Source organism: Cellulosimicrobium sp. GQ32 (assembly GCF_059758455.1).
In genome coordinates this window covers 286,736-344,025 of the sequence record NZ_JCAXEP010000003.1, presented here as the reverse complement: position 1 = coordinate 344,025, position 57,290 = coordinate 286,736, and the positions used below count along the sequence as shown (strand labels likewise).

Sequence of the window (57,290 nt, the reverse complement as noted above, 5' to 3'; positions counted from 1 at the left end):
TCGCGGGCACCGAGGAGTCCCCGGGCGAGACGATCCTCGTGAACGGCAAGCAGTACAAGGCGTACCGGGGGATGGGCTCCATGGGCGCCATGTCCTCGCGCGGCAAGAAGTCCTACTCCAAGGACCGCTACTTCCAGGCCGAGGTCACGAGCGACGACATGATCGTCCCCGAGGGCATCGAGGGCCAGGTCGCGTACAAGGGCTCGCTCGGTACCGTCGCGCACCAGCTCGTCGGCGGCCTGCACCAGACGATGTTCTACGTCGGCGCACGGACCGTCCCGGAGCTCCAGGAGAAGGGCCGCTTCATCCGCATCACGTCGGCCTCGCTCAAGGAGAGCCACCCGCACGACGTCCAGATGACCGTCGAGGCACCGAACTACTCGGGCTTCTGAGTCGACCGGCACCACTCACGTCGGCCCGGCGCCCGGCACCCCTACGGGGCCGGGCGCCGGGCCGTGGTCGTCTTGCGGGCGCGCCGTCAGGCCGTCGGTGCGCCGTCGGGTCTCACGAGGCCATGACGCGCGTGTGCAGGGCCTGCACGGCGTACCGGGCCGCCCAGAAGGCGCCGTGCTGCCACGCCGAGATCTCCGACATCCAGTCGCCCGCGAAGTACACGTTCCCCGCGCCCTGCTGGAGCTGCTTGAAGCGCGACGACTGCGTGTTCGGGTAGGCCCACGCGCCCTCGATGTAGGGCACCTTGTGCCACGCGATGGAGAACGAGCTCTCGAGCTCGGTCCGGTACTTCTCGCCGTGGATCTTCACGCCCTGCTCGACGGCGCGCATCTCGCGCTGCCGCGGCGTCATGTCGGCGTAGGAGCGGGCGTTCGCGCCGGTGTTGTAGTACCCGACGACGAGGCCACGGCGCTCGCCGTACCCGTAGGAGGGGTACCAGACGTGGGCGAGGTCCATGTCGGTCTCCGTGATGCCGCCGAAGATCCGGTGGTCGTCCTCCCAGAACCGCGAGCGGTACTCGAGCCCGATCTTGCCCGCGGGCGACCCGACCGCGAACTCGCCCAGTGCGGCGTCGATGTCGGCGCCCCAGTTCGTGTCCCACCGCCGCATCAGCCCCGCGGGCGCGGCGACGATCGCGAAGTCCGCATCGATCTGGCGGGCCTTGCCGTTGTGGGCCGTGTAGGTGACGGTGACGCCGCTCGTGGTGTTCCGCACCCCGGTGACCGGCGAGCTGAACAGGACGTTCTGCTTGCCGATCGCCCGGACGAAGTAGTCGTAGGTCGTGTCCATGCCGCCCTTCGGCTGGAACATGAGCATCGACTGCTCCCAGTTGATCTCGAACGGGAAGTACTGCCCCACCTTCGACGCGAGCACCTCCGAGACCGTGCCGGGGCCGGGGAGCGGCGTGCCGTGCTCGTTCCAGGCGGACGGGTAGACGGAGTAGCCCCGGTTGTCCCCGCCGCGGTAGCTGCCGTCGGACTGCAGCGACCCCCAGGACCGGAGGAACGCGCGCAGGTTCTCCTTGTCCGCGGCCGTGAGCTTCTGGTCGAGCGCGCCCTGGTCGGTCGCGTAGCTCAGGAGCTCGGACGTGTAGCCGAAGACGTCCGCCTTGGCCGTGCGGTAGCGGACCGGGTTGCCGGGGGTGGCGCCCGAGCGCTCGTTGTAGAGGTAGGCGTCCGCGTTCGCGTTGGTGAACACCTCGTAGGGGACGCCCAGCTCGCGCAGGTAGTCCATGGTGACCATCCACTGCGCGATGCGGCCGGCGCCCGCGTTCATGTAGACGCCGTCGGAGAACCGTGCCTTCTGGGTGACGCCGTTGATGTCCGTCTCGGAGTCGCCCCCACGTATCGTCAGCGTCCGCCCGCCGGGCCGGTGCCGCGCCTCGAGCACCGTCACCCGGTACCCCGCCTTCTGGAGCTCGTACGCCGAGGCGAGGCCCGCGGGCCCGGCGCCCACGACGACGACCTTCTTGGCGGAGCGTCCCGTCAGGCTGAAGTCGCTGCCCCGCGGCGGTGTCCACGACTCGTTCCGGGGCTGGGCGGCGGCCGTGGGCGCGAGCCCGACCGCGCCCATCGTCGCGAACATGACGCCGGCGCTGGAGCCGACCCCGACGGCCTGGAGGAAGTTGCGGCGCGAGACGCCGGACGTCTTCTCGTCAGTGACCATGTGGCTGGAGCCCTCTCGTCCACGGCCCGACGGACGGACTGCCCGGCCCACGATGCCGGGTGCCGCCGTCAGCACCGCGGCCGACGCTAGGCACGCGTCGTCGCGAACGTGGGTCCGGGGCGTTTCGCGTCCGTCAACGCGCGACGGCTCGCGTAAACGTCTCGTGTCGTCCGCGTCGTGCCTGGTCGACGGGCCGTGCGGTGCGGGCAGCCGGCGCCCGACGGCGCGGCGACGAGCCGACACGCGCCCGTCACGGCCCCGAAACGGTCGGCGTCTAGCGTCGCCGGTCCGGCGGCCGTCGTGGCCCGCCGGAGCGGGCGTCAGGGTGGCGCCCGTCGTCCCCGCCTGGAGGCCTGCATGAAGAACCGCACCAAGGTCGTCGTCGCCGTCGCCGTCACCGCCGCCGTGGCCGTCCCCGGCACCGCCGTCGCCGCAGGGAAGCTCTTCGAGCCGAAGCCCACCGAGTCCTTCTCGTTCGTCACCGGCGACACCCCGTCGATCGCCGACGGCGTCGCGTTCGGCAAGAACGTCGCCTGGTACAAGTCCTCGGGCCTGGGGCCCTCCGCGATGAACACGACGCCCGGGGCGGGTGCCGAGGAGCGTTACATCCCCACCGACGTGTTCCCCGGCGGGGTGCTGCCGGCGGGCGTCACGATCACCGAGGCGCAGGGGATCAACGTCCTCATGCGGATCGGCGAGAACCTCGAGCGGGCCGGGCTGTCCTACGACGACGTCGTGTCCATGCGCGTGTTCCTCCAGAACCCCGCGGGGCAGGAGAAGATGGACTTCGCCGGCTGGAACCGCGCCTACCGGCAGTTCTTCGCCAACACGAACCTCGCCACCGGCAAGCCGATCGACGTCCAGCTCGGCTCGGCGACGACCGCCCCGATGGTCGTCAACGCCGCGCGCCCGTCGCGGTTCGCGCTCGAGATCGAGAACCTCCCCGTGAACGGCTGGCTCGTCGAGGTGGAGGTCGACGCGGTCTACCCGAAGTGACGCACGACGGGCCGGCGCCCGGAGGGTGCCGGCCCGTCGCGGGGGAGGCGACTCAGTCGCGGAAGGTCTCGATGTTCGCGCCGAGCTCGCGCAGGCGCTCCGTGAGGCCCTCGTAGCCGCGCGCGATGATGTCGACGCCGCGCAGCACGGACGTGCCCTTCGCCGCGAGCATCGCGAGCAGGATGACGACGGCGGGGCGCAGGGCCGGCGGGCAGCTCACCTCGGCGCCGGACCAGCGCGTCGGGCCGGTGACCTGGAGCCGGTGGGCGTCCAGGAGCCGCACGTCGGCACCGAGGCGCGTGAGGTCGGTGAGGTGGATGGCGCGGCCCTCGTAGACCCAGTCGTGGATGAGCGTCGTGCCGTGCGCGTTCGCCGCGATGACGGCGAAGAACGGCAGGTTGTCGATGTTGAGCCCGGGGAACGGCATGGGGTGGATCTTGTCGATCGGCGCGCGGAGCTCGCTCGGGTGCACGGTGACGTCCACGAGGCGGGTCCGGCCGTTGCGGGCCAGGTACTCGGGGCTCAGCGTGTAGCGCAGCCCCATCTCGGACAGGGTCGCGAGCTCGATCTCCATGAACTCGATCGGGACCCGCGCGACCGTGATCTCGGAGCCCGTGACGATGCCCGCGGTGAGCAGGCTCATCGCCTCGACCGGGTCCTCCGAGACGGCGTACTCCACGTCCACGTCGATGTCGGTGCGGCCGTGGACGCGCAGGGTCGTCGTGCCGATGCCCTCCACCCGGACGCCGAGCAGCTCGAGGTAGAAGCACAGGTCCTGCACCATGTAGTTGGGGCTCGCGTTGCGGATCGTCGTGACGCCGTCGCGCCGGGCGGCGGCCATGAGCGCGTTCTCCGTCACGGTGTCGCCACGCTCGGTGAGCACGACCGACAGGTCGGTGCCCGACGCCGGGGCCACCGTCGCGTGGTAGTTGCCGCCCGTCGCGGTGACCGCGAGGCCGAACGGCCGCAGGGCGATCATGTGAGGCTCCACGGTGCGCGTGCCGAGGTCGCAGCCGCCGGCGTACGGGAGCTCGAACGTGTCCCGGAGCCCGAGGAGCGGGCCGAGGAACATGATGATCGAGCGCGTGCGGCGCGCGGCGTCGACGTCGATCGCGGCGAGGTCGAGCTGGTCCGGCACGACGATCTCGAGGTCGCGCCCGCCGGTCGTCCAGGTCGCCCGGACGCCGATCGAGCGGAGCACGTCGACGATGCGGTCGACCTCGACGATGCGGGCCACGCCGCGCAGCGTGGTGCGGCCGCGGTTGAGCAGCGAGGCGCACAGCAGCGCGACCGCGCCGTTCTTCGAGGAGTTCACCTCGATGCGGCCGGAGAGGGTCTGGCCGCCCTGGACGCGCAGGTGCGCGTGCTTGGGGCCACCGAGGCTGATGATCTCGGAGTCGAGCGCGAGACTGATGCGGTTGAGCATCTCCAGGCTGAGGTTCTGGGCGCCCTGCTCGATGCGGTGCACAGCGCTCTGGCTCGTGCCGAGGCGCTCGGCGAGCTGGGTCTGCGTGAGGCCCCGGTTCTGGCGGGCGCCGCGGATGAGTGCGCCGACCTGCGTGAGAGGGGCGTCGTCGATCACTGTCATGCGAGCGACGATAACTCATGGATGAGATATTCACGCGAGGACTCGGCGCAAGCGTTGCGGTATCACGGGTTCGTCACACGATCTCCATTCGTGTCGTGAGATAGGTGACGAGTGGTCGGGCCCGGGTCTCGTCGCCGGGATCGTCGCTGGTTCCCTCCGCTACGAGGGCCAGCGGCCGTCCGCGCCGGCCCCGACGTAGGGCTGGTCGCGCTCGGGGTCCAGCGCGTCGACCCACCGTCGGTGCGCCGCGACCTGGAGGTCGTGGAGGGCGTCCGCGCCCAGGGCGCCCAGGTCCGGGAAGGCGCGCGCGAGGGCGTCGAGGAGATCGAGCGTGGCGAGCACGTCCGCGTCCGCGGTGTGCAGCGGGCCGACGTCGAGCACCTCGTAGCGCGCGCAGAGGTCGACCAGGCGCCGCTTTCCCTCGCGGGCCGGGTCCCACGCACGGTCCAGCACGAGCGGGTCCAGTACCGGGCGCACGGGCCGCCCGAGCCGGGCGGCGAGCGTCGGCAGACCGTGGCGGACGAGCTCCGCGTCGAGGAGCGACAGGTCGAACGCGGCGTTGTACGCGACGAGCGGGACGCCGTCACGCTGGGCGTCGACGACGAGCGTCGCGATCTCCTCCAGCGCCGTCGCGGGCGCGACCCCGTGGGCGACCGCGTGCGCCGTCGTGACGCCGTGGATCGCCGTCGCCTCGGCGGGAACCTCGACACCAGGGTCGAGGAGCCACGTCCGCACGTGCGTCGACCCGGGCTCGCGCAGGACGAGGGCCGCGGTGACGATCCGGTCGACGTCCACGTCGACGCCCGTGGTCTCGGTGTCGAGACCGAGGAGCGGGCCCGCCGTCCAGGGCGTCGTCGTCATGGTCCACCTCGGGGTCTCGCTCGGGTCCCGGCGCTCGTCGTGCCCGGTGCCGCCGGACGTCCCGGCGACGAGCGTCACCCTGCCAGCGTCCACCCACACGGCGGTCGTGCCGGTGGCGGGTTCGGCCCGCCGGTAGGCTGGCCCGGTGAGCAACGAGATCGAGATCGGACGTGGCAAGCGCGGGCGGCGCGCGTTCTCCTTCGACGACGTCGCGGTCGTGCCCTCCCGGCGCACGCGCGACCCGAAGGAGGTGTCGGTCGGCTGGCAGATCGACGCGTACCACTTCGAGCTGCCCATCCTCGCGGCGCCCATGGACTCGGTGATGAGCCCGGCCACGGCCGTCGCGCTCGGCAACCACGGCGGCCTCGGCGTGCTCGACCTCGAGGGTCTGTGGACGCGCTACGACGACCCCACCGCCCTGCTCGAGGAGATCGCGACGCTCGAGCCGCTCGAGGCGACGCGGCGCATGCAGGAGATCTACGCGGAGCCCATCAAGCCCGACCTCATCACGCAGCGACTCAAGGAGATCCGCGCCGCGGGCGTCACGGTCGCCGGAGCACTCTCGCCGCAGCGCACCCAGGAGCACTACCAGACCGTCGTCGACGCGGGCGTCGACCTCTTCGTCATCCGCGGGACGACCGTCTCGGCCGAGCACGTCTCGGGCGTCGCGGAGCCGCTGAACCTCAAGCGGTTCATCTACGAGCTCGACGTCCCGGTCGTCGTCGGTGGTGCCTCCACGTACACCGCGGCGCTGCACCTCATGCGCACGGGCGCCGCGGGCGTCCTCGTCGGCTTCGGCGGTGGGGCCGCGCACACCACGCGCGTCTCGCTCGGCATCCACGCGCCCATGGCGACGGCGGTCGCGGACGTCGCGGCCGCACGCCGCGACTACCTCGACGAGTCGGGCGGCCGCTACGTGCACGTCATCGCCGACGGCGGCGTCGGCCGCTCGGGCGACCTGGTCAAGGCCGTCGCGTGCGGCGCGGACGCCGTGATGATCGGCGCCGCGCTCGCGCGGGCCGAGGAGGCTCCGGGCCGGGGGTGGCACTGGGGTTCGGAGGCGCACCACGCGCAGCTCCCGCGCGGCGAGCGCGTGCGCGTCGGTACCGCCGGGACGCTGGAGGAGATCCTCTTCGGCCCGGGCCGTCAGGCCGACGGCACGCTGAACCTCGTCGGTGCGCTGCGGCGCGCGATGGCGACGACCGGCTACTCCGACCTCAAGGAGTTCCAGCGCGTCGAGGTCGTCGTCTCGCCGTACCAGCCTCGCTGAGCCGCGCCGTGACGGGACGGGTCGCGGACGGACCCCGGCTGACCCGCGCGGGCGACGGTGTGCCTCACCCGGTGCCGGACGAGGTGCCCGACGACGGCCGTGCCGGGACGGGCGCGGACGTCACGTTCGCGGAGGTCGCGGACGACGACGTCGAGGCCGTCGTCGCGCTGTGGCGCACGTGCGGGCTCACCCGGCCGTGGAACGACCCGTACCGCGACCTCGCGGACGCGCGGCTGGGGGAGACGTCCACGGTGCTCGTGGGTCGGGCGACGCGCGGCCTCCCGGGACCGGCGTCCGAGGACGGCGAGGCGGCCGGCGCGGTCCGCGCGGGCGAGGTCGTCGCGTCGGCGATGGCCGGCGTCGACGGGCACCGCGGCTGGCTCTACTACGTGGCCGTCCACCCGCGCCTCCAGGGCCACGGCACGGGGCGCGCCACCGTCGTCGCGGCGGAGGCGTGGCTCGCCGCGCAGGGCGCGCGGGCGGTGCGCCTCATGGTGCGCTCGACCAACGACGCCGTCCGCGGGTTCTACGAGCGGCTGGGCTACGTCGACCAGGAGTGCGTCGTGCTCGGCCGACCGCTCGGCGCGCCGGACGCGCGCGACGCCGGGCGATGACGCCCGGCACCGCCTGGGCGCCGGACGCCGACGACCTGGCCGCGCTCGAGTCCGAGCACCGCGCGCGGGTCGGCGCGCTGGACCCGCTCGTCGCGGTCCCCGACCTGGGCGCCGTGCCGGGCGACGAGCGCCTGCTCGCCGTCCGGCTCCCCGACGGGTCGAGGGCCGCGGGCCTCGTCACGGTCGGCGACGTGAGCGCCGACTCCTCGGCCGCGCTGTTCCGCCCGCTGCGCGAGCACCGGTTGCGTGCCCGGGCGGCGGGGCCGGACGTCCCGGGCGCGGTGGCGGCGCTCCTCTCGGCGTGGTCCGCGCGCGTCGCGCAGCACCCGGGCACCCCGCCCGACGGCGACGGCGTGCCCCAGGTGGGACCTGCTCCGCGCGACCACGGGAGGGTGCTGCTCTGGCCGAGCCGCGACGTCGGTGCGGTCGCGGCGCTCGCCGCGCACGGCATGCGCCCGACCGTGCACCTCGCCGCGCGCCGCGGGACGGCGCCGGGTGCGGCAGGGCACCGTCCGGCAGGCCTGGTCGTGCGTGACGCGACGCCCGGCGAGGTCCCGGCGCTCGTGGAGCACCAGCTCGCGGAGCTCGCGTACGACGAGCTCGTGGGCGCCGCCCGGGTGCGGCCCGGAGCCCGGGAGCACCTCGCGACCCAGGTCGCGGGTGCCGTGGCGAACCCGGCCACGACGTTCCTCGTCGCGACCAGGCCGCCGTCGGACGGCCGCGGGACGCGAGACCGGGCCGAGGAGGTGCTGGGCGTCGTCGCGGTCGAGCCGCCGGAGCGGTCGGGGGCGGTCGCCGGGACGGTCACGACGGGGCCGGTCTCCTACCTCGTGCTGCTGCACGTGACAGGCGCCGCACGCGGCGCCGGGGTCGGCGGCACGCTCGTCGACGCGGCGCTCGCGCGCGTCCGGGACCGCGTCGGGGAGGACGCGGTCGTGCTCCTGCACCACGGCGTCCTCAACCCGCTCTCGACACCCTTCTGGGCGCGCCAGGGCTTCCGCCCCGTGCTCACGACGTGGGAGCTCCCCGTCGCGGGCGCTGTGGGTCCGACGACGTAGCCTGTCCCCATGACGAGCTCATCCGGCACCCCCGGCACCGGTCCTGGCGAGGGCGCCGCGCTGGACGGCCCGATCGACCCCGAGAACCCGGCCGCGACCTACGTCCTCGAGCCCGAGGTCGTCGCCCCCCTCGCGCAGCGTGTCGTCACGGGCAACGAGGCGGGCATGCACCGCTCCGTCCTGCCGTTCACGGGTGCGCCGCTCGCCGCGTTCCCGGTGTCCTCCGTCGAGGACGTCGCGCGAGCGGTCGACCGGGCACGGGCGGCCCAGCCCGCCTGGGCGGCGCGCTCCGTCCGGGAGCGCGCGGCCGTGCTGCGCCGCTTCGGCGAGCTCGTGCTCGCGCGGCAGTCGGACGGGCTCGACCTCATCCAGATGGAGTCCGGCAAGTCGCGGCGCAGCGCGTTCGAGGAGGTCGCGGACGTCGCGATCCTCACGCGCCACTACGCCCGGCGCGGGCCCCGCTACCTCGCCGACCGCCGCGCGCCGGGCATGCTGCCCGTGCTGACGGGCACGCGCGTGCACCGTCGCCCGGTGGGCGTCGTCGGCGTGATCGCACCGTGGAACTACCCGCTGACGCTCGCGTTCGCCGAGGCCGTGCCCGCGCTCGTGGCGGGGAATGCCGTCGTGCTCAAGCCCGACCCCCAGACGACGCTCACCGCGCTGTGGGGCGCGGAGCTGCTCGAGGAGGCCGGGCTGCCCGCCGACCTGTTCCTCGTCGTCGCAGGCGGCGGCGACGTCGGCGCGGCGGTGACCGACCACGTCGACCACATCGCGTTCACCGGCTCGACGGCGACGGGCCGCAAGGTCGCCGCGCGCGCGGGCGAGCGGCTCATCGGGGCGACCCTGGAGCTCGGCGGCAAGAACCCCCTCTACGTCGCGGCCGACGCCGACGTGCGCGCCGCCGCGCGCGGCGCGGTCCGCGCGTGCTTCTCCAACTCGGGGCAGCTCTGCGTCTCGATCGAGCGGATCGTGCTGCACGAGGACGTCGCCGACGCCTTCCTCGACGAGTTCGTGCCGCTCGTCCGCGAGATGCGCCTCGGGGCCGGGCTCGACTACTCCGCCGACATGGGGTCGCTCACGTCGCAGGCGCAGCTCGACCGCGTCGTCGCGCACGTCGAGGACGCCATCGCGCGCGGGGCGCGCGTCCTCGCGGGCGGCGTGCACCGTGCGGACATCGGGCCGTGGTTCTACGCACCCACCGTCCTGGACGACGTGCCCGACGACGCCGCGTGCGCCCGGGAGGAGACGTTCGGCCCGGTCGTGTCCGTGCGCCGGGTCGCGAGCGACGACGAGGCCGTGCGGGTCATGAACGACTCCGAGTTCGGGCTCAACGCGAGCGTGTGGACGCGCGACGTCGCGCGGGGCCGCCGGATCGCAGCACGCGTGGAGGCGGGCACGGTCAACGTCAACGACGGGTACTCCGCCGCCTGGGGTTCGGTCGGCGCACCGATGGGCGGGTTCAAGGCGTCCGGCCTCGGGCGTCGGCACGGCCGTGAGGGGATCGAGGCGCTCACCGAGGCGCAGACGATCTCCGTGCAGCGCGGCGCCAACCAGGGCCTCACGCTCGACACGCTCTACGAGGTCGGCGGCGAGCTCCCCAGCAAGGTGCTCACGACCGCGCTCGACGCGATGCGGAGGCTGCGCCTGCCCTGACCGCGTGCCCGGCGCGGCGCGTCCTCAGCGGCGCACGGCGTCGAGCACGGCCTTCGTCGCCGCGGGCACCTCGCGAACGCGGTAGAGCACGGCCTTCCACGGTTCCACGCTCGCCGCGCTGACGCCGATCCCGACGGCGTCGAGGCCCGCGACGCGGCACGAGAAGAGCGTGCGCGGCAGGTGGTAGCCCTGGGTGACGACCACCGCCGTGCCGACGCCGAACTCCGACACCGCGCGCGTGCACGTCGCGTGCGTGTCGAAGCCCTCGCGGTCGAGCAGGATCGCGTCGTCCGGCACGCCCCGGTCGAGCAGCCACGCGCGCATCGACCCCGGCTCGTCGTAGTCGTCGTGCGCGTCGCCGCTGACGAGGACGACGGGCGCCACGCCCCGGCCGTAGAGCTCCGCGGCCGCGTCGAGCCGACGGCGCAGGTACGTCGACGGCGACCCGTCGGGTCGTAGCCCCGCACCCGGCACGACGATCGCGTCGCTCGGTGGCACGTCGGCCGGGTCGGCGACGTGCGCACGCCCGACGCCCTGCACCACGACGAACGGCGCCAGCACGAGCACCACCAGACCGGCCGCGCCCCAGACCGTCGTGCGCCGACGCCGTGACCGACGGGCGCGGTCCCGCGGAGACCGGCGGGAGAACCCCGAGCCCGAGCCCGAGCCCGACGATGACGATGACGAGGGCTGTGCGGCAGGGCCGGATGCGGCCGGGTCGTCGCTCACGGGCCCGACCCTAGCGCCGCCGGAGCCTCGAGGAGGCGATCGTGGCCGACCGATCGCCTGTTCGGCGGGTTGCGGGAGCCGGGTGAGGGGGTTCAGGCGGAGGGGGTGAGGATGGTGAGCTCGTCGAGGAGGTTCGCGCGGGCCTGGGCCTCCCACAGCGCGGCTGCCTGCGCGGTGCGGAACAGCGCGCCGGCCGCGAGCAGCCCGCGGAGGACGGCTGCCCTCCCGACCCGGAAGGCGTCGTCGGGCACGTGCGCGTACTCGGCGCGCACCTGCCGGACGTACCGCGCGTAGCGGTCCGGCGCGGAGCCGAGGATCGCGAGGTCGGCGTCGGACACGAGCGCGCCCGGTCCGTCGTCGGCCGCGGGGGAGTGGTCCGTCGTCACGAGCACGAGCCGGACGACCTCCGCCACGGCCGCGGCGTCGAGGTGGCCCGCGAGCCGGGCTTCCGCCAGGTCGGCGGACCGTTCCTCGTCGCGACCCGCCTCGCCGTCGTGCACGGCGTCGTGGAACCACAGCGCGAGCTGGGTCGCCGCGGCGCTGCCAGGCGCGTCGCCGGAGCCGACGCCCGTCGTCCTGCCCGACGCCGCGCCGCCGCCCGCCCGCCCGGGCGCAGCGACGTCGTCGGGCACCCCGGGCGCGCGCCCCTCCAGGAGCGCGAGCGAGTCGAGCGCGTGCACCAGGTGCTCGGGCCCGTGGTAGACGCGGTGCGGCTCGTGCCAGCGCTCGACGAGGTCCACGCCGACGTCCCGGGCCCCGGGCAGCAGCGCGTCCCAGCGGGCGAGCAGCGCGTCGGCCTTCGCCGCGCGCCGCGCGCGGCCCGGCACGCGCAGCCCGGACGACCCGAGCCGCCGGGCGAGCTCGCGCCCGCCGACGGGGACGGCCCCCGCCGCCACGGCGACGTCGTACCGCTCGGCGGCGACGTCGTAGTGGTCGAGGTCGAACGCGCGGCGGCTCACGCCGATCGAGGCCGCGAACGCGTGCAGCTCCGCCAGCGAGGCGTCCGACACGAGATGGCTGAACAGCGTCCCGTGCGCGGGCCACGCGGGCGGGTCGATGAGGACGGTCACCGACCGAGCATCCCACCGACCGGCGAGCGGGGGCGCGCTCGCCGGTCGTGCGGAGGGCGCTCAGCCGGCGCGCGAGGCGGCCTCGACGACCTCGACGGACTGGCGCGCGATGGCGAGCTCCTCCATCGTCGGGACCACCATGACGAGCGTGCTCGTCCAGTCCGGCGAGATGACGCGCGGCTCGCCGGAGTCGACGGCGTTGCGGTCCGGGTCGACAGCGAGGCCGAGCGGCTCGAGCCCCTCGACGACGGCGGCGCGCACCTCGGCGTCGTGCTCGCCGACGCCCGCGGTGAAGGCGACGACGTCCACGCGGCCCAGCACGGCGGCGTACGCGCCGACGTACTTGCGCAGCCGGTGGATGTACACGTCGAACGCGAGGCGGGCACCCTCGTGGCCGGCCTCCATGAGCCGGTGCAGCTCGCGGAAGTCGTTCACGCCGGACAGGCCCTTGACGCCCGAGCGCTTGTTGAACAGGTCGTCGATCTCGTCGATGCTCATGCCCGCGTTGCGCGCGAGGTGGAACACGACCGCGGGGTCGATGTCGCCCGTGCGCGTGCCCATGACGAGGCCCTCGAGCGGGGTGAGGCCCATCGACGTCTCGACCGGCACGCCGCCCTTGACGGCCGACGCCGAGGCGCCGTTGCCGAGGTGCAGGACGATCGTGTTGAGACCCTCGATCCGGCGCCCGAGGACGCGCGCGACCTTCCCGGACACGTACTGGTGGCTCGTGCCGTGGGCGCCGTAGCGGCGGATCGCATACTTCTCGGCGACCTCGGCGTCCAGGGCGTACGTCGCGACGTGCTGCGGCAGCCGCTGGAAGAACGCGGTGTCGAACACGGCCACGTGCGGCACGTCGCCGAGCAGCGTCCGCGCGACCTCGATGCCCTTGACGTTCGCCGGGTTGTGCAGCGGCGCGAGCGGGGACAGCGAGCGGATCCGCTCGAGCACGCCGTCGTCGACGAGGACCGGGTCGGCGAACAGCGAGCCGCCCTGCACGACGCGGTGCCCCACCGCGTACACGTCGGCGTCCGAGAGCGTCGGGCCGACCTCGTCGAACATGCTCAGCGCGATGCGCAGCGCGTGCCCGTGGTCCGCGACGGGCTCCTCGCGCGTCGTCGTGTTCCCGGCGAACCGGTGCTTGATGATCCCGGACTCCTCGCCGATGCGCTCGATCGTGCCCGCCGCGATCGCCTCGCCGCCGACGGGGTTGACGAGCTGGTACTTGAGCGACGACGACCCCGAGTTCATGACGAGCACGGACCCGTGCGCCCCGTAGGCGCTGTAGGGGTTGGGGCGCTCGCCCTCGGGCAGGATCGTCATGACGTGGCTCCCTGGGAGTCAGAGGTGGGGTCGGTGGCGTCGGCCGGGGCCTGCGCCTGGATCGCGGTGATCGCGACGGTGTTGACGATGTCCTGCACGAGCGCGCCGCGGGACAGGTCGTTCACCGGCTTGTTGAGGCCCTGGAGGACCGGGCCGACGGCGACGGCGCCCGCGGAGCGCTGCACGGCCTTGTAGGTGTTGTTGCCCGTGTTGAGGTCCGGGAAGATGAACACCGTCGCGCGGCCCGCCACGTCCGAGCCCGGCATCTTCGACGCCGCGACGGACGCGTCCACGGCCGCGTCGTACTGGATCGGGCCCTCGACGAACAGGTCGGGGCGGCGCTCGCGCACGAGCGCCGTGCCCCGGCGCACCTTGTCCACGTCGGCTCCCGAGCCGGACTCGCCGGTCGAGTAGGACAGCATCGCGACCCGCTGGTCGACGCCGAACTGCTGCGCCGTCGCCGCCGAGGAGATCGCGATGTCCGCGAGCTGCTCGGCCGTGGGGTCGGGGATGACCGCGCAGTCGCCGTAGACGAGCACGCGGTCCTGGAGGCACATGAGGAACACGGACGACACCACGGACACGCCCGGCTGCGTCTTGATGATCTCGAACGACGGCTTGATGGTGTGCGCCGTCGTGTGCTTGGCGCCCGAGACCATGCCGTCCGCGAGGCCGAGGTGGACCATCATCGTGCCGAAGTAGGAGACGTCCTGGACGCGCTCGCGCGCCTCCTCGAGCGTCATGCCCTTGTGCGCGCGCAGCCGCTGGTACTCCGCGGCGAACCGCTCGACCAGCTCCGGGTCGTGCGGGCTGACCACGTGCGCGGCGTCGATGTCGAGGCCGAGCTCGGCCGCGCGGGCGCGGACCTTCTGCTCCTCCCCGAGGATCGTCAGCTCCGCGACCTGGCGGCCGAGCAGCGTGGACGCGGCGCGCAGGATGCGGTCGTCGTCGCCCTCGGGCAGCACCACGTGCTTGCGGTCCGCGCGGGCGCGGGACAGCAGCTCGTACTCGAACATGAGCGGCGTGACGACCTCGGGACGCGGGACGTCCAGTCCCGCGAGGAGCGCCGCGCCGTCGACGCTCTGCTCGAACAGCGCGAGCGCCGTGTCGACCTTGCGCTGCGACTCCTTGGTCACGCGGCCCCGCGCGCTCGCGGCGGCGCTCGCCGAGCGGAACGTCCCCAGGTCGGTGCGGATGATCGGCAGGCTCGGGTCCAGGTCGGCCACGAGGCGCGCCGTCGACTCGGGCGGGAAGAACCCGCCGTTGAGGATGACGCCCGCGAGCGACGGGAAGCCTGACGCCGAGTGCGCGGCGAGCAGCCCGATGAGGATGTCGACGCGGTCGCCGGGCGTGATGACGACGGCGCCGTCGGTGAGCCGGTCGAGCAGGTGCTCGAACGACATGGCGCCGACGAGCAGGTCGGTCGCCTCGCGCGCGAGGAGCTCCTCCTCGCCGAACGCGAGCCTCCCGCCCACGGCCTCCATGAGGATCCGCACGGTCGGGGCGTCCAGGAACGGGTCCTCGGGCACCGCCCAGCCGGGCAGCCGGGCGCCCGGGGCGGGCTCCGCCGTCGTGCCCGACGGCGCCCCCGCCCCCGCGAGGGGCTCGCCGTCGGGGCCGAGCGAGGCGAGCAGCGCACGCACCGCGTCGAGGTCGCCCGGCTGCACCCGGTTCGCGACGACGCCGATGGGCTGTGCGTGCTGGGAGCGCAGCTCGGCGACGCTCACCTCGATCAGGTTGCCCACGGCGTCGGGCGTGCGGCCCTTCCCGGAGACGACGAGGAGGACCGGCGCGCCCAGGTTCGCCGCGACGCGCGCGTTGAACGACAGCTCGGTCGGCCCCGCGACGTCGGTGTAGTCCGTCCCGACGACCACGACGAAGTCGCACTGGCGTGCGACCTCGTGGTAGCGCGCGACGATCTGCGACAGCGCGCCCTCGGGGTCGGCGTGGACGTCCTCGTACGTGACGCCGATCGCCTGCTCCGCGGTCACGTCCACGCCGTCGTGCGCGAGCAGGAGCTCGAGCACGTAGTCCTGCACGTCCGGGCCGGCGGCCCGGGTGACCGGCCGGAAGACCCCGACCCGCTGGACCTTGCGGACCAGCAGGTCGAGGACCCCCAGCGCGATCGTGGACTTGCCCGTCTCGCCCTCGGGCGAGGTGATGTAGATGCTGCGAGCGGTCTCGCTCACTCGTTGTCTCCTCCGGTGTCCTGCACGGCGGCGCTCGCGCCGTTGTACTGCGGTCCACCCTCCTCGGTCGCCGTCTCGCCGACGTCCGGCCACACCCAGTCGCGCACCTCGGGGATGTCCTCCCCGTGCTCGCGGGTGTACTGCCGGGCCGTCAGCCGCGCGTCGACCATCTCCTGGCGCAGACCCGCGTAGGTCGAGCGCAGGGACGGCACGCGGTCGATGACGTCGATCACCAGGTGGTAGCGGTCGATGTCGTTGAGCATGGCCATGTCGAACGGGGTGGTGGTGGTGCCCTCCTCCTTGTAGCCGCGCACGTGGATGTTCGCGTGGTTGGTGCGGCGGTACGTGAGGCGGTGGATCAGCCACGGGTAGCCGTGGTAGTTGAAGATGACGGGCTTGTCGGACGTGAAGAGCGTGTCGAAGTCCTTGTCCGAGAGGCCGTGCGGGTGCTCGTTCTCGTCCTGGAGCCGCATGAGGTCCACGACGTTGACGACCCGGACCTTCAGGTCGGGGATGCGCCGGCGCAGGATGTCCGCCGCGGCGAGCACCTCGAGCGTCGGCACGTCGCCCGCGGAGCCCAGCACGACGTCCGGGTCCTCGCCCTCGACCTCGGTGCCGGCCCACTCCCAGATGCCGAGCCCGCGCGTGCAGTGCGCGATCGCCTGCTCCATGGACAGGAACTGCGGCGCCGGCTGCTTGCCCGCCACGACGACGTTCACGTACTGGCGCGAGCGCAGGCAGTGGTCGTAGGTCGAGAGCAGCGTGTTGGCGTCCGGCGGGAGGTACACGCGGACGATCTCGGCCTTCTTGTTCACGACGTGGTCGATGAAGCCCGGGTCCTGGTGGCTGAAGCCGTTGTGGTCCTGGCGCCACACATGGCTCGACAACAGGTAGTTGAGGCTCGCGACCGGCCGACGCCACGGGATGTGGTTGGTGACCTTGAGCCACTTCGCGTGCTGGTTGAACATCGAGTCGACGATGTGGATGAAGGCCTCGTAGCTCGTGAACAGGCCGTGGCGCCCGGTGAGCAGGTAGCCCTCGAGCCAGCCCTGGCACTGGTGCTCCGACAGCATCTCCATGACCCGGCCCGCTCGGGCGAGGTGCTCGTCGACGTCGGGACCGAAGAAGTCGGCGTTCCACTGCTTGTCGGTGACCTCGTAGACCGCCTGGAGGCGGTTCGACGCGGTCTCGTCGGGACCGAAGATCCGGAAGTTGTCCGGGTTCAGCCGCACGACGTCGGTCAGCCACTGCCCCAGGACGCGCGTCGACTCCGCGATCGCACTGCCCGGGCCCTTGACGTCCACGGCGTAGTCGCGGAAGTCCGGGAGCCGCAGGTCCTTGAGCAGCAGCCCGCCGTTGGCGTGCGGGTTGTCGCTCATGCGCAGCGTCCCCTCGGGGGCGAGCGCGGCGATGTCGTCGTGCAGGCGGCCGTCCTCGTCGAACAGCTCGTCGGCCCGGTACGACTCGAGCCAGCCGCGCAGCACGTCGAGGTGTTCCGGGGTGTCCCGGGCGCTCGCGAGCGGCACCTGGTGGGCGCGCCAGGAGTCCTCGGTCTTCTTGCCGTCGATGACGGGCGGGCAGGTCCAGCCCTTGGGCGTGCGGAAGACGATCATCGGCCACGCAGGTCGCTCGTCGTTCCCCGCCGCGGCGTCGGCCTTGATCTGCGCGATGTGGTTGAGCACCTCGTCGAGGAGCTTCGCGAAGCGCTGGTGGACCTCGAAGTGGTCCTCGCCGTCGAACCCGCCCGTGAAGAAGTACGGCGTGTGGCCGTAGCCGATCATGAGGTCGCGCAGCTCGTCGTCGCTGATGCGCGCGAGCACCGTGGGGTTGGCGATCTTGTACCCGTTGAGGTGCAGGATCGGCAGCACGACGCCGTCGTCGCGCGCGTTGACGAACTTGTTGGAGTGCCAGCTCGTCGCGAGCGGTCCGGTCTCCGCCTCGCCGTCGCCCACGACCGCCGCGACCAGCAGGTCGGGGTTGTCGAACGCGGCGCCGTACGCGTGGGAGAGCGCGTAGCCGAGCTCGCCGCCCTCGTGGATCGACCCGGGGGTCTCCGGCGCGACGTGGCTCGGGATGCCGCCGGGGAAGGAGAACTGGCGGAAGAGCCGGCGCAGACCCTCGGTGTCCTGCGTGATGTCCGTGTACGTCTCGGAGTACGTGCCCTCGAGGTACGCGTTCGCTACGAGGCCGGGGCCGCCGTGGCCGGGGCCCGCGACGTAGATCGTCGACTGGCGGCGCTGCGCGATCGCGCGGTTGAGGTGCGCGTAGAGGAAGTTGAGGCCGGGCGTCGTGCCCCAGTGCCCCAGCAGGCGCGGCTTGACGTCGTCGCGCACCAGCGGGGTGCGCAGCAGCGGGTTGGCCAGGAGGTAGATCTGGCCGACGGACAGGTAGTTCGCCGCACGCCACCACGCGTCGACGCGACGCAGGGTGTCGTCGTCGAGCGGTGCGACCTCGGCGGGTCGCCAGGCGGTGGACTCGGTGGCGGTGGTCGTGCTCATCTCACGCTCCTGCAGGGGGAAGGGTTCGTGAACGACTACGGCTTCATACAACCGCATCGACCGAGGCCCTGCACGGTCCGTGACGGCTCCGGGCGGTGTGACGTCCGCCCGGGACCGCAGAAAAGGTCCTAGGTCCCGGGACTCAGGTCCGGCGGCGGGTCCGGCCGCCGTGGAGCGCGAGCCCGGTGCCCAGCGCGACCGCGACCAGCGCCGCGGCGCTCGCGGCGACGACGTCCACGCCGGTCGACGCGAGGCCGGGGCCGGGCGTACCGGGCTGCTGCGGTCCGGGTCCGGGGCCGGGGCCAGGGCCAGGGCCCGGGACCGGGGCTGCGGTGACCGTGGTCGTCGCGGTCGCCTCGTGCGGACCGTCACCGTCGTCGACGCAGGCCGCGCACGGCTCGACCGTCGCGGTGTTCGCCACCGTGCCTGCCTCCGGGGGCGCCGTGCCCGTCACGACGACCGTCGCGGTCCCGCCCGCGGGGACGGTCGCCGTCGTCGAGACCTCGTTCCCGGTGCCCGACGGCGCGTCGCAGGCCGACCCGTCCGAGACGCTGCACGTCCACGAGACGCCCGTGACGGCGTCGGGCACGGCGTCCTGGACGACGGTTCCGGGCGCCGTGGCGGGGCCGTCGTTGGTCACGACGACCTCCCACCGGAGCTCCTCGCCCCCGGTCACCTGCGCGGGGCCCGTCTTCGTGACGGAGAGCGCGACCGGGACGACGCACGGCGTCGTGACCTCGGCGACGTCGTTCGAGGGGTCCGGGTCCCCGGACGTCGAGGTCACGCGGGCGCGCTGCACGACGTCGCCCGCCGAGCACGTCGCGGCGTCGGGGCCGACGGTGCCGGCGATCGTGAACGACGCGCTCGCCCCGGACGCGAGGGGACCGACCGGGCACACGAGGGTCGTGCCCTCCAGCGTGCACCCGTCGGCGACGACGCTCGCCGGGTCGAGGGCGGGCGGCAGGACGTCCGCGACGACGACGCCGCGCGCGCTCCCGGGGCCCTCGTTGGTCACGTCCACGACGTACTCGACGGGCTCTCCGAGCAGGAGCGGCGCCGGGCTGGTGAGCTCCTTGGTGACCGCGAGGTCGGCGGCAGGCAGGACGGTGACGTCGACGGACGAGGTGTTGTCCGTGAGGTCCTCGCGGTCGGGTGGGGCGACCACCTCGGCCGTGTTCGTCAGGACGGTCTCGGCGTCGACGAACGGCGCGGTCCCGGTCACGGTGAAGACCGCCGCCGCCGTCGGCGTGGCGCCCGTGAGCCGCGGCAGGTCGACGGTCGCGTCGATCGCGTTGCCCGACCCCGACGTCGCCCCGCAGGCCGCGCCGCCGGTCGCGGCGCAGGTCCAGGTGACGTCGGTGAGCCCGGCCGGGACGTCGTCGACGACCCGGGCGCCCACGACGTCGTTGACGTACTCGTTCGTCACCTCGAGCTGGTAGGAGACGCGGCCGCCGGACTCGACGACCGGCGTGCTCGTCGTCTTCTCGACGGCGAGGACGGTCGGGACGACGACGCGCAGGTTCCGGATCTCGTGGTAGTTGGTCGCGCCGCCGGTGGACGCGCCGAAGCCGAGCTTGAACGTCGCCGGGAGCTCCGGCTGCCCCGCGGCGCCGCCGACGTCGAACTCGTCGATGAGCGGCTCGAGCGCGGTGCCCGGCCCCGTGTCGCTCCAGACCGACAGGAGGTCGGTGCTCGGCGCGGGCGTGACGACGACGCGGACGGTGCGGACGAACGCGCGGCTCGGGTCGCCCCCGCCCGGGGGCACGGTCTCGACGCTCCCGCCGGGGCCGGGCACCCCCGTGAGGTAGCCCCACGGGGTGGCTGCGGCGTAGGAGCCGCGCACCGACACGAACCCGGGCTGCGGGCCAGGGCCGCCGACGCCGGCGGAGAAGTTGCCGAACTCGTCGAACCCGACGCCCGCGTACCCGCCCTGGAGGAACGTGTACCCGAGCGACCCGCCGTCCCCGCCGACCGCGGCGGGGAACGACCCGTCCAGGAGGAAGAACGAGAACCCGTCGCCCCGGTTGCCGCCCAGCTCCTGACCGCCCCACGTCGCGTACTCGAACTCGACCACCACGCCGAGGTCCGTCGGGAACGGGCTGTCGAGCACGTAGCCGCCGAACCCGCCGTTGGTCGTGTCGACGTCGGTGAGGCGGAGCCAGCCGTCTCCCTCACCCGTGAGCGTCGCCTCCCCGAACGGGACCCAGGCGGGATCGTTCGGCGTCGTGCTCCCGAACGGCTCCTCGATCGGGAAGTCCGCCGCGGCGGCCGGTGCGGCGACCGCGCCCGCCGCGAGCACGAGCATGGCGGTGGCGGCCGACCGCAGGCGGTGGCGTCGGGCGCGGTGCGTCACGGATGCTCCTCTCGGGCGCCGGCCTCGTCGCCGGCCCGTCGTCCGTCTCGTTCCCCGGGCACCCATCGGACCACACCGGTGTGAGGTTCGCCCGGTACGACGCCCGCGATGCGGGTTCTCGCAGGCAGCCCGGCTACCGTGGGGTCGTGCCCGAGCCCACCGCCCCGCGTTCGTTCTGGGCGGTCGCCCGCCAGCCCCGCGTGGTCGGTCTGCTCGTGCTGTTCCTCCTGGCCGCCGCCGTGTGCGCACGGCTCGGCGTCTGGCAGCTCGACCGCGCGCAGCAGCGCGCCGAGCTCGCGGCGCAGCAGGAGGCGGCGGAGCTCGAGGCCGCCGGACCCGAGGGCGTGGGGGTGCTGCTCCCGCCGCAGTCCTCCTTCCCGGGCGAGCTCGTCGGCCGGCAGGCCTGGGTCGAGGGGGAGTACGACCCGGAGGGCCAGCTCCTCGTGGAGAACCGTGCGCTCGACGGTCGGGTGGGCTACCTCGTCCTCACACCCCTGAACGTGACGGACGACGGGACGCAGGGGGCGTCGTGGGCCGACCTCTCCGGCGCTCCCGTGCTGCCCGTGGTCCGCGGCTGGGTCGCCACGCCCGAGGAGAGCGCCGCGCTCGACCCGCCGGACGGCGTCGTGCGGCTCACCGGCTACCTCCAGGCATCGGAGGCCGCGGGCCAGGGCGGGACCGCGCCGGGACTCACCGACGCCATCTCGACCGGGGCGCTCGTCAACGAGTGGGGCGGGCCGATGTACTCGGGGTACCTCGTGCTGCTGTCGTCCGACCCGGCGCAGCCGTCGGCCGCCGAGGGCGGTCCGGCGCAGCTCCCGCGCCCGACGATCGAGGGCGGGACCGGTCTCAACCTGCAGAACCTCTTCTACGCGCTGCAGTGGTGGGTGTTCGGCGGCTTCGCCGTGCTGCTGTGGATCCGGCTCGTCCGCGACGAGGCGGCGGGCGGCAAGCGCCGCGCGCGCGGTGAGGACGCGGGGATCGCCGGCCTTCCCGGCGACTGAGCCGCGGCGCCCGAACCGCGGCGGCCCCTCGGACGTCAGACGAGCCGGCCCCGCCCAAGGTGCCTCGGCCGGCGGGCGGGGCGTCAGTCGTCGAGGTCGAGGTCCTTGAACCACGACTCGGTGACGTAGTCCGTCTTCCAGCCGAGCGAGCGGTAGAGCTGGTCGGCCTTGGTGGGAGAGTCCGCGTCGACCTCGAGCGCCACGCGGTCGCGACCGTCCCGTGCGGCGTCCGCGATCACGGTGGACAACAGCGACTTCGCCACGCCGCGGCCGCGGGCGGCCCGCGTCACCCCGATGTACTCGACGTAGGTGCCGCGCGCCCCGCCGTCGTGCGCGGCGAGGGACGAGCACACCACGGTGCCGGCGGGCACGCGGCGCCCGTCGTCGGTCTCCACGTACGCGAGCCACCAGTGGTCCCAGCTGTGGCCGGGGTCCTCGCGGAGGCGTTGCACGAACTCCGAGAAGCTCTCCCGGTAGGAGTTGAAGTGGTCCTGGAAGGACGTCTCCAGCATCTGGTGCACGACCTGCAGGTCCGCCGCCACGGGCATCCCGTTCTCGTGCCGCTCGACGGGGCGCACCGTGACCCCCGCGCGCGGCGCGAGCGCGGACTCCTCCGGGAGGACCGGGCGCGTCATGTGCAGCCAGCTGCGCCGTCTCGCGTACCCGGCCCGGGTGAGCCACTCGGCCTGGCGCGTGTCCTTCGCGAACGGGCTCTCGTCGAGGCGCGTCGCCGTGACGCCGCGCAGGCGTGCCATCGCGACCGCCGTGCGCTCCGCCCACCGGTAGAACGCGTCGGCGATCGCGTCGACGTCGTGCACGTCGCGGTCGAAGTAGCCCCAGACCGTCGCCCGCCCCGAGGCGCGGTCGTGCACGGTGATCCAGGCCCGCGGGACGTCGTCCGGCCCGACCGCGACGAGCTGGCGCCGCGTCCACGAGGCCAGGCCCGCGACCTCGGACTCGATCCCGGCGGGGTCGACGTGCGTCGAGCCCGTCCCCTGGAGCTCGTCCAGACGTCGCAGCCCGACGAGCGCGTCGATGTCGGCGTAGCCGGGGACGCGGGCCCGCCAGGGAGCAGGGAGGGTCGGGAGGTCGTTCAGGGCGTCGCTCGTGGTGTCAGGCATCTGCACCATCTTGACACCGACCGGCTCTACTCCTGCTGCCAGGAGTGCCAGAGACGGGCATAGTCGCCGCCCGCCGCGACGAGCTCGTCGTGCGGGCCGATCTCGCTGATGCGGCCGCCGTCGACCACGGCGACGCGGTCGGCGTCGTGCGCGGTGTGCAGGCGGTGCGCGATCGCGACCACCGTCCGGCCCGCGAGCACGGCGTCGAGGGAGCGCTCGAGGTGGCGTGCCGCGCGCGGGTCGAGGAGCGACGTCGCCTCGTCGAGCACGAGCGTGTGCGGGTCGAGCAGCACGAGCCGCGCGAGCGCGACCTGCTGCGCCTGCGCGGGCGTGAGCACGTGCCCGCCCGACCCGACGGTCGTCTCCAGGCCGTCGGGCAGGGACTCCGCCCACCCGCGCGCGTCCACGGCGTCGAGCGCGTCGCGGAGCTCGGCGTCGCTCGCGTCGACCTTGGCCAACCGCAGGTTGTCCGCGAGCGTGCCGACGAACACGTGGTGCTCCTGCGTGACGAGCGCGACCTCGCGCCGCAGGTCCTCCAGCGGGAGGTCCACGAGCCGCACGCCGCCCGAGCGGACCGAGCCGGCCGTGGGCGGGTGGATGCCGGCGAGCATGCGCCCGAGCGTCGACTTGCCCGCGCCGGACGGGCCGACGACGGCGAGCCGCTCGCCCGGTTCGAGGTCGAGCGAGACGCCGTGCAGCACGGGGTGGCCCTCGCGGTAGGCGTACTCGACGTCGCGCGCGACGAGCCGGTCGCCGTCGGGCACGTCGCCCGTCGCGGTGCGGTCGCCCGGCACCTGCGCGACGCCGACGATCCGGGCGTACGAGGCCGCGGCGACCTGGATCTCGTCGAGCCAGAAGATGAGGTTCCACACCGGCCCGGCGAGCTGGAACGCGTAGGTCGTCACCGTGGCGACGGCGCCGAGCGTCGTCTGGCCCTGCGACAGCAGCCACGCTCCCCACACGAGCGCCGCGACGGGCGCGATCGCGATCGCGAGGTCGATGCCCGGGAACAGCACGGTGCGCAGCCCGAGCGTGTACCGCTCGGACTCGTACGCCTCGGTGAGGTCGGCCCGCACGCGGGCCTTGCGCCGCTCGGTCAACGAGAGCGCGTCGACCGTGCGAGCGCCCTCCACGTTCTCCGTGATGGTGCCGTTGAGCGTCGCGTACGCGGCGGCCTCACGCTGGTAGCCCGCCGACGCGCGCTTGAGGTACCAGCGCGAGACGACGACCAGCAGCGGGACGCCGACGAACAGCGCGATCGCGACGAGCGGCGCGACGACGACCGACGCCACGACCGTGAGCACGAGCGTCACGACCGCCACCAGGAGCTGCGGCACGCCGAAGCGCACCGCGTGCTGGATCCGGTCGACGTCGTTGGTCGTGCGCGCCACGAGGTCGCCCGTGCCGGCGCGCTCGACGGTCGACAGCGGGAGCGACGTCACCGTCTCGACGAGGTCCTCGCGCAGCTCGGCGAACACCGTCTCGCCGAACACCATGGACAGGCGCTGCGCGTACCGGCGCAGCACCGCCTGCGCGACGACGGCTCCCGCGCCGACGGCGACGACCGTCGTCACGTAGGACGAGGTCGTGCCCTCGGTGACGGCGTCGACGAGCCGGCCGAGCAGCCACGGCCCGACGAGCCCGGCGACGGCGGCCAGCGTGTGGAGGACGGCGATCAGGACGAACGTGCCGCGGTGGCGGGCGAAGAGCCGCCCGGCGGCGGCGCGGACGGCGGGGCCGTCCGCGACAGGGAGCTTCACGACTCTCCTCCTTCGGGTGCGGTGCGGGCGAGGACGGGCTCGTCGAGCGAGCGCCCGACGACGCGCAGGTAGCGGGCCGCGTCGTCGTCCGGCGCGGCGCCGGGCGCGTGGGCGCGGTCCACGAGGTCGCGGTGCGTGCCGCGGGCGGTGACGCGACCGCCCTCGAGGAGCAGGACCTCGTCGACGTGCTCGAGCACGAGCGGTGACGCGGTGACGACGAGCGTCGTGCGGCCGCGCCGGGCGTCCGCGAGGCTCGCGGCGATCCGTGCCTCGGTGTGGGCGTCGACGGCGCTCGTCGGCTCGACGAGCACGAGGACCTCGGGCTCGGTGAGCAGCGCGCGCGCGAGCGCGACGCGCTGGCGCTGGCCGCCCGAGAGCGACCGGCCCTTCTCGGGCAGCTCGCCCGCGAGGCCGTCGGGGACGGAGTCGAGCACGTCGTGGGCGTCGGCGACCGTGACGGCGGCGAGCACGTCGGCCTCCGTGGCAGAACCCCGCGGGTCGAGCTCGTCGCGCAGCGCGCCCGAGAAGAGCTGCGGCGTCGCCTCGGCGACCACGACCCGGCGCCGGAGCGCGTGCTTGTCCAGGTCGGCGAGGAGCGTCCCGCCGAGCCGCACGGGCGTGGCGGCCTCCGCGGCGTCGTCGAACCGGCCCAGGCGTGTCGCCACGGCCGCCGACGCGTCGGGGTCCGCGGACACGAGCGCGACGACGCGGCCCGGCTCGAGGACGAGGCCGCTCGTCTCGTCGACGAGAGGGCTGCCCTCGGGCGGCATGGGCGCGGTCGCCGGGGTCGCGCCCGCGGCGGGCTCGACCGCGAGGACGCGCACGATCTTGCGCGACGCGACGTGGGCGCGCGTGGCGATGTTGAGCATCTGGGTCGCGACCTGGAGCGGCCAGCCGAGGAAGGCGGCGTACCCGTAGAACGCGACGAGCTGCCCGGGCGTGATGTCGCCCGCCAGCGCCGCCGTCGCGCCGAGGTAGACGACGAGCACGACGAGGAGGCCCGGCAGGAGCACCTGGAGCGCGTCGAGCGTGGCCTGCGTGTGCGCGACCTTCACGCCGGCCTCGCGCACCTTCTGCGACTGCCGCGCGTAGCGGCCGACGAACACGCCCTCGCCGCCGATGCCGCGCAGGATCCGCAGGCCGGAGACGGTGTCGGCGCCCAGCGTCGTGAGGCGGCCCTGCGCCTCGCGCTGCGCGGCCTGCCGCTGCTGGAGCGGCTTGACGAGCAGCGCGAGCACGGCCGCGACCACGGGAAGACCGAGCACGACGACGAGCCCGAGCTGGAGCGACGTCGTGAGCATGATCACGGCCACCACGACGTACGCGCCGAGCGCACCGAGGAACTGGCCCATCATCGAGAAGAGCTGGCCGACGCGCATGGCGTCGCTCGCGACCGTCGACACGACCTCGCCCGTGGGCAGCTCCTCCGTGATCGCGTCGCCGGAGCGCGCGGTGACGTCGCCCACGAGCTGGGACGTGGTGAGCGCGGAGCGCAGCCAGTTCGCGATGTCGAACCGGTGCTGCGTCACGCCCGTGACGACGATCCCCAGGCCCAGCGCGAGCAGGAGGCCCGCCCAGCGCCACAGCTCCGGCCCGAACCCCTCGGCCAGCCCTTCGTCGAGCGCGCGGCCGAGCATGTACGGCTGGAACGCCTGGCACGCGAAGTTGGCGAGGCCCAGCAGCACGGAGACGGTGAGCACGGTCCACTGGCGTCTGGCCAGCCAGAGCAGGTAGCGCGTCGGTCCGCGCAGGTCGGGGGTCCCCGGGTCGGGGAGGGGGAGGGGTCGCACGGTGTTCTACCCTAGGTTCGGCGTCCGACACGCGGCGACGCTTTAACCGCTGCGACCGCGTCGCACGCCACCGCGCGCGGCAGGGACCGCGGCGGCCGTCTCGCCCGGAACGAGGACCTCTCCCATGACCACGCAGGACCCGGCCACGCCCACCCCGACCGACGCGCCCGCCGACGTGGCCACGCCGAGCACGGAGGCCGCGCGCACCGCGATCCGCAAGGCGCGCGGCGCGCTCGCTCGCTACCGGGTCCTCGCGATCATCACGGGTGTCATGCTGCTCGTCCTGTGCGTCGAGATGCTCGTCAAGTACGGGGTCGGTCAGTTCGTCGACGTCGACGGGATCATGCGGTACGTCTCCTGGATCCCCTTCGCGCACGGCTGGATCTACGTGGTCTACCTCGTCACGGTGCTCGACCTGTGGACCAAGATGCGCTGGGGCTGGGGCCGGCTCGCGACCATGGTCTTCGCGGGCGTCGTGCCGGTCATGTCGTTCATCCTCGAGAAGAAGGTGCACGCCGAGGCCGAGGCCAAGCTCGCCGTCCTGGAGGAGCAGTACGCGTCATGACGGCGGCCCTCGCGCCCCTCGTCGCGCCCGGTCCCGAGCTGACCACCGCCGAGCTCGAGCGGTACGCGCGCCACCTCGCCCTGCCCGGCGTGGGCCCCGAGGGCCAGCGTCGCCTCGCCGCCGCGCGCGTGCTCGTCGTCGGCGCGGGCGGCCTCGGCAGCCCCGCGCTGCTCTACCTCGCCGCCGCGGGCGTCGGGACGATCGGCATCGTCGACGACGACGTCGTCGACACGTCCAACCTCCAGCGCCAGGTCATCCACGGCGGCCCCGACGTGGGACGCCGCAAGGTCCACTCCGCGCGCGACGCGATCGCCGACGTCAATCCGCACGTCCGGGTGGTCGAGCACGCGCTGCGCCTCGACGCGGACACCGCGCTCGACGTGCTGCGCGGCTACGACGTCGTGCTCGACGGCGCCGACAACTTCCCCACGCGCTACCTCGTCTCCGACGCGGCCGAGGTCCTCGGCCTCCCCGTGGTCTGGGGCTCGATCTACCGCTTCCAGGGACAGGTCAGCGTCTTCTGGGGCGCGCCGCGGTTCGCGGCGCCCGACGACGTCCCGCTCCCGGGCGGCGCGGCTCCCGTCGGCCCCGGGGACGGCGAGGGGCGCGGCGTCACGTACCGCGACGTCTTCCCCGTTCCGCCGCCGCCCGGTGCCGCGCCCGACTGCGCGACCGGCGGGGTGTTCGGCGCGATGTGCGGGACCGTCGGCTCCGTCATGGCGACCGAGGCGATCAAGCTCGTCACCGGTGCCGGGACGACGCTGCTCGGTCGCCTCGCCGTCTACGACGCGCTCGAGCTCTCGTGGCGACAGCTCACCGTGCGCGCCGACCCGACGCGCGACCCCGTCACCGCGCTCCTGCCGAGCGACGACTCCTACGCCGCGTTCTGCGGGCTCGCTCCGGCGACGTCGGGCACCAGGCCGGTCGCGGGGGAGCGCGACGTCGCCGCCCACGACGCCGCGGCCCTGCTGGGTCACGACGGTGCGGCGCCGTACCTCCTCGACGTGCGCGAGGACTGGGAGGCGCAGGTGCGCCCCCTGCCCGGGTCGACCCTCGTGCCGAGCGGGACGTTCCTCACGGGCGACCCCGCCGCGGCGCTCGCGGCCCTCCCGACGGACCGAACCGTGCTCGTCCTGTGCGCGGTCGGCGCCCGCTCGGCCCGCGTCGCCGACGTCGCCCGCGCGGCGGGGATCGACGCCCGCTCGGTGGTCGGCGGCGTCCCCGCCCTCCTCGACGCCCTCGCGGCCGCCGCCCCACCGAGGTAGAACCCTGGTCGCGCGAGGTAGAGCCCTGGTCGCACGAAGTAGAGCCCTGGTCGCGCGAGGTAGAGCCCTGGTCGCGCGAGGTAGAACTGTGGTTCTTGTGCTCGACGGCGTGTGGTTGGCCTGGGTGGGCGGGGTGGGTGGTGGTGCCGCGTCTACCATCCGCCGCTCGTTCCTCGCGGCTCCCGCCAGGCCCGCCACGACGCGGCACCACCACCCACCCCGCCCTGCGCCGTCTCACCCCGGTCCTCCCGCACCTGGGCGATCGCCCGCGTGGTCGTTCGAAGTCGGGGACCTGACCGCCGGCCCGGCGGCCGCCGTCGGGCACGACCCCGGTTCTACTTCGCGGACCAGGGTTCTACTTCGCGGACCAGGGTTCTACTTCGTGCGACCAGGGTTCTACTTCGTGCGACCAGGGCTCTACCTCGCGTGACCAGGGTTCTACCTCGCGTGACCAGGGTTCTACCTCGCGTGACCAGGGTTCTACCTCGCGTGACCAGGGTTCTACCTCGCGCGACCGGGGTTCTGCCTCGGTCTACCAGGGTTGCCCCTCGTGGTCAGAGGGCGAGGTCGAGGCGGCCTTGCGGGGACGAGCTCGCGAGGGCGCCCTCGCGGCGGGGGATGCGGCCGGCGCCGGCGGCGAGGCGGCCCGAGTCGACCGCGAGGCGCATCGCGTGCGCCATGCGGACCGGGTCGGCGGCGCGCGTGACGGCGGTGGCGAGCAGGACGCCGTCGCACCCGAGCTCCATCGCCTGCGTGGCGTCGGACGCCGTGCCGATCCCCGCGTCGAGGATCACGGGCACCCGGGCCGCGGCGGCGATCGCCTCGATGTTGCGCGGGTTGAGGATGCCGAGGCCCGTGCCGATCGGCGCACCGAGGGGCATGACGGCGGCGCACCCGACGTCCTCGAGCCGGCGCGCGAGGATCGGGTCGCCGTTCGTGTAGGGCAGCACGACGAACCCGTCGCGCACGAGCTGCTCCGCCGCCTCGACGAGCCCGACGGGGTCAGGCAGGAGCGTGACGTCGTCGGCGATCACCTCGAGCTTGACCCACTCGGTGCCGCACGCCTCGCGCGCGAGGTGCGCGGTGAGCACGGCCTCGCGCACCGAGAAGCACCCGGCCGTGTTGGGCAGCGCGCGGATGCCGAGGCGCGCGAGCAGCGCCCAGATCCCCGAGTCGGGGCTCGCTTCCCCGCCGGCGCGCACGGCGACGCGTCGCATCGCGACCGTCGTCAGGGCGGTGCCCGACGCGACGAGCGCGTCCTCGAGCGTGAGCAGGTTCGCCGCCCCGCCGGTGCCCATGACGAGGCGCGACCCGATGGTCGTGCCGGCGACGACGAGCGGGTCGTCGCCGTCGGACGGTCGGCTCGCGGGCGCGGGGGAGATGTCGGTCGTGGTCACGGGTCCTCCTCAGCCGCCCTGGACGGCGGTGACGATCTCGATGCGGTCGCCGGGCGCGACGACGGTCGTCGCCCACGAGCCGCGCGGCACCACGGCGTCGCCCACCGCGACGGCGACACCCTGCGGCGTCCCGTCGGCGACGTACGCGGGCACGAGCGCCGCGACGAGCTGCTCGAGGTGCACGGGGGCGTCGAGCGGGTACGGCTCGCCGTTGACGAGCGCGGTCGGAGCGGGTGCGATCACGGGAATCACCTCGGTGTCGTGGTGGAAAAGTCGGCCGACCGGCCGGCGCCGAACCCGGGGTCGTTCCCCGGATCCGATGCGAACCGGGGGACAGCCCCGGGTTCGGCGAAGCGGTCGGTGCGGGTCGGGGAGAGGGCGGCGGCGACGTCGGCGGGGAGCGGGGTGCCGGTGAGGCCGGCGACGACCGCGTCGGCGGTGAGCGGTGCGAGCAGGATGCCGTTGCGCCCGTGCCCGGTCGCGAGGTGCAGCCCCGGGACGCCGGTCGGGCCGACGAGCGGCAGGTTGTCCGGGGTCGCGGGGCGCGCCCGGGGCGTCACGTCGACGAGCGCGGCCTCGTCGATCCCGGGCAGCAGGGCGCGCGCGTCGCGCAGCAGGGCGAAGACGCCGCCCGCGGTCGCTCGCCGGTCGTCGGGGTTCTCCTCGGTCGTCGCGCCGACGACGACCTCGCGGTGCCCCGCGCAGCCGTGACCCTGTCCGTCGGGTACGGGGTCGCGCGGCACGACGTACACCGGCCGCCCCTGCACGACCCCGCGCACCACGTGCTCGAGCGCGAGGTCCGGTCCGGCGTCGAGGCGCAGCGTCTGCCCCTTGACCGGCCGTGTCGGCACGACGACGCCCGGCACGTCCGCGAGCAGCGCGCCGGACTCCCAGCCCGCCGCGACGACGACCGCGCCCGCCGCGTGGAGCCGGCCCGCGTCGTCGTGCACCCCGACGACCCGCCCGGCGGGGTCGAGCGCGAGCCGCGTCGCGGTCGCCCGCACGACGGCGGCGCGCATCTCGGCACCGCTGTCCGCGCCCGCGAGCGCCCTCGGCCCGGCGCGCCCGCCGAGCGCGCCGAGCAGCGCCGCGTGCGTCGCACGCGGGTCGACCGCGTGGTCGGCCGGGGCCCAGGCCGCGCCCGCGACCCTCGGGCCCAGGTAGGGCTCGCGTCGGCGCGCGTCGGCCACCGTGAGCTCGTGCGACGCGAGGCCGTGCGCGGCGTGGAGGGCGAGGAGGCGCCGGAGCAGCGCGAGGTCGTCGCCGTCGTACGCGACCGTGAGGGTGCCCGCGGTGCGCAGGCCGACGTCGGCACCGGTCGCGGCGTGCAGGTCGGCCGCGAAGCCGGGCCATGCCGCGGCGGCGGCGAGGTGCAGGCGCAGCGCGTCGTCCTCGCCGAAGTCGGCCTCGGTGACCGGGGCGAGCATCCCGGCGGCGGCGTGCGTCGCGCCGTCGCCCGGCGACGGGTCGAGCACCGTGACGGTCAGCCCCGCACGCGCGGCGCGCCACGCCACGGCGAGCCCCACGATCCCGCCACCCACGACGACGACGTCGCGCGCGCCGTCGGGCAGGGCAGGACCGGCTCCCGGCGAGCGGGGCCCAGGACGGACAGGGGTGTGCATGCGCGCTCCCTTCGCTGGCATGACCCAGATCAGGTTCGACGGTCGGCTCCGACGCCCTCTCAGCCCCGTGCGGGGCTCCCGTGCTGTCGGCCACAGTACCGCCTGCCCCGGGCACGCCGACGCTAGGCTCCGGCGGGTGAGCCCCGAGACCTTCGCCACTCCCGCCACCCACGCGCTGCCGGCTCCGGACGCCGCGCGCACCCGCCTCGCCGACGCGCGCCTCTACCTGTGCACCGACGCGCGCGAGGAGCGCGGCGACCTCGAGGACTTCCTCCGGGCGGCGCTCGCCGGTGGTGTCGACGTGGTCCAGCTCCGCGACAAGACGCTCGACGCGGCGCGCGAGCTCGAGCTCCAGGAGCTCGTCGCGCGGGTCGCGACGGAGCACGGCGCGCTGTGGGCCGTCAACGACCGGGCCGACGTCGCACGGCTGACCGGGGCGCCCGTGGTGCACATGGGGCAGCGTGACCTGCCCGTCCCTGCGGTGCGAGCCCTGCTCGGCGGCGGCCCCGTGCTCGGCCGGTCGACGCACTCGGCCGACCAGGCCGCCGCCGCCGAGGCGGACCCGGACGTCGACTACTTCTGCGTCGGCCCCCTGTGGGCGACGCCGACCAAGCCCGGCCGCGCCGCCGTCGGGCTCGACCTGCTGCGCGACGTCGCCGCGACGCGTCCTGCCACCCCGTGGTTCGCCATCGGCGGGATCGACGCGGACCGGCTGGACGCCGTCCTCGACGCCGGGGCGGACCGCGTCGTCGTGGTGCGGGCGATCACGCAGGCGCCGGACCCGGAGGCCGCGGCCCGGGTGCTGCGCGGGCGGGTCGCCGAGCGAGCGGCCGAGCGCGCCGCCGAGCCCACCGGCGCCTGAGACGCGGGACGGGACCGCGCCGCGCGGCGACTATCCTGGAGCGGTGACGTCACCCGCCACCGCTCCCGACACCCCCACCACCGCCGAGGTCGCCGCGACCCCGCGCCCCGTGCTCGTCGTCGACTTCGGCGCCCAGTACGCGCAGCTCATCGCGCGCCGTGTGCGCGAGGCCAAGGTCTACTCCGAGATCGTGCCGCACACCTTCACGGTCGAGCAGATGCTCGCGAAGGACCCGGTGGCGATCATCCTCTCCGGCGGTCCGTCGTCGGTGTACGCGACCGGCGCCCCGTTCGTCGACCCGGCGCTGTTCGCCGCCGGCGTGCCCGTCATGGGCATCTGCTACGGCTTCCAGGCCATGGCGAAGGCGCTCGGTGGCGAGGTCGCCCAGACGGGCCTGCGCGAGTACGGCGGCACCGAGGTCGAGGTGTGCGCCGCGGGCGTGCTGCTCGACGGCACGCCGCAGAACCAGACCACGTGGATGAGCCACGGCGACGCCGTGCTCCGCGCGCCCGAGGGCTTCGAGGTCCTCGCGACGTCGGCCGGCTCGCCCGTCGCGGCGTTCGAGGACACGTCGCGCCGCCTCTACGGCGTGCAGTGGCACCCCGAGGTCAAGCACTCCGCGCACGGCCAGACCGTGCTGGAGCACTTCCTGTACGACGGCGCGGGGCTGGCCCCGGACTGGACGCCCGGCAACGTCATCGCGGACCAGGTCGCGGCGATCCGCGCCCAGGTCGGCGACGCGCGCGTCATCTGCGCGCTCTCCGGCGGCGTCGACTCCGCGGTCGCGGCGGCGCTCGTGCAGCGCGCGGTGGGCGACCAGCTCACGTGCGTGCACGTGGACCACGGCCTCATGCGCGCGGGCGAGGTCGAGCAGATCGAGCGCGACTTCGTCGCGGCGACCGGCGTCAACCTCGTGATCCGCGACGAGAAGGAGCGGTTCCTCACCGCGCTCGCGGGGCACAGCGACCCTGAGACCAAGCGCAAGATCATCGGCCGCGAGTTCATTCGCGTGTTCGAGGACTCCGCGCGCCAGATCGTCGAGGACGCGGGCGAGCACGGGGCCGAGGTCAAGTTCCTCGTCCAGGGCACGCTGTACCCGGACGTCGTCGAGTCCGGCGGCGGCGAGGGCGCGGCGAACATCAAGAGCCACCACAACGTCGGCGGCCTGCCCGACGACCTGCAGTTCTCGCTCGTCGAGCCGCTGCGCACGCTGTTCAAGGACGAGGTCCGCGCCGTCGGCCGCGAGCTCGGCGTGCCCGAGGAGATCGTCGCCCGCCAGCCGTTCCCCGGTCCCGGCCTCGGCATCCGCATCGTCGGCGAGGTCACGGCGGACCGCCTGGAGACGCTGCGCGCCGCCGACGCGATCGCGCGCGAGGAGCTGACCAAGGCGGGACTCGACAACGAGATCTGGCAGTGCCCCGTCGTGCTGCTCGCCGACGTGCGCTCGGTCGGCGTCCAGGGCGACGGCCGCACCTACGGCCACCCGATCGTGCTGCGCCCCGTCTCGTCCGAGGACGCGATGACGGCGGACTGGACGCGCCTGCCCTACGACGTGCTGTCCGTCATCTCGACGCGCATCACCAACGAGGTCTCCGAGGTCAACCGCGTCGTGCTCGACGTGACGAGCAAGCCCCCGGGCACCATCGAGTGGGAGTGACCCCCTAGCGGGACGGACGGGCCCGACGATCCACGGCGATCGTCGCGGCCCGTCCGTATGCCCGCTCCACGTCGGCGAGCACGCGCGGCCAGCCCGCCGACGACGGCACGTCGCGGTTGTGCGTGACGATCCGGTCGAGCAGACCGTCCTCGGTCGCGAGGCGCACGATCGCGTCGGTGAGCCCGGCGTCGTCGTCCGCGACGAGCGCGTCGACGCCGTCCGTGAGGCGTTCCGCGACGCCCGACTGCGAGCGGGTCAGGACGGCGAGCCCGGCGGCCTGGCCCTCCAGCGCCGCGATCCCGAACGCTTCCTCGACGGCGGGCGCGGCGAACACGTCGGCGCGCGCGTAGAGCCGCTTGAGCCCCGTCGCGTCGAGGCGGCCGGGGAGCGACACGACGGACCCCAGCCCGTGCTCCGCGACGAAGCGCCGCGCGTCGGCCAGCTCGGGGCCGTCCCCGGCGAGCGTCACGTGGAGCGCGCCCTCGGGGAGGCGCGCGACGGCGTCGCGCACGACCTCGAGGAGCGGCAGCACGCGCTTGCGCGGCGCGAACCGCGTCGCCGCGACGACGTGGACGGCCGCGCCCTCCATGCGGTCGGCGCGCTCGGTGCGTGGCACGCGCCACGCGTCGAGATCGAGGCCGTTGTGCAGCACCACGACCTCGCCGTGGTCGCCGACGATGCGACGCAGGGGAGCGGCCGTCAGCTCGCTCACCGCCGACCACAGCACGGGCCAGCGTGACCACCGCACGACGCGGTCGAGCCCGGCGAACGCCCTCTCCGCCCCACCCCAGACGCTGTGCACGGTGAGCACCGCGGGCAGCCCCGCGCGCACGACCGTGCGCAGCGACGCCTGGGTCGAGGGCGTGAGCACGCCCATGTGGAGATGCACGACGTCGGGCCGGTCCGCGCGCAGGATCCGCGCCACGTGGTGCGGCGCGCGCGGGTGGACCGGGTAGCCGCCCGGGACGCGCGCGGCGAGGCGGTGGACGGTGACCTCCCCGTCCTGCTCGGTGGTGACGCCGTGCGCGCCGGGGCGCGCAGGCGTCGTGCAGACGACCGTGACGTCGTGACCGGCGGCCGCCTGCTGCTGCGCGAGGCGCGCGACCTGGGTCTCGATCCCGCCGAGCAGGGGAAGGTAGCAGTCCGTCAGGTGGGTGATGCGCACGGACGGCATCCTCCCATCCGGGCATGGCGCTGAGGCGCGCGTTCGCCGCGCGGTCCGTCGTCGTCGTCGCTAGCGTGGGTCCCGTATGGGTGGTTCGACCGCCCTGCGGCGGACCCGCGCCCGCGGGTCGCGGACCGTGGTGCGGCAGCAGGTGGGTCCTGACGAAGGGGAGAACGCGCCATGTCGAGCACCGTCACCGTCACACCGGCCAAGGGGGCGCGGGGCATCGGCCTCGTGTCGATCATCGCCGGCATCGTCCTCCTCCTCGCGGGCATCGGCACCTGGATCGTGGTGGCGAACCAGCTGTCCGCCGAGGAGATCACCGTCTCGGACGACGCGTCGTTCCTGGCGGGCCGCCACGTCAACGGGCCGCTCACCGCGTACGCGCAGGCCGAGGTCATCAACAAGCACGCGCTCGAGGCGAGCGGCGGCCAGACGTACGCCGAGCTCGACCAGGACGACCCGACCCGGCAGACCGTCATGACGGCGTCGTTCCTGCGGGCGTCGCTGTTCACGTCCGTCGTCGCGTTCGGGGTGTGCGCCCTGGTCATGGGGCTCGGCATCCTGTTCATCCTCGTCGGCATCGCGCTGCGGCGACTCGCGGGCGGCCCCAGCGTCGCGGTCGAGACGCCGGGCGCGTACACGTCGTCGGGCGACCTGTCGGACGCGGGACGCCACGCCGCGCCCTCGCACGCGGAGCCCGCGCCGACCGCGCCGCCGGTCCGCCCCGAGCCCACGCGCCCGGTCGAGGCGCCGGGCCGTACGTCCGCGCTCTCGACGCCCGGTGCCGAGGCCCGCGCGGCCGCGACGCCGGTCGAGCCGACGGGCGCCGCGGGGACGGGCACCCCGTCCGCCCCGGGGGCGTCGCCGGCCGCGTCGCCCGACACCACGACGCCCACGACCGGCCCCACGGGCACCCCGCCCGAGCGCCGGGGTGACGAGCCCACCCCCTGATCGTCCCGGCCGTCCGTCCGGACGCCGAGGACCCGTTCCCGCCGGGTCGCACCGGGGAGAGCGCGAGGGGCGGCGTCGCTCGGACACGGCGAGGGGCCGTGGCACACGTGCCACGGCCCCTCGCCGTGTCTCGGCCCGCCGTCTCTCGCCCGCGGTCGCCCACGAGGGAGGCGGGACCGGGCTCAGCCTCGTCGGCGCCGGGCCCCCGAGACGATCGACCCGACCACGAGCGTGAGACCCGCCGCGGCGAGCACGACGATCGTGGCCAGCCCGAGGTCGACGCGCGCGCCGAGCGCGGCGGCGAGGACGACGACGCCGAACGCGACGATGACGAATCCCCACACGATCGTGGAGACGCGAGGGCCGCGCCGGACGGGCGGCGGGGGTTCGACGGGTGCGGCGGGCGCGGTGGGCGTCGTGGACGTCCCCGGGAGGGACGGCCCTGCGGGCGGGACGGCGCCGGAGGTCGGGCCGGACGTCGTCGGGCCACCGGGAGCTGCGAGCGGGTGCGCGGGGGCTGCCGGTCCGGGCACGTCCAGGACGGAGGTCTCCCCGTCCTGCGCCCGCGCGGCGGGCAGGGGCTCCGTGGGACGCGGGTCGGACACCGACCGCGCGGCGAGCGGCTCCGTGGCCGGAGGCTCGGTGGACAGCGGCACCGTCGGGTGGGCGTCCGCCTCCGCGTCCCGGGCCTGCGGGGTGTCGAACAGCTCGTCGCCGAGCGGCCGCGTGTCGTCGTCGCGGCGTGCTGAGTCGTTCATCAGTCCTCCTCGATCGTGATCTGGCCGGCGCCGACCTCGACCCGCAGCACGAGCAGCGGGTCGTCGCCGGACTGGACCTCGTCGTTGTCGAACGTGACCGGCTGCGTGCTGACGCCGCCGATCTCCTGCCGGTCACCGTCGACGTGCCAGCGGGCGTTCCCCGCGAGCACCTGGACCTCCGCGCGCACCGGGACGCCGTCGGGCACGACGACGGTCGCGTCCCCGGCGCCGAGCTGGATCGGGACCTCGACGGGAGAGGTGCCGGACGCGTCGGACAGGTCGAGACCGGAGAGGTCGATCGTCGGGTCGCCGAACGTCACGCCGAACCCCTCCTCGGCCACGTCCGGGTCGGTCACGCGGTGCGTGCCGTCCGTGACGGTCCGTACCGAGTCGTCCAGGAAGAACGTGAACGGGGCCGACCGCCAGGCGGACGCAGGGAGGGCGACGACCAGCAGGAGCACCGCGAGCCACCCGAGGCCGCCGCTCGTGCGCCCACGCAGGCCGCTCACGACGATCGCGAGGCCCGCGAGGATCCCGGACAGCCCCGCCCAGGTGAGGAACACGGGCCAGGGCAGCTCGCCCTGGCGCTCGACGACGAGGAGGAACGCGCCGAGCAGGAGGCTCAGGCCGACGACCACGCCCGTCGTGGTCGCCCCGGGACCCCGCGGTCGCGGGGGCTTCGGCGGCTGGGGGGCGCGCGGAGGCCTCGGGGGCTGCTGCGCGGACGGGTTCCGCGGTCCCTGGTGCGCCCGCTGCGGAACGGTGGGGGGCGCGCCGAGCGGTGCGCCCGGGGCGTACGGGGGAAGGGGCGCGGTGACGCCCGGGGCGGTCGAGGCGTACGGGCTCGCCTCGGCGGACCAGGTCACCCGGTCCTGGGGCCCCGACGGCGCGGGACCCGACGGCGTCCCGGGGGAGCCCCACGGGGCGTCGGTCGGCGTGGGGCCGCCACCGGCAGCGCCGGGACCGTGGCCCGGTGCGCCCGGACCGTAGCCAGGTCCACCGTGACCGTAGCCAGGTCCGGCGGGACCGGCGCCCGGCCCGCCGGGGCCGTGCTCGGTGGTCCCGGGACCACCGGCGCCGGGAGCGCCCGGGCCGCCCGACCACGGGGGAGCCTGCGGCTGCGTGCCCTGAGGTCCCCGGGGGCCGCGCTGCGTGAGCGCGGAGACCACGACGACCGCCACGGTGACGAACGCCGCGACCCAGAACAGGCCGGTCAGCCACCCGAGGTGGAGCGCGTCCCACCACGACCACCAGCCGCCGCCCCAGGAGAACCCGACGACGACGAACGCGGCCGCGCCGAGCAGCGCGACGTCCACGTTGCCGCGGAACGCCTCCTGGAGGTGGATGCGACCGTCGCGGCGCTCCGGGAGCAGCGCCCACGCGGCGCCGTACAGGACGAGCCCGGCGCCCGAGAGGAAGAACGTCACGAACAGGAGCCCGCGCACGATGAGCGGGTCGATCCCGAACCGCTCGGCGACGCCGGACGCGACACCACCGATCCACCGGTCGTCCCCGCGGTAGATGCCCACGCGTCGGACGGCGTCGAAGAAGCCGTCGGTGCCGCTCGGGCGGGTCGCGCCGGGGCCCTGCTGCGGACCCTGCGGGGGGCCCTGCGGCGGACTCTGGCCGGGGTCGGTCGGGCCGGCGGGGCCGCCCCACGCGGGGCGGGGACCGCTCGCCCCGGGAGGGACGGTGCCCGGCTGTGCGCCGGACGTGTCGGCGGCGCCGCCGGAAGGCCCGGGCTGGGTGCCGGGTCCGGGAAGGTCGGGAGTGCTCATGACCACCATGCTGGCCTCGGCGCCGCGTCGCCGGTATCGGGTGCCACCCTGACCCGACCCTGAACCGGCCGCCGCGCGACCCTGGTTTCCCCGTCCGGGGACGCTCCGGGCGCGCGGGACGTGTGACGATCGGGGGGTGACGACTCCTGCCCGTCCCGGCCCGCGGCCCGGCGCACCGACCGGTGCCGGGTCCGGTTCCCGACCGCGCGACCTGCCGCTGCGCCGCCCCGAGCGCGGCCGATGGGTGGCCGGCGTGTGCGCGGGGCTCGCGGCGCACCTGGGCGTGAGCGTCGGGGTCGTGCGCCTCGTGATGGCGTTCCTCGGGCTCGCGGGCGGCGCCGGCGTCGCGCTCTACGTGTTCTGGTGGCTCACGGTGCCGTCCGGCGACCCGGCCGCGGCGCGCGACGAGCAGCGCCCGGCGTCGCTGTCGCGCCTCGCGCCGCGGCTCCAGGGCAGCGTGCGCCGGCTCCCCGTGCGCGACGTCGCGATCGGCGTGGTGCTGCTGGGCGGCGCCGCGCTGCTCGTGGCGCTGCGGACCGGCGTCGACGTCGAGGTCTCCTGGGTCATCCCCGTCCTCATCGCGCTCGCGGGCGCGGCGCTCGCGTGGAGCCAGCTCGACGCCGTCGAGCGCGGCCGGCTCCTCACCCGGGCCGGCGGCCGCACGCCGGCGGGCGTCCTGCGCATCGCGGGCGGGGTGGTGCTGGTCCTCGTGGGCATCGTCCTCCTCGTGGGGCAGGACGCGCGGCCCACGCAGATCGTGCGCGCGGCCGTCGCGGCGGTCGCGGTGCTCGCCGGCGTCGCGATCGTGCTCGCCCCGTGGTGGCTCAAGCTCGTGCGGGAGCTCGGGAACGAGCGCGCCGCGCGCGCCCGCGAGGCCGAGCGCGCCGACATCGCCGCGCACCTGCACGACTCGGTGCTCCAGACGCTCGCGCTCATCCGCGCGCGGTCGGCGGACGCCGACACCGTCGCGCGCCTGGCGCGCGCCCAGGAGCGCGAGCTGCGCGAGTGGCTCTACGACGACCGACCCTCGCCCGGGACGTCGCTCGCCGCCGAGCTGCGGGGGCTCGTCGCGGAGGTCGAGGACGGGCGCGTGGGCCGGCGTGCGGAGCCCATCGGGGCGCCCGTCGGGTCGACCGGCGGCGGGGTGGCCGGCGAGGCCGACCCCGGTCCGGTCGTCGTGGACGTCGTCGTGGTGGGGGACTGCACGCCCACCCAGGAGACCGCGGCGTTGCTCCAGGCGACGCGCGAGGCGCTCGTCAACGCCGTCGCGCACGGCGGGCCGCCCTACTCGGTCTACCTGGAGGTCAGCGACGCCGCCGTCGAGGTGTTCGTGCGCGACCGCGGGGACGGCTTCGACATGGACGACGTCGCGCCGGACCGGTTCGGCGTGCGGGAGTCGATCCTCGGCCGGGTCCAGCGGCGCGGCGGCAGGGCCGAGATCATCAGCAGGCCGGGGTGGGGCACGGAGGTACGGTTGCGCGTGCCCCGGGCCGTGACGGCAGAGCCCGAGCCCGCCCGCCCGCCCTCGAGCACGCCGTCGAACCAGGAGGACCCGTGACGACCATCCCCAGCACGCCCGCCGACGGCGTCCCTGCGACCGGCCCCGTCCCGGTGGTGCTCGTCGACGACCACCACATGTTCCGGGCGGGCGTGCGCGCGAGCCTCGACCCGGCGCTCGTCGCCGTGGTGGGGGAAGCGGACGACGTCGAGTCCGCGGTCGCGCGCGTGCACGAGCTGCGGCCCCCGGTCGTGCTGCTCGACGTGCACCTGCCCGGCGGGAACGGGGGCGGCGGCGCCGAGGTCATCCAGCGCTGCGCCGACCTGCTCGGCGACGTGCGGTTCCTCGCGCTGTCGGTGTCCGACGCGGCGGAGGACGTCGTCGCGGTCATCCGCGCCGGGGCGCGCGGGTACGTGACCAAGGCGATCTCCGGGCCGGACCTGTCCGCGGCCGTCGGCCAGGTCGCGGGCGGCGACGCGGTGTTCTCGCCGCGCCTCGCCGGGTTCGTGCTCGACGCGTTCGGGACGGGGGCGGGCGACGTCGCGGTGCGCGACGACGAGCTCGACCGGCTCTCGGCCCGCGAGCAGGAGGTCATGCGCCTCATCGCGCGCGGGTACACCTACCGCGAGGTCGCGTCCGAGCTGTTCATCTCGATCAAGACGGTCGAGACCCACGTCTCCGCCGTCCTGCGCAAGCTCCAGCTCTCGTCCCGCCACGAGCTCACCCGCTGGGCGGCCCAGCGCCGCCTCCTGTAGCCCCGAGGCGTTGTGGGCATGAGATGGGCCCGGTTCTCGACCGAGAACGGGCCCGTCGCACGCCCACAGCATCAGGGGGTCGGTGGCCAGGCGGGGGAGAGGGTGACGACGTCGCCCACGACCGTGACCGCCGGGGGGCGGACGCCCGCGTCGCTGGCGCGGTCGGCGATGGTCGCGAGCGTGCCGACCGTGGTCCGCTGGCGCGGGCCGTAGCCGTCCTCGACGACCGCGACGGGCGTCTGCGGCGAGCGGCCCTGCGCGACGAGCGCGGCCGCCGTCTCCGCGAGCCGCGAGACGCCCATGAGCAGGACGACCGTGTGGTCGCTCGCGGCGGGGACCTTGCCCACGTCCTCGTGCCCGGTGAGCACGGTGAACCCGCGCGACAGGCCGCGGTGCGTCACCGGGATGCCCGCCGCGGCGGGCACGGAGACGGCGCTCGTCACGCCCGGCACGACCTCCACGGGGATGCCGTGCTCGCGGCACGCGTCGAGCTCCTCGCCGCCGCGCCCGAACACGTAGGGGTCGCCGCCCTTGAGCCGCACGACCCGCCGCCCGACGAGCGCGTGGTGCACGAGGATCCGGTTGATCTCCGCCTGCGGGACGGGGTGGTGGCCCGGCGTCTTGCCGACGTCCACGACCTCGACGTCGTCGCCGAGCTCGGCGAGCAGGCCGCGCGGCCCGAGCCGGTCGACCACGACGACGTCCGCCTCCGCGAGGAGGCGGCGTCCCCGCACGGAGATCAGTCCGGTGTCGCCGGGGCCGCCCCCGACGAGCGCGACCGTCCCGAGGGACCGCACGAGCGGTCCGGAGACGGCGCCGGCGAGGTGGGCGTCGCCGGCGCCCGTGGACCGTGCTGGGCGCACGGCCCGGAGCGGGAGCTCGCCCGCCTCGAGCAGCGCGGCGACGGCGTCGCGCACCCGCTGGGCGCGGCGCGGGTCCCGGCCCGCGTTGACCGACACCGTGATCTCCGCGCCCTGGTCGCGGGAGACGGCGGGAGCCGGGTGGTCCGGGACCGTGCTCGGGACGCGCGTACGCGCCACGGCGGGCACCCACGCGGTCGCGAGGTCCGCGTCGCCCGCGGCCACGCAGAAGACCCGGTCGGCCTCGGCGTCCGCGGCGACCTCGGCGTCCACGTGCGCGTCTCCGGTCGCGGTGTGGACGAGCCACGCGCCGTCGAGGTCGCCCGTGAGGTAGTCGCGCCGCACCCACGACAACCGCGCGCCGCGGTCCCGGGGCGCGCCCGCGTGACCGTGGGCGCCCCCCGCGTCCTCGGCCCCGTGGACCGCGAGCAGCTCCGCGAGGTCCTCGCACACGAACGGCGCGACGACCGACACGACGGCGCCCGCGTCGAGGAGGCCGCGCGTGCGCCGCGCCGCGACGGGACCGCCGCCGACGACGACGGTCCGGCGGCCGTCGAGACGCAGGCCCAGGGGGTACGTCTCGTGCTCGGGTGCGGTCACGGCGTCCAGCCTAGATCGCGTACGAGCCGGGCCGGGACGCCGGGCGGCGCGCGGCGGCGAGCGCGTCGCCGACCATGCCGGCGGCCAGCGTGCCGCCGTCCTGGCCGTCGACGAGCAGGAACGCGCCCGTGCGCCGGGCCACGACGTACTCCTCCGCCGCGACGGGCGACGCGAGCCGCAGCGTCACCCGGCCGATGTCGTTGAGGTCGAGCCGCTCCGCCGGCTCGAGCTCGGCGGTGTCGAGGTCGAGCCGCCCGACGACGTCGCGCACCACGGCCTGCACCGTGCGGGTCGTGTGCTTGAGCAGCACGCGCGCGCCGGGCAGGAGCGGGCGGTCGCTGAGCCACGCGACGGTGCCCTCGACGTCCTGCGTGACCTCGGGCGCCTCTGCCGCGGAAGCGATGAGGTCGCCGCGCGCGACGTCCACGTCGTCGGCGAGGCGGATCGTCACGGACTGCGGCGCGAACGCCTCCGTGAGCTCCTCGCCGGACGCGAGCGAGTCCGCCGTGTCGATCCCGACGACGGTCGTGCGGCGACCGGACGGCAGCACCACGACCTCGTCGCCGACCGCCACGACGCCCGACGCCACCTGGCCGGCGTACCCGCGGTAGTCGCGGTAGCGCTCGTCGGCCGCGGCCTGCGGGCGGATGACGACCTGGACCGGGAAGCGGAACGCCTCGGTCTCCGGGTCGTCGCCCGTCGGGAGCTCCTCGAGCAGCTCGAGCAGGCTCGGGCCGTCGTACCAGGGCGTGTGGGCGCTCGCCCGGTCCACCACGTTGTCGCCCACGAGCGCGGAGACCGGGATCGTGTGCACGTCGCCGACGCCGAGCGACGTCGCGGCCGCGCGGATGTCCGCCGCGAGCTCCTCGTACCGGGCCTCGCTGTAGTCGACGAGGTCGATCTTGTTGACCGCGACGACCACGTGCGGCACGCGCAGGAGGCTCGCGACCGCGAGGTGGCGGCGCGTCTGCTCCAGCAGGCCCTTGCGCGCGTCGATGAGCAGCACGACGACGTCCGCCGTCGACGCGCCCGTCACCGTGTTGCGCGTGTACTGCACGTGCCCGGGGCAGTCGGCGAGGATGAACGACCGGCGCGCGGTCGCGAAGTACCGGTACGCCACGTCGATCGTGATGCCCTGCTCGCGCTCGGCGCGCAGGCCGTCGGTGAGCAGCGCGAGGTCGGCGGTCTCGAGCCCGCGGTCGCGCGAGACGCGCTCGACCGCGTCGAGCTGGTCGGCGAGCACGGACTTCGAGTCGAAGAGCAGGCGGCCCACGAGCGTGGACTTGCCGTCGTCGACGGAACCCGCCGTCGCGAGGCGCAGCAGCGTGCCGCGGCGCGCGTCGTCGAGCGGCGGCGCCGCGTCCTCGGTGACGGTGCCGGTGCTGGTCTGGGTGCCCATCAGAAGTACCCCTCCTTCTTGCGGTCCTCCATGGCGGCCTCGGAGAGGCGGTCGTCGGCGCGGGTCGCGCCACGCTCGGTGATGCGCGTCGACGCGACCTCCGCGATGACGTCCTCGACGCCGGTCGCGTCCGAGCGCACGGCGCCGGTGCACGACATGTCGCCGACCGTCCGGTACCGCACGGTCTCGGTCCGCAGGGACGCCGTCTCGGCGTCGGTGCGGGGCTCGGAGTACGGACCGACGGCGAGCAGCATCCCGTCGCGGTCGAACACCTCGCGCTCGTGCGCGTAGTAGAGCTCGGGAAGCTCGATCCGCTCGCGCGCGATGTAGCGCCACACGTCGAGCTCGGTCCAGTTCGACAGCGGGAACACGCGCACGTGCTCGCCCGGGCGGTGGCGTCCGTTGTAGAGGTTCCACAGCTCCGGGCGCTGGTTGCGCGGGTCCCACTGGCCGAACTCGTCGCGCAGCGAGAACACGCGCTCCTTGGCGCGCGCCTTCTCCTCGTCGCGACGGCCGCCGCCGAACACGGCGTCGAACCGGTGGCCCGAGATCGCGTCGAGCAGCGGCTGCGTCTGGAGGGGGTTGCGCGTCCCGTCGGCGCGCTCGCGCAGGCGGCCGTCGTCGAGGTAGTCCTGCACGCTCGCGACCTCGAGCCGCAGGCCGAGGCGCTGCGCGGTCGCGTCGCGGTAGGCGAGCACCTCGGGGAAGTTGTGGCCGGTGTCCACGTGCAGCACGGGGAACGGCACCGGGCCGGGCGCGAACGCCTTGACCGCGAGGTGCAGCATCACCACGGAGTCCTTGCCGCCGCTGAACAGCAGCACGGGCCGCTCGAACTCGGCGACGACCTCGCGGATGATGTGGATGCCCTCGCTCTCCAGAGCGTCGAGCTGCGCGAGGCGGCGCCCGCCCGGCAGCGCCGTGGCGGGGACCGGCGCAGCCTCTGCGGAGGCGCCGGCAAGAGCACCGGCGGGGGAGCCCGGTGCGTCGGTCGTCAGGTCGATGGTCGTCATGCCCGTCCTCATACGTGGAGTCCGCACTCTGTCTTGTCGAGCCCTGCCCAGCGGCCGGCCCTCGGGTCCTCGCCCGGCGCGACGCGCCGGGTGCACGGCTGGCAGCCGATCGACGGGTAGCCGTCGTTCAGCAGGGGGTTGAGGATCACCTGGTGCCGTGCGGCGTACGCGAGCAGGTCGTCGAACGACCACGCCGCGAGCGGGTTGATCTTCACGAGCCCGTTCTTCTCGTCGAAGGTCACGAGCGGGGTGCTCGTCCGGGTCGGCGCCTCGTCGCGGCGCACGCCCGTGACCCACACCTCGTAGCCCGCGAGCGTGCGGTGCAGCGGCTCGACCTTGCGCATCTGGCAGCACAGCGCCGGGTCGCGACCGAACAGGTCCTTGCCGTGCGCCGCGTCCTGCTGGGCGACGGTGAGCTCGGGGCGGACGTCGACGATCGTCACGTCCATCTGCTGCTCGACGGCGTCGCGCGTCCCGACCGTCTCGGCGAAGTGGTAGCCCGTGTCGAGGAACAGCACGTCGACCCAGGGGATCTGTGCCGCCACGACGTGGGGGAGCACGGCGTCGGCCATGGAGCACGCGACCGCGACGGACGTCCCGAACTCGCGCGCCGCCCAGGCGATGACCTCCTCGGCCGTCGCCTCCGGGCGGGTGGCCCCCTCGAGGCCGGGCGTGCCGGCGCCGTGCAGCAGCTCCGCGCCGCGCCGCGCGATCTCGCGCAGCTCGTCGAGGGACCGCTTCTCGCGGCCCTGCTCGACCTGCCGGGCGCGCTCCGCGTGGTGCGCCGCCTTCGCGCTCTCGCGCTGCTCGGCCTTCGCCCTCGCCGCGGCGCGCAGCGCGGCCAGCGGGTCGGTGGTGCCCGACGGCGGGGTGCCGACGGTGGTGGTCGTCACGCCCTGGTCCTCGCTCACTGGAGCGCCTCCTCGTCGGCGCGGTGCGCCCACTCGGCGAAGGTCTCGGTCCCGTCCTTGTCGGCCTCGTACCGCCGGACGACGCGCTCGACGTAGTCGGGCAGGTCGGTCGCGGTGACCTTGAGCCCGCGCACGGTGCGGCCCATGCCGGCGACCTCGCGGTCGTCGGACGCCAGGCCGCCGCCCAGGTGGACCTGGAAGCCCGGGACCTGCTCGCCGTCGTCGTCCATCACGAGCTGACCCTTGAGCCCGATGTCCGCCGTCTGGATGCGTGCGCACGAGTTGGGGCACCCGTTGACGTGCAGCGAGAGCGGCTTCATGTGCGACAGGTCGCCGAGTCGCTTCTCGAGCTCGTCGATCGTGGCGGTCGCGGTGTCCTTGGTGTCGACGATGGCGAGCTTGCAGTACTCGATGCCCGTGCAGGCGATCGTGCTGCGGCGGAACGGGCTCGGGTTGGCGTCGAGCCCGTTGGCCTTGAGCGTCGAGACGACGTGCTCGACCTGCTCGTCCGGGACGTCGAGCACGAGGAGCTTCTGGTGGGGCGTGAGGCGCACGCGGTGCGAGCCGACCGACTCGGCGAGGTCGGCGACGTTCGCCAGGATCGTCCCGGACACGCGGCCGACGTACGGCGCCGCACCGACGTAGTTGAGCCCGTCCTTCTGCTTGTGCACGCCCACGTGGTCGCCGGGCACGGGCGGCTTGGGGGCCGGCGGGCCGTCCGGCAGCGCGTACCCGAGGTACTCGGTCTCGAGGACCTCGCGGAACTTCTCGGGCCCCCAGTCGGCGAGGAGGAACTTGAGGCGCGCCTTGTTGCGCAGCCGGCGGTAGCCGTAGTCGCGGAAGATCTGCACGACGCCGTGCCAGACGTCGGGCACCTGCTCCTCGGTGACGAACGCCCCGAGGCGCTCGCCGAGGCGCGGGTTCGCGGACAGCCCGCCGCCCACCCACAGGTCGAACCCGATGCCGAGCTCGGGGTGGCGGTGCGCCACGAACGCGACGTCGTTGATCTCGTGCACGACGTCCTGGCTCGGGTGCCCGGTGAGCGCCGTCTTGAACTTGCGCGGGAGGTTCGCGAGCTCGGGGACGCCGATGTACTTCTCGGTGATCCCCGCGACGGCCGGACCGATGTCGATGAGCTCGTCGGCGGCGATCCCCGCGACCGGGCTGCCGAGCACGACGCGCGGGACGTCGCCGCACGCCTCCGTCGTCTGCAGGCCGACGGCCTCCAGGCGGCGCCAGATCTCCGGGACGTTCTCGACCTCGACCCAGTGGAGCTGGATGTTCTGGCGGTCGGTGATGTCGGCGCTGTCGCGGCCGAAGTCCTTCGAGATGTCCGCGATGACGCGGAGCTGCTCGGTCGTCAGGGCGCCGCCGTCGATGCGGACCCGGAGCATGAAGTACCGGTCCTCGAGCTCGTGCGGCTCGAGCGTCGCCGTCTTGCCGCCGTCGATCCCGGGCTTGCGCTGGGTGTACAGGCCCCACCAGCGGAACCGCCCGTGCAGGTCGTCGCCGGTGATGGAGTCGAAGCCGTCGCGCGCGTAGATCGTCTCGATCCGCTCGCGGACGGACAGCCCGCCGTCCTCCTGCTTCCACTTCTCGTTGCCGTTGAGCGGCTCGGTGCCGTCGACCTTCCACTGTCCGTTCGGCCGGGCGGCGCGCGCCGGGCGGGCGGGCCGCTCAGCGGTACGGGCCGGCCGCTCAGGTCGTGCCGGCGTGGCGTCCGGCACCGTCGTGACCTGCGTCATCGGTGTTCCTCGTGTCCTCGTTCGGGGGCGGGGACGCGCGACGGCGAGCGCTCAGCGAGGGTGCGAGTGGCTGAGGACCGACGGCGCGCGCCGGTTCTCAGGGGTTCTCGGGGAGAGAGGCGAGCCAGGGCTCGCGCTGAGTCGGGCGCGGTTCAGCGACAACAGCTGAGACACGTGTGCGCGCACGCCGGCATCCCGTGACGCGAGGTCACGAGGAGGGTGCGGGCTGCCGTGGTCATGCCCAGAACGATAGCGGCGGTCCAGCGGCGTGGACAGTCCTGGTCCGCATGGTGGGAAACCGGAAATAGTAGACCGATCCAGTCGTGTTTGTCGAGCCGGTGGCGCCCGTCGTGCTCGGGGGCGGCCCGACCCCGTGTGGCCTGGGCGCATCTCACTTTGTGCAAACTTTCACGACAGCGGCGTCAGCAAATAGGATGGGGCCATGGAGTTCCTCTACAACGTCTTCGTCGCGCTGCACTTCATCGGGTGGGCCATCGTCCTCGGCGGCTACCTCGCGTCCCTGCGTTCGCCGGGCCTGTACAAGGGCGTCTTCCACGGCGCGCTCACCGCGCTCGTCGCGGGGATCGCCATGGTGGGCATCGGCGAGGCGTCCGTCTGGGGTGACGGTGGCCCGGACATGGCCAAGATCGGCGTCAAGCTGGTCATCGCGCTCGTCATCGCCGTGCTCGCGTTCGTCGCCAAGCGCCAGGGGGCCAAGTCGGCCGACGGCGCCGTGGCGCCGGGCGTGAAGCATGCCATCGGTGGTCTGACCCTCGTGAACATCCTCGTCGCGGTCTTCTGGAACTGACCGCAGCGATCCGGCCGGGCCCGTCGACGGATCGTCCGTCGGCGGGCCTCCGGCGTACCCGGGGCGTTGACGGGCGACTAGGTGCATGGTCCACTAGTCGCATGGTCCTCCGATACCTCGTCCTCGGACTCCTCACCGTGCGGCCGATGACCGGCTACGACCTCAAGCGCGCGTTCGACTCCTCCGTGCGCCACTTCTGGGCGGCCGACCGCTCGCAGCTCTACCGCACGCTCGCCGCGATCGTCGACGCCGGGCTCGCGGAGGTCGAGATCGTGCCCCAGGAGAGCTACCCGGACCGCAAGGTCCACACCATCACCGACGCCGGCCGCGCGGCGCTGCGCGACTGGCTCGCCTCGCCGCTGGAGCCGGAGGACTCCCGCGAGCCCTTCCTCGGCCGCCTCTTCTTCGCTGACCAGCTCGACGACGACGGGGTCGCGACGCTCCTCGCGACCCGGCGCGCGCTGGCGGAGGAGACGATCGCCGCGCTCGCCGCGGAGGAGGAGCGCGTCGCGGCGGTCCTCGCCGACGGCGGGCCGGACGCGGACCGGGTCCGCGAGACCCGAGGGCTCGCCCTGCGCCTCGCGACGCTGCGCCACGGGCTCGCGCACGCCCGGACCGAGCTCGCATGGCTCGACGAGACCGAGCGGGAGGTGCTCGCGTGACCGCGCCGGACGTCGTCGTGCACCACCCCGCCACCCGCCCTGGCGCGCCGGGCACGGGTGCCGTCTCCGTCGTCCTGCTGCACGGGGGCAACGTGGCGTCGTGGATGTGGGAGCCGCAGGTCGAGGCGCTGGACGACCTCGACGTGTGGACGCCCGACCTGCTCGGCTTCGGGAGCCGTGGCGACCAGGTCCCGGCGTCGCTCGACGCGGTCGTCGACGACGTCGCCGCGACCGTCTCCGAGGTCCCGGCCGGGCGGGAGGTGCACGTCGTCGGGCTGTCGCTCGGCGGGATCGTCGCATTGCGCCTCGCCGCGCGACACCCGGGACTCGTGCGCTCCGTCCTCGCGTCCGGCGCGGTGGTCGACGGCGTGCCCGGCCTCGCCGGCGCGTTCGGCCGCGCGCAGCTCCGCGTCTGGGACCGGCCCTGGTACTGGCGGGGCCAGGCCGTCGCCATGGGCATCCCGGCGGACGCGCGCGACCTGTTCGTGCGCTCGGGGCTCGCGATCCGCCGCGAGACCATGGCGCGGTTGCTGCCCGACGTCTACGGCGGGCGCTGGCCCGACGGGCTCGCGGAGTCGGGAGCCCGCGTGCTCGCGGTCGCGGGCGGCCGGGACCTGCGCCCCGCGCGCCGCGCCCTGGCGACGATCCAGCGTCGCGTGCCGGACGCCGTCGTGCGCCTCGCGCCGGGGATGCACCACCAGTGGAGCGCGGAGGACCCGGACCTGTTCAGCGCGATGATCCGGTCCTGGGTGGTCGACGGCGTCGCGCACCCGCGCCTCCTGCCGCTCCCGGAGCGTGCGCGCCGCTCGTGACGTGCGAGGGTTTCCCCCGTGAGCATCGGTGGAGAGGTCCTCGTCGGGCTGGCGATCCTGGTCGGGCTGATCGGGATCGTCGTGCAGGTCCTGCCCGGGAACGTGCTCGTGCTCGGCGCGATCCTCGTGTGGGCGATCGTCACGGGCGGCACCGCCGCGTGGGTCGTCTTCGCGGTCGCGGGGGTCCTCGTGATCGCCGCCGAGGTGTCGCAGTACGTCCTCGCCGGCCGCCACATGCGCCGGGCGGACGTCCCCTGGTCGACCCTCGTCTGGGGCGGGATCGCGGGCGTCGTCGGGTTCTTCGTCATCCCGGTGATCGGGCTCTTCATCGGCTTCGTGCTCGCGGTGTTCGTCGCCGAGCTCCTGCGCCGCCGCGACCGCCGCGCCGCGTGGCGCGCGACCGTCGCCGCGATGCAGGCCACGGGCATCACGATCCTCGTCCAGCTCCTCGGTGGGCTCCTGGCGGCGGCGACGTGGGGCGTGGGGCTCGCGATCACCTGACCGGTGGACGTATCGGATCAGCCGGGGATCTCCATCACGTAGAGCGTGTTCCCGTCGACGTCACGGAGCGAGAACATCGGCGGGACGCCCTCCCAGCGCAGGAGCTCGCCGGTGCTCGCACCGGCGTCGGCGAGCGTGGCGTGGTCGGCGGCCGCGTCGGAGGTCGTGAGACGGATGCCGGTGTCGACTCCCGCGGGGAGGCCGTCTCCTGCTGCGACCAGCGCGACCGACGTCGCCGACCCCGGGGGAGCGACCTCGATCCAGCGGAACCCCTCCTGGAGCTCGCCGTCCATGCGGACCTCGAAGCCGAGCGTCCCTGTGTAGTAGGCGAGCGCGCGGTCCTGGTCGGTGACCGGGACCGCGACGGTGTGCACGCCCGTGAGGTGGGTCGTCGCCATGGTGACTCCTTCGTGGTGCGGCAGGTGCTGCGGACGAACGGGGAGACCGTCGCGGGCGACAGGACTCATCGGCGGGGCGGCGCAGGGTGTGGGCGGGGGCGCCTAGGCTGGAGGGGCTATGGCTTCGCTCTTCGAGAACCTCCCGCTGCCCGGCCTCGACACGCTGTTCGACGGCCCGCGCGTCGACCACGGCGGCGAGTCCCGCCTCCCGCGGACCGCGCCGCGCTGGACTGACGACCCGGCCGTGCCCGACGGCGCGGGGTCGCCCGCCGGGGACGGCGGGACGGGCCCGGGGAGCGCCGGCTCGTCGCCGGGCACGGGGGAGCGCAGGGGCCGGTACGCCCACCTCGATCCCGAGGCGCTCCTCGACGGGCTCAACCCGCAGCAGCGCGAGGCCGTCGTGCACGCGGGCGGGCCGCTGCTCATCGTCGCGGGCGCCGGGTCGGGCAAGACGCGCGTGCTCACGCACCGCATCGCGTACCTGCTCGCCACGGGCCGGGCGCGCGCGGGCCAGATCCTCGCGATCACGTTCACCAACAAGGCCGCGGCGGAGATGCGCGAGCGCGTCGAGACGCTCGTCGGGCCCGCCGCGCGCAACATGTGGGTCTCGACGTTCCACTCGGCGTGCGTGCGCATCCTGCGGCGCGAGGCCAAGACGCTCGGGCTGCGGTCGAGCTTCTCCATCTACGACGCGGCGGACTCGCAGCGGCTCATCACGCTCGTCACGCGCGAGCTGGACCTCGACCCCAAGAAGTACCCGGCGCGCTCGCTCGCGAACAAGATCTCGGACCTCAAGAACGAGCTCATCGACCCCGAGACCTACGCCCGGGACTCGGGCGCGCACGCGACGGACGACGGCCTCGCGGCGCGGGGCGGACAGCACGGCGCGAGCGTCCCCGAGTTCGACCAGGTGCTCGCCGACGTCTACACGCGCTACCAGGCGCGCCTCGTCGCGGCGAGCGCGCTCGACTTCGACGACATCATCATGACCACGGTCAACCTGCTCCAGGCGTTCCCGGCCGTCGCGGAGCACTACCGCCGCCGGTTCCGGCACGTGCTCGTCGACGAGTACCAGGACACCAACCACGCGCAGTACGTGCTCGTGCGCGAGCTCGCGGGCGTCGGCGAGGACTCGGCGGCGACCGACGCCGCGACGAGCGGGACCGGGGAGGCGCAGGTCCCCGCGCTCGACCCGGCCGAGCTCACCGTCGTCGGTGACGCCGACCAGTCGATCTACGCGTTCCGCGGCGCGACGATCCGCAACATCCTCGAGTTCGAGGCCGACTACCCGGACGCCCGGACCATCCTGCTCGAGCAGAACTACCGCTCGACCCAGAACATCCTCTCGGCCGCCAACGCCGTCATCTCGCGCAACCCCGACCGCAAGCCCAAGCGCCTGTGGACCGACTCGGGTGCGGGCGCGAAGGTCATCGGCTACGTCGCGGACAACGAGCACGAGGAGGCGCGGTTCGTCGCCGAGGAGATCGACCGCCTGGGCGACTCCGACGGCGTGCGCCCCGGCGACGTCGCGGTGTTCTACCGGACCAACGCGCAGTCCCGCGCGCTGGAGGAGGTGCTCATCCGCGTCGGCCTGCCCTACAAGGTCGTCGGCGGCACGCGCTTCTACGAGCGGCGCGAGGTCAAGGACGCCGTCGCGTACCTGCGCGCGATCGACAACCTCGACGACGACGTCAACCTGCGCCGCGTGCTCAACACCCCCAAGCGCGGGCTGGGGGACCGGGCCGAGGGCGCCGTCGCGGCGCTCGCGGACCGCGAGCGCATCTCGTTCGGTGCGGCGCTCGCCCGGATCGACGAGATCCCCGGCCTGACCAACCGCACCCTCAACCCCCTGCGCGCGTTCGTCGAGCTCATGACCGGGCTGCGCGAGCTCGCGGACTCCGGTGCGAGCCCGTCCGAGATACTCGGCGCCGTCCTCGACCGCACCGGCTACCTCGCCGAGCTGCGCGCGAGCGACGACCCGCAGGACGCGACGCGCGTCGAGAACCTCGCCGAGCTGCACGCCGTCGCGACGGAGTTCACGGAGCTCGACCCGGAGGGCACGCTGTCCGACTTCCTCGAGCGCGTCTCGCTGGTCGCGGACGCCGACCAGATCCCCGCGGACGACGGCGCCGACGAGGACGCCGAGGGTGAGGAGAAGGAGGACCCGGGCGTCGTCACGCTCATGACGCTCCACACGGCGAAGGGCCTCGAGTTCCCCGTCGTGTTCCTCACCGGCATGGAGGACGGCACGTTCCCGCACATGCGCTCCCTGCACGACGACGCCGAGCTCGCCGAGGAGCGCCGCCTCGCCTACGTGGGCATCACCCGCGCGCGCGAGCGGCTCTACGTGTCCCGGTCCGCGGTGCGGTCCGCGTGGGGCATGGCCAACGAGTTCCCGCCCAGCCGGTTCCTCGAGGAGATCCCCGAGGAGCTGTGGGACTGGCGGCGGCGCGAGTCGTCGATGGCGACCCTGCGCGCGGGCGGGTCGGTCTGGGGCCGCGGCTCGGGCTCGGGTTCGTGGTCCGGTTCGCGGTCCGGGTCCGGGTCCGGGTTCGGGTCGGGGGCGCGGGCAGGGGCCGACGACGACGGGTCCACCATCCGCGGCCCTCGTTCCTCGGGCCGCTCCCGCCAGACCCGCCACGACCCGTCGTCGTCGGCCCCTGCCCGCGCCGCGTTCGGCTCGCCGTCCGGTGGGGCGAAGTTCGGGTCCGCGACGCCGCGCGCCGACGGGGACGTGCCGAGCCTCTCCGTGGGGGACAAGGTCACGCACGACGCGTACGGGCTCGGGACGGTCGTCGCGCTCGAGGGGGCGGGGCCGAACGCCGTCGCGAAGATCGACTTCGGCGCCGACGGGACCAAGCGCCTCCTGCTGCGCTACTCGCCGGTGACCAAGCTCTGACGGGTCAGCCGATCGTGCCGAGCGCGCGGTAGGCGAGGACGAACGCTCCTGCGACCGCGGCGGTGCCCACGACCGCGACCGTGACGGGTACGGCGCCGCGGACGCGACGCGCGAGCATGGCGGCGAGGAGCACGAGCGCGACGACGCCGATCACGACCCAGTAGGTGGCGCCCGTCGTCTCGACGACCGTCGTGAGCCCGTACACGGACTCGCCGACGCCGATGCCCGCGAGCACCGCGGTGCCGAGGGCGGCGTGGGCGCCCGTGCGCCACAGCCACGCCGCAGCGACGCCGACGAACGGGCCGACGACCAGGCCGACCACGCCGAACATCGTCGGGTCGTAGAAGAACCCGCGCACGTCGGCGGCGACCGTGTAGCCCAGGGTGAGCAGCACGAAGCTCGTGGCCCCCAGCACGGCGGCGTGCCACGTCCGGGCATGCGGGGCGCACGCGTACCAGGCGACCAGGAGCGCGGTGAGCAGCGTCCAGCCGCTCGCCGAGTTCGCGAAGGGCGCCGCGGCGTCGGGCAGGAAACCCTGGGCGTACGAGGTCAGGCCGCCGAGCACGAAGCTCGCGACGAGCACGAGGGCAGCGCGCCGCCAGGGACGACCCGGCGACGTCGTCATCCCGGCGGGTCGGTTCGGTGCCGACCAGCGGTCGTCGGCGCGGTCGGGGAGCGAGGTCGTCTCGGGCACCCCACGACGCTAGGCGCCGTGTGGCCCGCCGGGCGTCACCCCGTCGTCGGGCACGGGCGCGCGAGGCGTCCTACCGTGGCAGGACGACCGAGCCCCGAGGAGCCTCCCGTGACCCAGCCGGCCGCCCGCCCCGCCCCGTGGCCCGACCTCGACGTCCGACGGTGGGAGCCGACGCGCCGGCCGCTCCACCTGTTCACCCAGGTGATCGGCAAGGTCGTGCTCGACCTGACGCCGTACGTCAACCACTGGTGGAACGTCGCGTTCCACGTGACGTCGCGCGGGTTCGTCACGCCCGTGATGCAGGTCGGCGACCGCGCGCTCGACGTCGAGATCGACCTCGTGGCCGAGCGCGTCGCGTTCCGCACGTCCGACGGGCGCACCGAGACCATCGGGCTGGGGCCGATGTCCGTCGCCGACTTCTACGCCCGCACGCTCGCGTGCCTCGACCGTCTCGACGTGGCCGTGCGGGTGTGGTCGACGCCGCGCGAGATCCCCGACCCCGTGCCGTTCGAGGAGGACACCGAGGTCGGGGAGTGGGACGGCGGGCTCACACGCACGTGGCTCGCGACCGTGCAGCGGGTCGTCGCGGTCATGGAGCGGTTCCGCTCCGGGTTCTACGGCAAGTCGAGCGGGCCGCGCTTCTACTGGGGCGCCTTCGACCTGGGGCTCACGCTGTTCAACGGGCGACCCTTCCACCAGCCGGACGACGTCGAGCCCATCTACCGCTACGCGGAGAACGCGGAGAACCTCGCGGTCGGCTACTGGCCCGGCGACCCGACGACGCACGCGGACCAGGTCTACGCGTACGCGTACCCGCAGCCGCCGGGGGTGAGCGACCTCGACCTCGCCCCGGGGTACTGGGACCCCGGCCTGCGCGAGGCGGTGCTCCCGTGCGGGGTGCTGCGCGACGCGGCGGACCCCGACGCCGTCCTGCTCGCGTTCTTCGAGCGCTCCTACCGTCAGCTGGCGACGGCCGCCGGGTGGGACCTCGACGCGTTCACGGGACCGGTCCCGCCCGGCTGAGGGCAGCAAGGGGACCGGTCACGCCCGGGTCAGGAGGCCTGGCGGTGCCGCGCCGCGAGCGCAGCGCGCAGGCCTGCGACGTCGGACCCCGCCTCCGCGAGCGCGTCGACCAGCGCGCGGTGCGCCGTCGAGCCCTTCGCGCGCGCGACCGCGGCGAGGACGTGGCCTGAGTCGATGGTGCGCGAGCCCTCGTGCACCGCCTCGCGCAGCGAGAGCTCGAGCGTCTTCTTCGCCTCCGGGGTGAACGGGACGTGCGCGCGGCGGCGTCGCCCGCGACGGCGCTCGTCGTCGCCCGCGCGGTCGAGCGCCCCCGGCCCGAAGGCCGCGTCCGTGCGGGCCCGGATCTCGTCGAGGTCGATGCCGAGGGCGGCGAGCGCCGGGCCGTCGAGCGTGTCGTGAGGACTCGCGGAGTCGACGTGCCGCTCGAGGTCGTCGGTCGCGACGCCGACGGCGGCGAGCGCGGTGGCGCCCGTGCTGCCGTCCCGGTGGGCGAGAGAGAGGAGCAGGTGCACGGCGTCGATGGCGTCGTCGCCACGGGAGCGGGCCACCTCCTGGGCGCCGACCACCGTGTCGCGGGCGTCGGCGGCGAAGCGTTCGAACATGTCAAGACCTCCTGGGGGTGCGGGACGCGCCGTACTTCTTGTGCACGGCCTGGCGGGTGACGCCGAGCCGGTCGGCGATCTCCTGCCACGACCAGCCGAGCGCTCGGGCGTGCTCGACCTGGAGCGCCTCGAGGCGCTCGGCGAGCACGCGCAGCGACCGCACGGCACGCAGGCCCGTGTCGGGATCGGTGCTGCTCGCGGCGTCCATGTCGACGGGTTCCATGGCTGTCAATATAGGTTGACATCCGGCGATGTGTCAACAAGAGTTGACACACGTGGCGCGTGGACGCGCTGGGGGCGCGCAGACCGCGGACCGTGCCCACGCGGGCCGCCGCGTGACGAACGGAACACGTGGCACCGGGCACGGCCCGCGGCCGATCGATAGGAGCCCCGGCCTTCCCGGGCTACCCTGTACGGGGATGTCTTGATGTCGAGACATCGGTCATGCCGCACACGGCGCATCAGACGGAAGGACGCAGCAGGGTGGACCTGTTCGAATACCAGGCGCGCGACATCTTCGAGAAGCACGGCGTGCCCGTGCTGGGCGGGGTCGTCGCGACGACGCCCGAGGAGGCCCGCGCGGGCGCCGAGAAGCTCGGCGGCGGCACCGTGGTCGTCAAGGCCCAGGTGAAGACCGGCGGTCGCGGCAAGGCCGGCGGCGTCAAGCTCGCCCACTCGCCCGAGGAGACCGCCGAGAAGGCGTCCGAGATCCTCGGCATGGACATCAAGGGCCACACGGTCCACCGCGTCATGGTCGCCCAGGGCGCCAAGATCGCCGAGGAGTTCTACTTCTCGGTGCTCCTCGACCGGTCGAACCGCAACTACCTCGCCATGTGCTCCGTCGAGGGCGGCATGGAGATCGAGCAGCTCGCGGTCGAGCGCCCCGAGGCGCTCGCCAAGGTCGCGGTCGACCCGATCGTCGGCATCGACGAGGCCAAGGCGCGCGAGATCGTCGACGCCGCCGGCTTCGCCGAGGAGCTCAAGGCACCGGTCGCGGCGGTCATCCAGAAGCTCTGGACCGTCTTCACGGCCGAGGACGCGACGCTCGTCGAGGTGAACCCGCTCGTCCGCACCGAGGACGGGTCGATCATCGCGCTCGACGGCAAGGTCACGCTGGACGACAACGCGTCGGAGGTCCGTCACCCGGACCACGAGGCGCTGGAGGACAAGGAGTCGACCGACCCGCTCGAGGCCAAGGCCAAGGCGAACGGCCTCAACTACGTCAAGCTCGACGGCGAGGTCGGCATCATCGGCAACGGCGCGGGGCTCGTCATGAGCACGCTCGACGTCGTCGCGTACGCCGGTGAGGCGCACGGCGGCGTGAAGCCGGCCAACTTCCTCGACATCGGCGGCGGCGCCAACGCACAGGTCATGGCGAACGGCCTCGACGTCATCCTCAACGACCCGCAGGTCAAGTCGGTGTTCGTCAACGTCTTCGGCGGCATCACCGCGTGCGACGAGGTCGCCAAGGGCATCGTCGGCGCGCTCGAGATCCTCGGCGACGAGGCGTCCAAGCCGCTCGTCGTGCGCCTCGACGGCAACAACGTGGACCTCGGCCGCGCGATCCTGCGCGAGGCGAACCACCCGCTCGTGACCCTCGCCGAGACCATGGACGGCGGGGCCGACAAGGCTGCCGAGCTGGCCAACGCCTGATCGCCCGAAGACGCGGAAAGCTGAGACAGAGAACACCATGTCGATCTACCTGAACTCCGACTCCAAGATCATCGTCCAGGGCATCACCGGCGGGATGGGTGCCAAGCACACCGCCCTCATGCTCGACTCGGGCGCGCAGATCGTCGGCGGCGTCAACGCCCGCAAGGCCGGCACGACCGTCACGCACAAGGACCACGAGGGCAACGACGTCACGCTCCCCGTGTTCGGCACCGTGGCCGAGGCCATGGCCGAGACCGGTGCGAACGTGTCCGTCCTCTTCGTCCCGCCGGCGTTCACCAAGGACGCGGCGATCGAGGCCGTCGACGCCGAGATGCCGCTCATCGTCGTCATCACCGAGGGCGTCCCCGTCCAGGACACGGCCGAGGTGTGGGCCTACCTGCAGGGCAAGAAGACGCGCATGATCGGCCCGAACTGCCCCGGCATC

Annotated in this window: 49 protein-coding genes and 1 riboswitch (2 of these 50 running past the window's edge); of the genes, 22 read left to right on the top strand and 27 right to left on the bottom strand. The window is 74.4% G+C overall.

The genetic code is table 11. The features are described 5' to 3' along the window. A protein-coding gene (gene guaB / locus AC6CH9_RS07595) for an IMP dehydrogenase (protein ID WP_082141239.1) crosses the window boundary here: on the top strand, window positions 1–392 show its 3' portion. Its footprint begins 1,138 nt before the window's first position; only the last 392 of its 1,530 coding nucleotides appear in the window; its start codon lies off the left edge, out of view; the stop codon is at window positions 390–392. 112 nt (window positions 393–504) lie between these two features. Here guaB and AC6CH9_RS07590 read toward each other — a convergent pair whose 3' ends face one another. Beyond that, complete coding sequence (locus AC6CH9_RS07590; protein ID WP_064315427.1) at window positions 505–2,118, bottom strand: flavin monoamine oxidase family protein; 1,614 nt, start codon at window positions 2,116–2,118, stop codon at window positions 505–507. Window positions 2,119–2,475: 357 nt separating this feature from the next. Here AC6CH9_RS07590 and AC6CH9_RS07585 point away from each other — a divergent pair, with 357 nt between their 5' ends. Beyond that, on the top strand, window positions 2,476–3,114 hold the full coding sequence (locus AC6CH9_RS07585) for a Rid family hydrolase (RefSeq protein WP_237841987.1): 639 nt from the start codon (window positions 2,476–2,478) through the stop codon (window positions 3,112–3,114). A 52-nt stretch (window positions 3,115–3,166) separates the two neighbouring features. Here the strand turns inward: AC6CH9_RS07585 and AC6CH9_RS07580 are convergent, their stop codons facing one another. Then, complete coding sequence (locus AC6CH9_RS07580) at window positions 3,167–4,702, bottom strand: helix-turn-helix domain-containing protein (protein WP_498154358.1); 1,536 nt, start codon at window positions 4,700–4,702, stop codon at window positions 3,167–3,169. Window positions 4,703–4,861: 159 nt separating this feature from the next. Next, a complete protein-coding gene (locus tag AC6CH9_RS07575; RefSeq protein WP_498154357.1) occupies window positions 4,862–5,641 on the bottom strand; it encodes an exonuclease domain-containing protein in 780 nt (259 codons plus the stop codon). 67 nt (window positions 5,642–5,708) lie between these two features. Between AC6CH9_RS07575 and AC6CH9_RS07570 the strand changes: the two genes are divergently transcribed. The 4 genes from AC6CH9_RS07570 to AC6CH9_RS07555 all read left to right on the top strand — a co-directional run bounded on the left by AC6CH9_RS07570 (window position 5,709) and on the right by AC6CH9_RS07555 (window position 10,158). Further along, window positions 5,709–6,833, top strand: a complete 1,125-nt coding sequence (locus AC6CH9_RS07570) for a GuaB3 family IMP dehydrogenase-related protein (RefSeq protein WP_053369640.1) — start codon at window positions 5,709–5,711, stop codon at window positions 6,831–6,833. Between the two features lie 71 nt (window positions 6,834–6,904). Then, window positions 6,905–7,447, top strand: a complete 543-nt coding sequence (locus AC6CH9_RS07565) for a GNAT family acetyltransferase (RefSeq protein WP_498154356.1) — start codon at window positions 6,905–6,907, stop codon at window positions 7,445–7,447. Then, the gene (locus AC6CH9_RS07560; protein WP_498154355.1) at window positions 7,444–8,505 is read left to right on the top strand and encodes a GNAT family N-acetyltransferase; all 1,062 of its coding nucleotides are present in this window, start codon (window positions 7,444–7,446) and stop codon (window positions 8,503–8,505) included. The genes AC6CH9_RS07565 and AC6CH9_RS07560 overlap by 4 nt, the downstream gene beginning before the upstream one ends. Window positions 8,506–8,514: 9 nt before the next feature. Further along, complete coding sequence (locus AC6CH9_RS07555) at window positions 8,515–10,158, top strand: succinic semialdehyde dehydrogenase (RefSeq protein ID WP_498154354.1); 1,644 nt, start codon at window positions 8,515–8,517, stop codon at window positions 10,156–10,158. A gap of 24 nt (window positions 10,159–10,182) precedes the next feature. Here AC6CH9_RS07555 and AC6CH9_RS07550 read toward each other — a convergent pair whose 3' ends face one another. From AC6CH9_RS07550 to AC6CH9_RS07525, 6 genes are all read right to left on the bottom strand, one after another. Beyond that, entirely contained in the window at window positions 10,183–10,719 is a 537-nt protein-coding gene (locus AC6CH9_RS07550) for a SanA/YdcF family protein (protein ID WP_255318633.1), read from the bottom strand. A gap of 260 nt (window positions 10,720–10,979) precedes the next feature. Beyond that, window positions 10,980–11,957, bottom strand: a complete 978-nt coding sequence (locus AC6CH9_RS07545) for a DUF4031 domain-containing protein (protein WP_498154353.1) — start codon at window positions 11,955–11,957, stop codon at window positions 10,980–10,982. A 60-nt stretch (window positions 11,958–12,017) separates the two neighbouring features. Next, window positions 12,018–13,277 carry an acetate/propionate family kinase gene (locus tag AC6CH9_RS07540; RefSeq protein WP_498154352.1) on the bottom strand — a complete coding sequence of 420 codons (1,260 nt, stop codon included), beginning with the start codon at window positions 13,275–13,277 and terminating at the stop codon, window positions 12,018–12,020. Beyond that, the gene (gene pta / locus AC6CH9_RS07535; protein WP_498154351.1) at window positions 13,274–15,466 is read right to left on the bottom strand and encodes a phosphate acetyltransferase; all 2,193 of its coding nucleotides are present in this window, start codon (window positions 15,464–15,466) and stop codon (window positions 13,274–13,276) included. Before pta ends, AC6CH9_RS07540 begins: the two co-directional genes overlap by 4 nt. After that, a complete protein-coding gene (locus tag AC6CH9_RS07530) occupies window positions 15,463–17,964 on the bottom strand; it encodes a phosphoketolase family protein (protein ID WP_498154350.1) in 2,502 nt (833 codons plus the stop codon). Before AC6CH9_RS07530 ends, pta begins: the two co-directional genes overlap by 4 nt. Window positions 17,965–18,106: 142 nt before the next feature. Further along, window positions 18,107–20,317, bottom strand: a complete 2,211-nt coding sequence (locus AC6CH9_RS07525; protein WP_498154349.1) for a hypothetical protein — start codon at window positions 20,315–20,317, stop codon at window positions 18,107–18,109. Window positions 20,318–20,463: 146 nt separating this feature from the next. On the opposite strand from AC6CH9_RS07525, the gene AC6CH9_RS07520 reads away from it, so the two are divergent. Further along, entirely contained in the window at window positions 20,464–21,321 is an 858-nt protein-coding gene (locus tag AC6CH9_RS07520) for an SURF1 family protein (RefSeq protein ID WP_498154348.1), read from the top strand. 83 nt (window positions 21,322–21,404) lie between these two features. On the opposite strand, the gene AC6CH9_RS07515 is transcribed toward AC6CH9_RS07520, so the two are convergent. From AC6CH9_RS07515 to AC6CH9_RS07505, 3 genes are read right to left on the bottom strand one after another with little or no spacing between them, the layout of a single operon-like run. Beyond that, a complete protein-coding gene (locus AC6CH9_RS07515) occupies window positions 21,405–22,442 on the bottom strand; it encodes a GNAT family N-acetyltransferase (RefSeq protein WP_498154347.1) in 1,038 nt (345 codons plus the stop codon). A 26-nt stretch (window positions 22,443–22,468) separates the two neighbouring features. Continuing rightward, window positions 22,469–24,202: an ABC transporter ATP-binding protein gene (locus AC6CH9_RS07510; RefSeq protein ID WP_313663515.1), complete on the bottom strand. Its 1,734-nt coding sequence runs from the start codon at window positions 24,200–24,202 to the stop codon at window positions 22,469–22,471. After that, on the bottom strand, window positions 24,199–25,992 hold the full coding sequence (locus tag AC6CH9_RS07505) for an ABC transporter transmembrane domain-containing protein (RefSeq protein WP_498154346.1): 1,794 nt from the start codon (window positions 25,990–25,992) through the stop codon (window positions 24,199–24,201). Before AC6CH9_RS07505 ends, AC6CH9_RS07510 begins: the two co-directional genes overlap by 4 nt. Window positions 25,993–26,116: 124 nt before the next feature. Here AC6CH9_RS07505 and AC6CH9_RS07500 point away from each other — a divergent pair, with 124 nt between their 5' ends. Both AC6CH9_RS07500 and AC6CH9_RS07495 read left to right on the top strand, forming a co-directional pair. After that, window positions 26,117–26,557: a DUF3817 domain-containing protein gene (locus AC6CH9_RS07500; protein ID WP_472864229.1), complete on the top strand. Its 441-nt coding sequence runs from the start codon at window positions 26,117–26,119 to the stop codon at window positions 26,555–26,557. Further along, window positions 26,554–27,822, top strand: a complete 1,269-nt coding sequence (locus tag AC6CH9_RS07495) for a ThiF family adenylyltransferase (RefSeq protein ID WP_498154345.1) — start codon at window positions 26,554–26,556, stop codon at window positions 27,820–27,822. The genes AC6CH9_RS07500 and AC6CH9_RS07495 overlap by 4 nt, the downstream gene beginning before the upstream one ends. 554 nt (window positions 27,823–28,376) lie before the next feature. Here AC6CH9_RS07495 and AC6CH9_RS07490 read toward each other — a convergent pair. From AC6CH9_RS07490 to thiO, 3 genes are read right to left on the bottom strand one after another with little or no spacing between them, the layout of a single operon-like run. Next, complete coding sequence (locus AC6CH9_RS07490) at window positions 28,377–29,219, bottom strand: thiazole synthase (RefSeq protein ID WP_498154344.1); 843 nt, start codon at window positions 29,217–29,219, stop codon at window positions 28,377–28,379. Window positions 29,220–29,228: 9 nt separating this feature from the next. After that, window positions 29,229–29,462 (bottom strand): sulfur carrier protein ThiS, encoded by a 234-nt coding sequence (gene thiS / locus AC6CH9_RS07485; protein WP_498154343.1) that lies wholly within the window; start codon window positions 29,460–29,462, stop codon window positions 29,229–29,231. Window positions 29,463–29,467: 5 nt separating this feature from the next. Beyond that, a complete protein-coding gene (gene thiO, locus AC6CH9_RS07480; protein WP_498154342.1) occupies window positions 29,468–30,841 on the bottom strand; it encodes a glycine oxidase ThiO in 1,374 nt (457 codons plus the stop codon). 4 nt (window positions 30,842–30,845) lie between these two features. Next, window positions 30,846–30,925, bottom strand: a riboswitch (TPP riboswitch). A gap of 52 nt (window positions 30,926–30,977) precedes the next feature. Here thiO and thiE point away from each other — a divergent pair. Together thiE and guaA are read left to right on the top strand one after the other, a co-directional pair. After that, window positions 30,978–31,703 (top strand): thiamine phosphate synthase, encoded by a 726-nt coding sequence (gene thiE, locus AC6CH9_RS07475; RefSeq protein WP_498154341.1) that lies wholly within the window; start codon window positions 30,978–30,980, stop codon window positions 31,701–31,703. Between the two features lie 43 nt (window positions 31,704–31,746). After that, window positions 31,747–33,360: a glutamine-hydrolyzing GMP synthase gene (gene guaA, locus AC6CH9_RS07470; RefSeq protein ID WP_498154340.1), complete on the top strand. Its 1,614-nt coding sequence runs from the start codon at window positions 31,747–31,749 to the stop codon at window positions 33,358–33,360. Window positions 33,361–33,364: 4 nt separating this feature from the next. On the opposite strand, the gene AC6CH9_RS07465 is transcribed toward guaA, so the two are convergent. Continuing rightward, complete coding sequence (locus AC6CH9_RS07465; RefSeq protein WP_498154339.1) at window positions 33,365–34,525, bottom strand: glycosyltransferase family 4 protein; 1,161 nt, start codon at window positions 34,523–34,525, stop codon at window positions 33,365–33,367. Window positions 34,526–34,705: 180 nt separating this feature from the next. On the opposite strand from AC6CH9_RS07465, the gene AC6CH9_RS07460 reads away from it, so the two are divergent. After that, window positions 34,706–35,479 (top strand): hypothetical protein, encoded by a 774-nt coding sequence (locus AC6CH9_RS07460; protein ID WP_197088800.1) that lies wholly within the window; start codon window positions 34,706–34,708, stop codon window positions 35,477–35,479. A gap of 182 nt (window positions 35,480–35,661) precedes the next feature. Here AC6CH9_RS07460 and AC6CH9_RS07455 read toward each other — a convergent pair whose 3' ends face one another. Both AC6CH9_RS07455 and AC6CH9_RS07450 read right to left on the bottom strand, forming a co-directional pair. Beyond that, entirely contained in the window at window positions 35,662–36,237 is a 576-nt protein-coding gene (locus tag AC6CH9_RS07455; RefSeq protein WP_498154338.1) for a hypothetical protein, read from the bottom strand. Further along, window positions 36,237–38,015 (bottom strand): PspC domain-containing protein, encoded by a 1,779-nt coding sequence (locus tag AC6CH9_RS07450; protein WP_498154337.1) that lies wholly within the window; start codon window positions 38,013–38,015, stop codon window positions 36,237–36,239. The genes AC6CH9_RS07455 and AC6CH9_RS07450 overlap by 1 nt, the downstream gene beginning before the upstream one ends. A gap of 136 nt (window positions 38,016–38,151) precedes the next feature. Here AC6CH9_RS07450 and AC6CH9_RS07445 point away from each other — a divergent pair, with 136 nt between their 5' ends. Both AC6CH9_RS07445 and AC6CH9_RS07440 read left to right on the top strand, forming a co-directional pair. Next, the gene (locus AC6CH9_RS07445; protein WP_498154336.1) at window positions 38,152–39,573 is read left to right on the top strand and encodes an ATP-binding protein; all 1,422 of its coding nucleotides are present in this window, start codon (window positions 38,152–38,154) and stop codon (window positions 39,571–39,573) included. Between the two features lie 77 nt (window positions 39,574–39,650). Then, window positions 39,651–40,268, top strand: a complete 618-nt coding sequence (locus AC6CH9_RS07440; RefSeq protein WP_156186385.1) for a LuxR C-terminal-related transcriptional regulator — start codon at window positions 39,651–39,653, stop codon at window positions 40,266–40,268. A 71-nt stretch (window positions 40,269–40,339) separates the two neighbouring features. Here AC6CH9_RS07440 and cobA read toward each other — a convergent pair whose 3' ends face one another. The 5 genes from cobA to AC6CH9_RS07415 all read right to left on the bottom strand — a co-directional run bounded on the left by cobA (window position 40,340) and on the right by AC6CH9_RS07415 (window position 46,793). After that, on the bottom strand, window positions 40,340–41,728 hold the full coding sequence (gene cobA, locus AC6CH9_RS07435) for a uroporphyrinogen-III C-methyltransferase (protein ID WP_498154335.1): 1,389 nt from the start codon (window positions 41,726–41,728) through the stop codon (window positions 40,340–40,342). Window positions 41,729–41,738: 10 nt separating this feature from the next. Next, on the bottom strand, window positions 41,739–43,127 hold the full coding sequence (locus AC6CH9_RS07430) for a sulfate adenylyltransferase subunit 1 (RefSeq protein ID WP_498154334.1): 1,389 nt from the start codon (window positions 43,125–43,127) through the stop codon (window positions 41,739–41,741). Continuing rightward, window positions 43,127–44,137: a sulfate adenylyltransferase subunit CysD gene (gene cysD / locus AC6CH9_RS07425; protein WP_498154333.1), complete on the bottom strand. Its 1,011-nt coding sequence runs from the start codon at window positions 44,135–44,137 to the stop codon at window positions 43,127–43,129. Before cysD ends, AC6CH9_RS07430 begins: the two co-directional genes overlap by 1 nt. Before the next feature lie 8 nt (window positions 44,138–44,145). Further along, window positions 44,146–44,829 carry a phosphoadenylyl-sulfate reductase gene (locus AC6CH9_RS07420; RefSeq protein ID WP_498154435.1) on the bottom strand — a complete coding sequence of 228 codons (684 nt, stop codon included), beginning with the start codon at window positions 44,827–44,829 and terminating at the stop codon, window positions 44,146–44,148. A gap of 215 nt (window positions 44,830–45,044) precedes the next feature. Beyond that, complete coding sequence (locus tag AC6CH9_RS07415; protein WP_498154332.1) at window positions 45,045–46,793, bottom strand: nitrite/sulfite reductase; 1,749 nt, start codon at window positions 46,791–46,793, stop codon at window positions 45,045–45,047. Between the two features lie 442 nt (window positions 46,794–47,235). Here AC6CH9_RS07415 and AC6CH9_RS07410 point away from each other — a divergent pair, with 442 nt between their 5' ends. From AC6CH9_RS07410 to AC6CH9_RS07395, 4 genes are all read left to right on the top strand, one after another. Next, a complete protein-coding gene (locus AC6CH9_RS07410) occupies window positions 47,236–47,601 on the top strand; it encodes a hypothetical protein (RefSeq protein ID WP_053369663.1) in 366 nt (121 codons plus the stop codon). 101 nt (window positions 47,602–47,702) lie between these two features. Beyond that, a complete protein-coding gene (locus tag AC6CH9_RS07405; protein WP_498154331.1) occupies window positions 47,703–48,263 on the top strand; it encodes a PadR family transcriptional regulator in 561 nt (186 codons plus the stop codon). Further along, window positions 48,260–49,075 carry an alpha/beta fold hydrolase gene (locus AC6CH9_RS07400; protein ID WP_498154330.1) on the top strand — a complete coding sequence of 272 codons (816 nt, stop codon included), beginning with the start codon at window positions 48,260–48,262 and terminating at the stop codon, window positions 49,073–49,075. The genes AC6CH9_RS07405 and AC6CH9_RS07400 overlap by 4 nt, the downstream gene beginning before the upstream one ends. An 18-nt stretch (window positions 49,076–49,093) precedes the next feature. Further along, window positions 49,094–49,576: a DUF456 domain-containing protein gene (locus AC6CH9_RS07395; RefSeq protein ID WP_498154329.1), complete on the top strand. Its 483-nt coding sequence runs from the start codon at window positions 49,094–49,096 to the stop codon at window positions 49,574–49,576. Between the two features lie 17 nt (window positions 49,577–49,593). Here AC6CH9_RS07395 and AC6CH9_RS07390 read toward each other — a convergent pair whose 3' ends face one another. Further along, complete coding sequence (locus AC6CH9_RS07390; RefSeq protein WP_498154328.1) at window positions 49,594–49,974, bottom strand: VOC family protein; 381 nt, start codon at window positions 49,972–49,974, stop codon at window positions 49,594–49,596. A gap of 118 nt (window positions 49,975–50,092) precedes the next feature. Between AC6CH9_RS07390 and AC6CH9_RS07385 the strand changes: the two genes are divergently transcribed. Next, a complete protein-coding gene (locus AC6CH9_RS07385; RefSeq protein ID WP_498154327.1) occupies window positions 50,093–52,873 on the top strand; it encodes a UvrD-helicase domain-containing protein in 2,781 nt (926 codons plus the stop codon). Window positions 52,874–52,877: 4 nt separating this feature from the next. On the opposite strand, the gene AC6CH9_RS07380 is transcribed toward AC6CH9_RS07385, so the two are convergent. Further along, a complete protein-coding gene (locus AC6CH9_RS07380; protein WP_498154326.1) occupies window positions 52,878–53,567 on the bottom strand; it encodes a DUF6518 family protein in 690 nt (229 codons plus the stop codon). A gap of 108 nt (window positions 53,568–53,675) precedes the next feature. Between AC6CH9_RS07380 and AC6CH9_RS07375 the strand changes: the two genes are divergently transcribed. After that, window positions 53,676–54,590: a DUF5996 family protein gene (locus tag AC6CH9_RS07375; RefSeq protein WP_498154325.1), complete on the top strand. Its 915-nt coding sequence runs from the start codon at window positions 53,676–53,678 to the stop codon at window positions 54,588–54,590. Between the two features lie 29 nt (window positions 54,591–54,619). Here AC6CH9_RS07375 and AC6CH9_RS07370 read toward each other — a convergent pair whose 3' ends face one another. Both AC6CH9_RS07370 and AC6CH9_RS07365 read right to left on the bottom strand, forming a co-directional pair. Beyond that, complete coding sequence (locus tag AC6CH9_RS07370) at window positions 54,620–55,192, bottom strand: Clp protease N-terminal domain-containing protein (protein ID WP_498154324.1); 573 nt, start codon at window positions 55,190–55,192, stop codon at window positions 54,620–54,622. Between the two features lies 1 nt (window position 55,193). After that, window positions 55,194–55,415, bottom strand: a complete 222-nt coding sequence (locus AC6CH9_RS07365; protein ID WP_498154323.1) for a helix-turn-helix domain-containing protein — start codon at window positions 55,413–55,415, stop codon at window positions 55,194–55,196. 260 nt (window positions 55,416–55,675) lie between these two features. Between AC6CH9_RS07365 and sucC the strand changes: the two genes are divergently transcribed. Both sucC and sucD read left to right on the top strand, forming a co-directional pair. Next, window positions 55,676–56,845, top strand: a complete 1,170-nt coding sequence (gene sucC / locus AC6CH9_RS07360) for an ADP-forming succinate--CoA ligase subunit beta (protein ID WP_087471387.1) — start codon at window positions 55,676–55,678, stop codon at window positions 56,843–56,845. 37 nt (window positions 56,846–56,882) lie between these two features. Continuing rightward, window positions 56,883–57,290, top strand: the start of a protein-coding gene (gene sucD, locus AC6CH9_RS07355) for a succinate--CoA ligase subunit alpha (protein ID WP_047233084.1). It continues 483 nt past the right edge of the window; 408 of the gene's 891 nt are visible here — the first part of the coding sequence; the start codon lies at window positions 56,883–56,885; the stop codon falls past the right edge of the window.

Coding starts and splice junctions, on each gene's coding strand:
- AC6CH9_RS07590 (WP_064315427.1), bottom strand. CDS start 2,118: ATGGTCACTGACGAGAAGACGTCCGGCGTCTCGCGCCGCAACTTCCTC.
- AC6CH9_RS07585 (WP_237841987.1), top strand. CDS start 2,476: ATGAAGAACCGCACCAAGGTCGTCGTCGCCGTCGCCGTCACCGCCGCC.
- AC6CH9_RS07580 (WP_498154358.1), bottom strand. CDS start 4,702: ATGACAGTGATCGACGACGCCCCTCTCACGCAGGTCGGCGCACTCATC.
- AC6CH9_RS07560 (WP_498154355.1), top strand. CDS start 7,444: ATGACGCCCGGCACCGCCTGGGCGCCGGACGCCGACGACCTGGCCGCG.
- AC6CH9_RS07555 (WP_498154354.1), top strand. CDS start 8,515: ATGACGAGCTCATCCGGCACCCCCGGCACCGGTCCTGGCGAGGGCGCC.
- AC6CH9_RS07540 (WP_498154352.1), bottom strand. CDS start 13,277: ATGACGATCCTGCCCGAGGGCGAGCGCCCCAACCCCTACAGCGCCTAC.
- AC6CH9_RS07530 (WP_498154350.1), bottom strand. CDS start 17,964: ATGAGCACGACCACCGCCACCGAGTCCACCGCCTGGCGACCCGCCGAG.
- AC6CH9_RS07515 (WP_498154347.1), bottom strand. CDS start 22,442: ATGCCTGACACCACGAGCGACGCCCTGAACGACCTCCCGACCCTCCCT.
- AC6CH9_RS07500 (WP_472864229.1), top strand. CDS start 26,117: ATGACCACGCAGGACCCGGCCACGCCCACCCCGACCGACGCGCCCGCC.
- AC6CH9_RS07495 (WP_498154345.1), top strand. CDS start 26,554: ATGACGGCGGCCCTCGCGCCCCTCGTCGCGCCCGGTCCCGAGCTGACC.
- thiO (WP_498154342.1), bottom strand. CDS start 30,841: ATGCACACCCCTGTCCGTCCTGGGCCCCGCTCGCCGGGAGCCGGTCCT.
- AC6CH9_RS07460 (WP_197088800.1), top strand. CDS start 34,706: ATGTCGAGCACCGTCACCGTCACACCGGCCAAGGGGGCGCGGGGCATC.
- AC6CH9_RS07455 (WP_498154338.1), bottom strand. CDS start 36,237: ATGAACGACTCAGCACGCCGCGACGACGACACGCGGCCGCTCGGCGAC.
- AC6CH9_RS07450 (WP_498154337.1), bottom strand. CDS start 38,015: ATGAGCACTCCCGACCTTCCCGGACCCGGCACCCAGCCCGGGCCTTCC.
- AC6CH9_RS07440 (WP_156186385.1), top strand. CDS start 39,651: ATGTTCCGGGCGGGCGTGCGCGCGAGCCTCGACCCGGCGCTCGTCGCC.
- AC6CH9_RS07430 (WP_498154334.1), bottom strand. CDS start 43,127: ATGGGCACCCAGACCAGCACCGGCACCGTCACCGAGGACGCGGCGCCG.
- cysD (WP_498154333.1), bottom strand. CDS start 44,137: ATGACGACCATCGACCTGACGACCGACGCACCGGGCTCCCCCGCCGGT.
- AC6CH9_RS07415 (WP_498154332.1), bottom strand. CDS start 46,793: ATGACGCAGGTCACGACGGTGCCGGACGCCACGCCGGCACGACCTGAG.
- AC6CH9_RS07410 (WP_053369663.1), top strand. CDS start 47,236: ATGGAGTTCCTCTACAACGTCTTCGTCGCGCTGCACTTCATCGGGTGG.
- AC6CH9_RS07405 (WP_498154331.1), top strand. CDS start 47,703: ATGGTCCTCCGATACCTCGTCCTCGGACTCCTCACCGTGCGGCCGATG.
- AC6CH9_RS07390 (WP_498154328.1), bottom strand. CDS start 49,974: ATGGCGACGACCCACCTCACGGGCGTGCACACCGTCGCGGTCCCGGTC.
- AC6CH9_RS07385 (WP_498154327.1), top strand. CDS start 50,093: ATGGCTTCGCTCTTCGAGAACCTCCCGCTGCCCGGCCTCGACACGCTG.
- AC6CH9_RS07370 (WP_498154324.1), bottom strand. CDS start 55,192: ATGTTCGAACGCTTCGCCGCCGACGCCCGCGACACGGTGGTCGGCGCC.
- AC6CH9_RS07365 (WP_498154323.1), bottom strand. CDS start 55,415: ATGGAACCCGTCGACATGGACGCCGCGAGCAGCACCGATCCCGACACG.